The 57274-nt window shown below is 69.7% G+C and carries 50 protein-coding genes (1 of these 50 cut by a window edge); 20 read left to right on the top strand and 30 right to left on the bottom strand.

The features are described from left to right. Positions 1 to 726 carry the 3' portion of an AbfB domain-containing protein gene (locus ABZT93_RS26385; protein WP_356109019.1) on the top strand. 90 nt of this gene lie to the left of the window's left edge, so only the last 726 of its 816 coding nucleotides appear in the window; the start codon falls outside the window, past its left edge; its stop codon occupies positions 724 to 726. 67 nt (positions 727 to 793) lie between these two features. Here ABZT93_RS26385 and ABZT93_RS26380 read toward each other — a convergent pair whose 3' ends face one another. From ABZT93_RS26380 to ABZT93_RS26345, 8 genes are read right to left on the bottom strand one after another with little or no spacing between them, the layout of a single operon-like run. After that, positions 794 to 1126, bottom strand: a complete 333-nt coding sequence (locus ABZT93_RS26380; RefSeq protein WP_275771019.1) for a metal-sulfur cluster assembly factor — start codon at positions 1124 to 1126, stop codon at positions 794 to 796. After that, on the bottom strand, positions 1123 to 1593 hold the full coding sequence (sufU, locus tag ABZT93_RS26375) for a Fe-S cluster assembly sulfur transfer protein SufU (protein WP_352390547.1): 471 nt from the start codon (positions 1591 to 1593) through the stop codon (positions 1123 to 1125). Before sufU ends, ABZT93_RS26380 begins: the two co-directional genes overlap by 4 nt. 17 nt (positions 1594 to 1610) lie before the next feature. Then, positions 1611 to 2867 (bottom strand): cysteine desulfurase, encoded by a 1257-nt coding sequence (locus tag ABZT93_RS26370; protein ID WP_356109015.1) that lies wholly within the window; start codon positions 2865 to 2867, stop codon positions 1611 to 1613. Then, positions 2864 to 3655, bottom strand: coding sequence for a Fe-S cluster assembly ATPase SufC (gene sufC / locus ABZT93_RS26365; protein WP_356109013.1), 792 nt, complete (start codon positions 3653 to 3655; stop codon positions 2864 to 2866). Before sufC ends, ABZT93_RS26370 begins: the two co-directional genes overlap by 4 nt. A gap of 6 nt (positions 3656 to 3661) precedes the next feature. Then, entirely contained in the window at positions 3662 to 3982 is a 321-nt protein-coding gene (locus ABZT93_RS26360; protein ID WP_053847446.1) for a non-heme iron oxygenase ferredoxin subunit, read from the bottom strand. Further along, positions 3982 to 5163, bottom strand: a complete 1182-nt coding sequence (gene sufD / locus ABZT93_RS26355) for a Fe-S cluster assembly protein SufD (protein WP_356109010.1) — start codon at positions 5161 to 5163, stop codon at positions 3982 to 3984. The genes ABZT93_RS26360 and sufD overlap by 1 nt, the downstream gene beginning before the upstream one ends. Positions 5164 to 5222: 59 nt before the next feature. After that, positions 5223 to 6644 carry a Fe-S cluster assembly protein SufB gene (gene sufB / locus ABZT93_RS26350; RefSeq protein WP_356109008.1) on the bottom strand — a complete coding sequence of 474 codons (1422 nt, stop codon included), beginning with the start codon at positions 6642 to 6644 and terminating at the stop codon, positions 5223 to 5225. Further along, positions 6641 to 7384, bottom strand: a complete 744-nt coding sequence (locus ABZT93_RS26345; RefSeq protein WP_356109005.1) for a metalloregulator ArsR/SmtB family transcription factor — start codon at positions 7382 to 7384, stop codon at positions 6641 to 6643. The genes sufB and ABZT93_RS26345 overlap by 4 nt, the downstream gene beginning before the upstream one ends. A gap of 161 nt (positions 7385 to 7545) precedes the next feature. Between ABZT93_RS26345 and ABZT93_RS26340 the strand changes: the two genes are divergently transcribed. The 4 genes from ABZT93_RS26340 to ABZT93_RS26325 are packed head-to-tail and all read left to right on the top strand — an operon-like array spanning position 7546 to position 11164. After that, a complete protein-coding gene (locus tag ABZT93_RS26340; protein WP_356109002.1) occupies positions 7546 to 8403 on the top strand; it encodes an AAC(3) family N-acetyltransferase in 858 nt (285 codons plus the stop codon). A gap of 10 nt (positions 8404 to 8413) precedes the next feature. Then, complete coding sequence (locus ABZT93_RS26335) at positions 8414 to 9337, top strand: ABC transporter ATP-binding protein (protein ID WP_356108999.1); 924 nt, start codon at positions 8414 to 8416, stop codon at positions 9335 to 9337. Next, entirely contained in the window at positions 9334 to 10104 is a 771-nt protein-coding gene (locus ABZT93_RS26330; protein ID WP_356108996.1) for an ABC transporter permease, read from the top strand. Before ABZT93_RS26335 ends, ABZT93_RS26330 begins: the two co-directional genes overlap by 4 nt. Positions 10105 to 10141: 37 nt before the next feature. Further along, positions 10142 to 11164 carry a COX15/CtaA family protein gene (locus ABZT93_RS26325; protein ID WP_356108994.1) on the top strand — a complete coding sequence of 341 codons (1023 nt, stop codon included), beginning with the start codon at positions 10142 to 10144 and terminating at the stop codon, positions 11162 to 11164. Between the two features lie 113 nt (positions 11165 to 11277). Here the strand turns inward: ABZT93_RS26325 and ABZT93_RS26320 are convergent, their stop codons facing one another. The 3 genes from ABZT93_RS26320 to ABZT93_RS26310 all read right to left on the bottom strand — a co-directional run bounded on the left by ABZT93_RS26320 (position 11278) and on the right by ABZT93_RS26310 (position 13819). Then, positions 11278 to 12384, bottom strand: a complete 1107-nt coding sequence (locus ABZT93_RS26320) for an amidohydrolase family protein (protein ID WP_356108992.1) — start codon at positions 12382 to 12384, stop codon at positions 11278 to 11280. A 104-nt stretch (positions 12385 to 12488) separates the two neighbouring features. Further along, positions 12489 to 12821, bottom strand: a complete 333-nt coding sequence (locus ABZT93_RS26315; RefSeq protein WP_356108989.1) for a hypothetical protein — start codon at positions 12819 to 12821, stop codon at positions 12489 to 12491. A 44-nt stretch (positions 12822 to 12865) separates the two neighbouring features. Continuing rightward, positions 12866 to 13819, bottom strand: a complete 954-nt coding sequence (locus ABZT93_RS26310; RefSeq protein ID WP_356108986.1) for a heme o synthase — start codon at positions 13817 to 13819, stop codon at positions 12866 to 12868. Positions 13820 to 14174: 355 nt separating this feature from the next. Here ABZT93_RS26310 and tkt point away from each other — a divergent pair, with 355 nt between their 5' ends. Genes tkt through pgl form a run of 5 tightly spaced genes read left to right on the top strand, consistent with a single transcriptional unit; the run spans position 14175 to position 20905 of the window. Further along, complete coding sequence (tkt, locus tag ABZT93_RS26305) at positions 14175 to 16262, top strand: transketolase (protein ID WP_356108984.1); 2088 nt, start codon at positions 14175 to 14177, stop codon at positions 16260 to 16262. A 33-nt stretch (positions 16263 to 16295) separates the two neighbouring features. Next, positions 16296 to 17414 carry a transaldolase gene (gene tal / locus ABZT93_RS26300; RefSeq protein ID WP_356108982.1) on the top strand — a complete coding sequence of 373 codons (1119 nt, stop codon included), beginning with the start codon at positions 16296 to 16298 and terminating at the stop codon, positions 17412 to 17414. Positions 17415 to 17418: 4 nt separating this feature from the next. Continuing rightward, complete coding sequence (zwf, locus tag ABZT93_RS26295; RefSeq protein WP_356108979.1) at positions 17419 to 18942, top strand: glucose-6-phosphate dehydrogenase; 1524 nt, start codon at positions 17419 to 17421, stop codon at positions 18940 to 18942. Then, positions 18939 to 20126, top strand: a complete 1188-nt coding sequence (opcA, locus tag ABZT93_RS26290; RefSeq protein WP_356108976.1) for a glucose-6-phosphate dehydrogenase assembly protein OpcA — start codon at positions 18939 to 18941, stop codon at positions 20124 to 20126. Before zwf ends, opcA begins: the two co-directional genes overlap by 4 nt. Then, positions 20123 to 20905: a 6-phosphogluconolactonase gene (gene pgl / locus ABZT93_RS26285; protein WP_356108974.1), complete on the top strand. Its 783-nt coding sequence runs from the start codon at positions 20123 to 20125 to the stop codon at positions 20903 to 20905. Before opcA ends, pgl begins: the two co-directional genes overlap by 4 nt. A 75-nt stretch (positions 20906 to 20980) precedes the next feature. Here the strand turns inward: pgl and pgi are convergent, their stop codons facing one another. The 11 genes from pgi to uvrC form a co-directional block, all read right to left on the bottom strand. Then, positions 20981 to 22636 (bottom strand): glucose-6-phosphate isomerase, encoded by a 1656-nt coding sequence (pgi, locus tag ABZT93_RS26280; RefSeq protein WP_356108971.1) that lies wholly within the window; start codon positions 22634 to 22636, stop codon positions 20981 to 20983. Between the two features lie 227 nt (positions 22637 to 22863). Then, on the bottom strand, positions 22864 to 23199 hold the full coding sequence (locus ABZT93_RS26275) for an RNA polymerase-binding protein RbpA (protein ID WP_003957010.1): 336 nt from the start codon (positions 23197 to 23199) through the stop codon (positions 22864 to 22866). Positions 23200 to 23413: 214 nt separating this feature from the next. Next, on the bottom strand, positions 23414 to 23644 hold the full coding sequence (gene secG / locus ABZT93_RS26270) for a preprotein translocase subunit SecG (protein ID WP_037708349.1): 231 nt from the start codon (positions 23642 to 23644) through the stop codon (positions 23414 to 23416). 103 nt (positions 23645 to 23747) lie between these two features. Next, positions 23748 to 24524, bottom strand: coding sequence for a triose-phosphate isomerase (gene tpiA / locus ABZT93_RS26265; protein ID WP_356108969.1), 777 nt, complete (start codon positions 24522 to 24524; stop codon positions 23748 to 23750). 6 nt (positions 24525 to 24530) lie between these two features. Next, positions 24531 to 25742, bottom strand: a complete 1212-nt coding sequence (locus ABZT93_RS26260; RefSeq protein ID WP_356108966.1) for a phosphoglycerate kinase — start codon at positions 25740 to 25742, stop codon at positions 24531 to 24533. Positions 25743 to 25866: 124 nt separating this feature from the next. Then, the gene (gap, locus tag ABZT93_RS26255) at positions 25867 to 26874 is read right to left on the bottom strand and encodes a type I glyceraldehyde-3-phosphate dehydrogenase (protein ID WP_031057642.1); all 1008 of its coding nucleotides are present in this window, start codon (positions 26872 to 26874) and stop codon (positions 25867 to 25869) included. A gap of 213 nt (positions 26875 to 27087) precedes the next feature. Then, positions 27088 to 30039 (bottom strand): M14 family zinc carboxypeptidase, encoded by a 2952-nt coding sequence (locus tag ABZT93_RS26250; RefSeq protein WP_356108963.1) that lies wholly within the window; start codon positions 30037 to 30039, stop codon positions 27088 to 27090. Positions 30040 to 30185: 146 nt separating this feature from the next. Further along, entirely contained in the window at positions 30186 to 31175 is a 990-nt protein-coding gene (gene whiA / locus ABZT93_RS26245) for a DNA-binding protein WhiA (protein ID WP_007381241.1), read from the bottom strand. Further along, positions 31166 to 32233, bottom strand: a complete 1068-nt coding sequence (gene yvcK, locus ABZT93_RS26240) for a uridine diphosphate-N-acetylglucosamine-binding protein YvcK (protein WP_356108960.1) — start codon at positions 32231 to 32233, stop codon at positions 31166 to 31168. The genes whiA and yvcK overlap by 10 nt, the downstream gene beginning before the upstream one ends. Further along, positions 32230 to 33189, bottom strand: a complete 960-nt coding sequence (rapZ, locus tag ABZT93_RS26235) for an RNase adapter RapZ (protein ID WP_356108957.1) — start codon at positions 33187 to 33189, stop codon at positions 32230 to 32232. The genes yvcK and rapZ overlap by 4 nt, the downstream gene beginning before the upstream one ends. Then, positions 33186 to 35309, bottom strand: coding sequence for an excinuclease ABC subunit UvrC (gene uvrC / locus ABZT93_RS26230; RefSeq protein WP_356108954.1), 2124 nt, complete (start codon positions 35307 to 35309; stop codon positions 33186 to 33188). Before uvrC ends, rapZ begins: the two co-directional genes overlap by 4 nt. Positions 35310 to 36169: 860 nt before the next feature. Between uvrC and ABZT93_RS26225 the strand changes: the two genes are divergently transcribed. The 4 genes from ABZT93_RS26225 (at position 36170) to ABZT93_RS26210 (ending at position 39737) form a co-directional block, all read left to right on the top strand. Beyond that, the gene (locus ABZT93_RS26225; protein ID WP_356108951.1) at positions 36170 to 36337 is read left to right on the top strand and encodes a hypothetical protein; all 168 of its coding nucleotides are present in this window, start codon (positions 36170 to 36172) and stop codon (positions 36335 to 36337) included. A 210-nt stretch (positions 36338 to 36547) separates the two neighbouring features. Continuing rightward, positions 36548 to 37504: a hypothetical protein gene (locus ABZT93_RS26220; RefSeq protein WP_356108948.1), complete on the top strand. Its 957-nt coding sequence runs from the start codon at positions 36548 to 36550 to the stop codon at positions 37502 to 37504. A 176-nt stretch (positions 37505 to 37680) separates the two neighbouring features. Beyond that, a complete protein-coding gene (locus ABZT93_RS26215; protein WP_356108945.1) occupies positions 37681 to 38751 on the top strand; it encodes a LacI family DNA-binding transcriptional regulator in 1071 nt (356 codons plus the stop codon). A 74-nt stretch (positions 38752 to 38825) separates the two neighbouring features. Further along, positions 38826 to 39737: a carbohydrate kinase gene (locus tag ABZT93_RS26210; protein WP_356108942.1), complete on the top strand. Its 912-nt coding sequence runs from the start codon at positions 38826 to 38828 to the stop codon at positions 39735 to 39737. A gap of 66 nt (positions 39738 to 39803) precedes the next feature. Here ABZT93_RS26210 and uvrA read toward each other — a convergent pair whose 3' ends face one another. Continuing rightward, the gene (uvrA, locus tag ABZT93_RS26205; RefSeq protein WP_356108939.1) at positions 39804 to 42869 is read right to left on the bottom strand and encodes an excinuclease ABC subunit UvrA; all 3066 of its coding nucleotides are present in this window, start codon (positions 42867 to 42869) and stop codon (positions 39804 to 39806) included. 228 nt (positions 42870 to 43097) lie between these two features. Between uvrA and ABZT93_RS26200 the strand changes: the two genes are divergently transcribed. The 5 genes from ABZT93_RS26200 (at position 43098) to ABZT93_RS26180 (ending at position 47270) form a co-directional block, all read left to right on the top strand. Continuing rightward, entirely contained in the window at positions 43098 to 43784 is a 687-nt protein-coding gene (locus tag ABZT93_RS26200) for a maleylpyruvate isomerase family mycothiol-dependent enzyme (protein WP_356108936.1), read from the top strand. A 9-nt stretch (positions 43785 to 43793) separates the two neighbouring features. Beyond that, entirely contained in the window at positions 43794 to 44450 is a 657-nt protein-coding gene (locus ABZT93_RS26195; RefSeq protein WP_356108933.1) for an MBL fold metallo-hydrolase, read from the top strand. A gap of 299 nt (positions 44451 to 44749) precedes the next feature. Beyond that, the gene (locus tag ABZT93_RS26190; RefSeq protein ID WP_356108928.1) at positions 44750 to 45634 is read left to right on the top strand and encodes an ABC transporter substrate-binding protein; all 885 of its coding nucleotides are present in this window, start codon (positions 44750 to 44752) and stop codon (positions 45632 to 45634) included. Then, complete coding sequence (locus tag ABZT93_RS26185) at positions 45631 to 46521, top strand: amino acid ABC transporter permease (RefSeq protein WP_356108925.1); 891 nt, start codon at positions 45631 to 45633, stop codon at positions 46519 to 46521. The genes ABZT93_RS26190 and ABZT93_RS26185 overlap by 4 nt, the downstream gene beginning before the upstream one ends. Next, entirely contained in the window at positions 46518 to 47270 is a 753-nt protein-coding gene (locus tag ABZT93_RS26180; protein ID WP_356108922.1) for an amino acid ABC transporter ATP-binding protein, read from the top strand. Before ABZT93_RS26185 ends, ABZT93_RS26180 begins: the two co-directional genes overlap by 4 nt. A 44-nt stretch (positions 47271 to 47314) precedes the next feature. Here ABZT93_RS26180 and aroQ read toward each other — a convergent pair whose 3' ends face one another. After that, a complete protein-coding gene (aroQ, locus tag ABZT93_RS26175; RefSeq protein WP_356108919.1) occupies positions 47315 to 47788 on the bottom strand; it encodes a type II 3-dehydroquinate dehydratase in 474 nt (157 codons plus the stop codon). Positions 47789 to 47872: 84 nt separating this feature from the next. Between aroQ and ABZT93_RS26170 the strand changes: the two genes are divergently transcribed. Then, positions 47873 to 48919 carry a S66 peptidase family protein gene (locus tag ABZT93_RS26170; protein WP_356108917.1) on the top strand — a complete coding sequence of 349 codons (1047 nt, stop codon included), beginning with the start codon at positions 47873 to 47875 and terminating at the stop codon, positions 48917 to 48919. A gap of 95 nt (positions 48920 to 49014) precedes the next feature. Here the strand turns inward: ABZT93_RS26170 and ABZT93_RS26165 are convergent, their stop codons facing one another. The 6 genes from ABZT93_RS26165 to uvrB all read right to left on the bottom strand — a co-directional run bounded on the left by ABZT93_RS26165 (position 49015) and on the right by uvrB (position 56809). Continuing rightward, a complete protein-coding gene (locus ABZT93_RS26165) occupies positions 49015 to 50115 on the bottom strand; it encodes an ionic transporter y4hA (protein ID WP_356108915.1) in 1101 nt (366 codons plus the stop codon). Positions 50116 to 50153: 38 nt separating this feature from the next. Then, positions 50154 to 50456: a hypothetical protein gene (locus tag ABZT93_RS26160; protein ID WP_356108912.1), complete on the bottom strand. Its 303-nt coding sequence runs from the start codon at positions 50454 to 50456 to the stop codon at positions 50154 to 50156. A 132-nt stretch (positions 50457 to 50588) separates the two neighbouring features. Then, a complete protein-coding gene (locus ABZT93_RS26155) occupies positions 50589 to 51590 on the bottom strand; it encodes a TerC family protein (protein ID WP_356108909.1) in 1002 nt (333 codons plus the stop codon). A gap of 227 nt (positions 51591 to 51817) precedes the next feature. Next, the gene (locus ABZT93_RS26150; RefSeq protein WP_356108907.1) at positions 51818 to 53911 is read right to left on the bottom strand and encodes a TerD family protein; all 2094 of its coding nucleotides are present in this window, start codon (positions 53909 to 53911) and stop codon (positions 51818 to 51820) included. A 51-nt stretch (positions 53912 to 53962) separates the two neighbouring features. Further along, positions 53963 to 54541 carry a TerD family protein gene (locus ABZT93_RS26145; RefSeq protein ID WP_356108905.1) on the bottom strand — a complete coding sequence of 193 codons (579 nt, stop codon included), beginning with the start codon at positions 54539 to 54541 and terminating at the stop codon, positions 53963 to 53965. A gap of 132 nt (positions 54542 to 54673) precedes the next feature. Continuing rightward, on the bottom strand, positions 54674 to 56809 hold the full coding sequence (gene uvrB / locus ABZT93_RS26140) for an excinuclease ABC subunit UvrB (protein ID WP_356108903.1): 2136 nt from the start codon (positions 56807 to 56809) through the stop codon (positions 54674 to 54676). Positions 56810 to 57274 lie beyond the last annotated feature (465 nt).

Below are 57274 nucleotides of genomic sequence, written 5' to 3'. Positions count from 1 at the left end.
CTCTATCTCGCCGGGGCGCTTGCGGTGGTCACGATCGTCGCCTGTGTGGCGGCAATAGCCGCTACCGACAACGCGGTTGACGCACCGTCGAAGACCGCACGGGACGAGGGGTCGGGTCTGATCTCCTTCTCCTCGCAGCCCGCGACGACCCTCGCCCCGCAGGGCGACAGCGGGCTCTCGTCGGTGTCCCCCACCCCCAAGGGCCCCCGGCAGCAGGGCGCCGAACCGACCGTCACCGTCACGGCCACTCCGAAGCCGCCCAAGTCCACGGCGTCCAAGGGCAGTTCGTCGAAGCCGAAGCCCTCGGTGACCTACCGTTCGATCCGCTCGGTCAACTACCCCGACCGCTACTGGCACGTGGACGACGGCTATGTGGGACTGGACCCGGTCCGCGGCTCGGAATCCCGCGAGGACTCCACCTTCAAGCAGGTCAAGGGCCTGGCCAACGCCTCCTGCTACTCCTTCGTCACCCACGACGGCAAGTACCTGCGCCACCGCAACTTCGTCCTGCGGGCCGATGGTGACGACGGCTCGTCCCTGTTCGAGCAGGACGCCACGTTCTGTCCCCGGGACGCCGCCTACACCGGCGCGACGATGCTGGAGTCGGTGAACTATCCCGGCTACTTCCTCCGCCACGAGAACTTCGTGGTCCGTCTGGAACGCTTCGAGTACAGCTCGCAGTACCTGTCGGACTCGTCGTTCCAGCTCGTGGGCGGCCTGGCCTGATCCGGGTCCGGGCACACGGAAGCGGCGGCACCCGGAAGGTGCCGCCGCTTTCACGTGGACGCGTCTGTCAGACGTTGAACCCGAGCGCCCGAAGCTGCTCGCGTCCGTCGTCCGTGATCTTGTCCGGGCCCCACGGCGGCATCCACACCCAGTTGATGCGGAGTTCGTTGACGAGGCCGTCCGTGGCGGACTTGGCCTGGTCCTCGATGACGTCCGTCAGCGGGCAGGCCGCCGAGGTCAGGGTCATGTCGAGGGTCGCGATGTTCGCGTCGTCGATGTGGATGCCGTAGATCAGGCCGAGGTTGACGACATCGATACCCAGTTCGGGGTCGACGACGTCGTACAACGCCTCGCGGATCTCTTCCTCCGAGGCCGGCTTCATCTCAACGGTCTCGCTCATGCCGTCTTCCTTTCGGCGTCGGCTCCGGCGTCCAGCGCCTGGGCCGTCGCGTCCTTCCATGCCATCCAGCTGAGGAGGGCGCACTTGACCCGGGCCGGGTACTTGGAGACACCGGCGAACGCGACCGCGTCCTCCAGCACCTCCTCCATCGCGTCGTCGGGCTCGATCCTGCCCTTGGACTGCATCAGCTCCAGGAAGGTCTCCTGGATCCGCTGCGCGTCCGCCAGGTCCTTGCCGACCAGCAGATCGTTCAGGACGGACGCGCTGGCCTGGCTGATCGAGCAGCCCTGACCCTCGTAGGAGACGTCCTCGATCGTCGTGCCGTCGTACTTCACACGGAGGGTGATCTCGTCGCCGCACGTCGGGTTCACGTGGTGCACCTCGGCGTCGCCATCCCTGAGACCACGCCCGTGCGGGTGCTTGTAGTGGTCCAGGATGACTTCCTGGTACATCGAGTCCAGCTTCATGCGATAGCCCGTTCCCGTCAGCCGAAGAAGTTCCGTACGTGCTCCAGGCCGTCGACCAGTGCGTCGATCTCGGCCGGAGTGGAGTACAGATAGAACGACGCTCGCGTGGTCGCGGGAATTCCGTACCGCAGGCAGACCGGCCGAGCGCAGTGGTGGCCGACCCTGACCGCGATGCCCTGCTCGTCGAGGACCTGGCCCACATCGTGCGGGTGGATGTCGCCGAGCGTGAAGGAGATCGCCGCGCCACGGTCCTCGGCCGTGGCCGGGCCGATGATCCGGAGGTCCGGGACCTCCGCGAGGCGCTTCACCGCGTACTCGGTGATCGCGTGCTCATGGGCGAGGATCTTGTCCATGCCGATCGAGTTCAGATAGTCGATCGCGGCCCCCAGACCGACCGCCTGGGCGATCGGAGGAGTGCCCGCCTCGAACTTGTGCGGCGCCGGGGCGTACGTCGACGAGTGCATCGACACGGTCTCGATCATCTCGCCGCCGCCGAGGAACGGCGGCAGGTCCTCCAGCAGCTCCTGGCGGCCCCAGAGCACGCCGATGCCGGTCGGGCCGCACATCTTGTGGCCGGTGAAGGCCACGAAGTCGGCCTGGAGTGCCTGTACGTCCAGCGGCATGTGCGGCGCGGCCTGCGAGGCGTCGATGCAGACCAGAGCGCCGACCTCCTGCGCGCGGCGGACTATCGCCTCGACCGGGTTGACCGTGCCCAGGATGTTGGAGACCAGCACGAAGGAAACGATCTTCGTCTTCTCGGTGATGATCTCGTCGATGTTGGAGAGGTCGAGCCGGCCGTCGTCGGTCAGGCCGAACCACTTCAGCTTCGCGCCCGTGCGCTGCGCCAGCAGCTGCCACGGCACGATGTTGGAGTGGTGCTCCATCTCCGTGATGACGATCTCGGTCTCGTGGTCCACGCGGTAGGGCTCGTCGGCCCAGCCCAGCATGTTCGCCACGAGGTTGAGCGACTCGGAGGCGTTCTTGGTGAAGATCACCTCGTCGCGCGAGGGCGCGTTGATGAACGCGGCGACCTTGTCGCGCGCGCCCTCGTACAGCGCCGTGGCCTCCTCGGCGAGCACATGCACACCGCGGTGAACGTTGGCGTTGTAGCGCTCGTAGTACTCGTTCAGGGCGTCCAGTACCTGGCGCGGCTTCTGCGAGGTCGCCGCGTTGTCCAGGTACACGAGCTTCCGGCCGTCGTGGACCTGACGGTCCAGGATGGGGAAGTCCTTGCGGATCGCCTCTGTGTCCAGGAGGCCCGGCAGCTGTGTCACGCGACTTCCTCCTTTGAGTGGCCTCCGGCCGCGGAGCCACCCTTCGTGTATGCCTCGTAGCCCTCGTTCTCCAGCTTGTCGGCGAGCTCGGCGCCGCCGGACTCGACGATCCGGCCGCCGGAGAAGACGTGGACGAAGTCGGGCTTGATGTAGCGCAGGATGCGCGTGTAGTGGGTGATCAGCAGGGTGCCGACCTCGCCGGTCTCGCGGACGCGGTTGACGCCCTCGGAGACGACCCGAAGGGCGTCGACGTCGAGGCCGGAGTCGGTCTCGTCGAGGATCGCGACCTTCGGCTTGAGCAGTTCGAGCTGGAGGATCTCGTGGCGCTTCTTCTCACCGCCGGAGAAGCCCTCGTTGACGTTGCGCTCGGCGAAGGAGGGGTCCATGTTGAGGCGCTCCATGGCCTCCCTGACCTCCTTGACCCAGGTGCGCAGCTTGGGGGCCTCGCCGCGGACGGCGGTGGCGGAGGTGCGGAGGAAGTTCGACACGGAGACACCCGGGACCTCGACCGGGTACTGCATCGCGAGGAACAGGCCGGCGCGGGCGCGCTCGTCGACCGCCATCTCCAGGACGTCCTCGCCGTCGAGGGTGACGGTGCCGCCGGTGATCGTGTACTTCGGGTGACCCGCGAGGGAGTAGGCGAGCGTCGACTTGCCGGAGCCGTTGGGGCCCATGATGGCGTGCGTCTCGCCCTGCTTCACGGTCAGGTCGACACCCTTGAGGATCTCCTTCGTGGCGTTGTCGGCCTCGACGGTGACGTGCAGGTCTCGGATTTCAAGCGTTGCCATGGGGGCTCAGGACTCCTGGGTGAGGGAGACGAGCACGTCGTCCCCTTCGATCTTTACGGGGTATACGGGGACGGGGCGCGTCGCGGGAAGGCCGGACGGTTTGCCGGTGCGCAGGTCGAAGCTGGAGCCGTGCAGCCAGCACTCGATCTGGCAGTCCTCCACCTCGCCCTCGGAGAGCGAGACGTTGGCGTGGGAGCAGATGTCGTGGATGGCGAACACCTCCCCCTCGGTACGGACGACCGAGACCGGCGTGCCGTCGAGTTCCACCCGCTTGGGGGTGTCCTCCTCCAGCTCGCTCAATCCGCAGGCGCGTACGAAGGCTGCCATCAGACGGTGGCCTCCAGCTCCTCGTCGATCTTCACGAGAAGGCGTTCCTCGATGTCGTCGACACCGATCTGCTGGACCAGCTCGGCGAAGAACCCGCGCACGACCAGGCGCCGGGCCTCGTCGGCCGGGATGCCGCGGGCCATCAGGTAGAAGAGCTGCTCGTCGTCGAAGCGGCCGGTCGCCGAGGCGTGACCCGCTCCGACGATCTCGCCGGTCTCGATCTCCAGGTTCGGCACCGAGTCGACCCGCGCGCCGTCCGTGAGGACGAGGTTGCGGTTCATCTCGTAGGTGTCGGTGCCCTCGGCCTTGGCCTCGATGAGCACGTCACCGATCCACACCGCGTGGGCGCCCTCGCCCTGGAGCGCGCCCTTGTAGGCGACGTTCGACTTGCAGTGCGGGGTGTTGTGGTCGACGAGGAGGCGGTGCTCCTGGTGCTGGCCGGCGTCGGTGAAGTACAGGCCGAACAGCTCGGCCTCGCCGCCGGTGCCGGCGTAGGCGACGCGCGGGTGCAGCCGGACGAGGTCGCCGCCGAAGGTGACCACGAACGACTTGAAGGTGGCGTCCCGGCCGATCAGCGCGTTGTGCTGGGCCACGTGCACGGCCTTGTCGTCCCAGTCCTGGACGGAGACGACGGTCAGCTTGGCGCCGTCGCCCAGGATGTAGTCGACGTTGGACGCGAGCACCGCGTCACCGGTGTGGTCGATGACGACGACGGCCTCGGCGAAGGCGCCCAGCTCGATCACCTGCTGGCCGAAGCGGGTGCCGCCCTCGCCGTGCACGGCGATCCGGATCGGCTCGGTGAGGACCGTCTCCTTGGGGACGGTGATCACGCCGGCCTTCTCGAACGCCGAGTACGCCTGGGCGGCGATGCGGTCCACCGGGATGCCCGCCCTGCCGAGCCGGGCGTCGTCGCGGCCGACGGTCTCGACGGTGACGCCCTCGGGGGCCTGCACGTCCACCTTCACGCCGTCGCCGGTGGCGACCGCGGTGCCGTCGTGCAGCCCGCGCAGGCGCTCCAACGGGGTGAACCGCCACTCCTCCTCACGGCCGTGCGGGACCGGGAAGTCCGCGACGTCGAAGGACGGCGGCGCGCTCATGCGCGTGGCGACGGTCGACTCGGCGGCCACCGCGATCTGGCCGGCGGTGGTGCTGCCCACCGGGATGTTCTGAGCCTCAGCCATGGCTGTCGGTCTGCTCTCTTCCTACGTCAGGTTCGCTAGCTGCTTCTCGGAAGGCGGTCTTAACCGACCGCGCCTTCCATCTGCAGCTCGATCAGCCGGTTGAGCTCGAGGGCGTACTCCATGGGCAGCTCCTTCGCGATCGGCTCGACGAAGCCGCGCACGATCATCGCCATCGCCTCGAACTCGGAGAGGCCACGGCTCATCAGGTAGAAGAGCTGGTCCTCGGAGACCTTGGAGACGGTCGCCTCGTGGCCCATGGACACGTCGTCCTCGCGGACGTCCACGTAGGGGTACGTGTCGGAGCGGGAGATGGTGTCGACGAGCAGCGCGTCGCACAGCACGTTCGACTTGGAGCCGTGGGCGCCCTCGCCGATCTCGACGAGACCGCGGTAGGACGTACGACCGCCACCGCGCGCCACCGACTTGGAGACGATGTTGGAGGAGGTGTTCGGCGCCATGTGGACCATCTTGGAGCCGGCGTCCTGGTGCTGGCCCTCGCCCGCGAAGGCGATGGACAGGGTCTCGCCCTTGGCGTGCTCGCCCATCAGGTAGACGGCCGGGTACTTCATCGTCACCTTGGAGCCGATGTTGCCGTCGATCCACTCCATGGTCGCGCCCTCGTACGCCACGGCGCGCTTGGTGACCAGGTTGTAGACGTTGTTCGACCAGTTCTGGATGGTCGTGTAACGGCAGCGGGCGCCCTTCTTCACGATGATCTCGACGACCGCGGAGTGCAGGGAGTCCGACTTGTAGATCGGCGCCGTACAGCCCTCGACGTAGTGGACGTACGCGTCCTCGTCGACGATGATCAGCGTCCGCTCGAACTGGCCCATGTTCTCGGTGTTGATCCGGAAGTAGGCCTGGAGCGGGATCTCGACGTGCACGCCCTTCGGCACGTAGATGAAGGAACCGCCGGACCACACCGCGGTGTTCAGCGACGCGAACTTGTTGTCGCCGACCGGGATGACGGTGCCGAAGTACTCCTTGAAGAGCTCCGGGTGCTCCTTGAGAGCGGTGTCGGTGTCCAGGAAGATGACGCCCTGCTCCTCCAGGTCCTCACGGATCTGGTGGTAGACGACCTCGGACTCGTACTGGGCCGCGACACCGGCGACGAGGCGCTGCTTCTCCGCCTCGGGGATGCCGAGCTTGTCGTACGTGTTCTTGATGTCCTCGGGCAGGTCCTCCCAGGACTCCGCCTGCTTCTCCGTGGACCGCACGAAGTACTTGATGTTGTCGAAGTCGATGCCGGAGAGGTCCGAGCCCCAGTTCGGCATGGGCTTCTTGTCGAAGAGGCGCAACCCCTTGAGGCGGAGCTTGGTCATCCACTCCGGCTCGCTCTTCTTCGCGGAGATGTCGCGGACGACGTCCTCGTTGATGCCGCGCTTCGCAGAGGCGCCGGCCGTGTCGGAGTCGGCCCAGCCGTATTCGTACTTACCCAGGCCCTCGAGTTCGGGGTGGGCAGTCTCCGTGGGGAGAGTCATGCGGGGTTCCTCCCGGCCGTGCTTGCAGATGCGATATCAGTGGTGTGGGAAATCTTGGGGATGAACGTCGTGCAGACGCCGTCGCCGTGCGCGATCGTCGCCAGTCGCTGGACGTGCGTTCCGAGCAGCTGGGAGAAGATCTCGGTCTCCGCCTCGCACAGCTGGGGGAACTTCTCCGCTACATGGGCGACCGGGCAGTGGTGCTGGCAGAGCTGCTCGCCGACCGGTGCGCTGCGCGCCGTAGCAGCGTACCCGTCCGCGCTCAGGGCCTTGGCCAGGGCTTCGGTGCGCTCCTCGGGGGCGGCGGCCTCCACGGCCTGGCGGTATCCCTCGGCCTGTGCGGCGATCCTCGCGCGTGCGAAGGCGACGACCGCCTCGTCCCCGCCGAAGCGCTCCTGTATCCAGCGCAGGGCGTCCGCGGCGAGCTTGTCGTAGGACTGGTCGAAGGCGTCCCGGCCGCAGTCGGTGAGCGCGAAGACCTTGGCGGGACGGCCGCGCGTCCGCGCGCCGTACACCCGCTGCTCCCGCGCCTCCACGACGTCGTCGGCCACCAGCGCGTCCAGATGGCGTCGTACGGCCGCGGGGGTGAGCCCCAGCCGTCCGGCCAGCTCGGTGACGGTCGACGGTCCGTGGTCCAGGATGGATCGCGCGACGCGGTTGCGGGTGGACCGCTCACCGGTCGCGAGCTCCTCCTGAGGGGCCCCCGTGGGGGTCTCCCGAACCTCGCCGACGTTTTTCACAACGCCATTGTTGCGTAATTCCTCAGGACCGGGCAAGCCGTGCCCGCTCCGGGGGACGGTGCCCTGCATCACTTAGGTCGTCCTAACCTGACCTGGGCAAACGATCTTTGATCGATCAAACCGGTGGCATTGGGCAGCCCTGTCGGGGACACTCGCGAACCATGCCGACACCACCTCCCACCGGCCCACTTGTCACTCGCGACACCCTCGCCGGGCAATTGCGCGAACTGGGCGTCAGAAGGGGCGAGATCCTGCTCGTGCACTCCTCGCTCAGCTCCCTCGGCTGGGTGTGCGGAGGCCCGGTCGCGGTGGTCCAGGGACTCCTGGACGCCCTCGGCCCGGACGGCACCCTGGTGGTCCCCACCCAGACCGGCGACCTCTCGGACCCGGCGGTGTGGAGCAACCCCCCGGTGCCCGAGCAGTGGTGGGACACGATCCGGGCGACCATGCCCGCCTACGACCCGCTCGTCACGCCCTCACGCGGGGTCGGCGTGATCCCGGAGACCGTACGCACCTGGCCCGGCGCCCTGCGCAGCGTGCACCCGCAGACGTCCTTCGCGGCGATAGGCCCACGCGCAGGTGATGTCCTGAACGGACACGCGCTCGACTGCCGGCTGGGTGAGCGGAGCCCCCTGGCCCGCCTGGAGGCCCTCCACGCGCGCGTGCTGCTTCTCGGCGCGGGGTACGACACCTGCACGAGCTTCCATCTCGCCGAGTACCGCATTCCGACCCCGCTGGTGAGGGTCGGCCGCCCGGGACCGGACGGCTGGGAGGTGGTCACGGAGGTCTCGATCACCTCGGACCGCTTCGACGAACTGGGGTACGACTTCGAGCGGGACAGCGGTCTCGTCGTACGGGGAAAGGTGGGCGCGGCCGACGCACGGCTGTTCCCGGTGGCGGACGCCGTGCGGTACGCGCAGCGGTGGCTGGCGCTGCACCGGTCGCGGGACGACACCCCGCGGAGCGCGCTGGGTGGAGATCCTGCACCCGCCCGTCTGCGGCGCGGGCGGCGAACCTAGACTCGGGCCCATGCGAAGTGAGCCCGTGGTCCAGGTCCACGCCCTGGTGAAGCGGTACGGCACGAAGACCGCCGTGGACGGCCTCGACCTGGTGACCGGGGCGGGCGTGACCGCCGTACTCGGGCCCAACGGCGCCGGCAAGACGACGACGGTGGAGACCTGCGAGGGCTACCGCAGGCCGGACTCCGGCACGGTACGGGTCCTGGGCCTCGACCCGGTGCGACAGGCCCGTGAGCTGCACCCGAGGATCGGCGTGATGCTCCAGTCCGGGGGTGTGTACTCGGGCGCCCGGGCCGACGAGATGCTGCGGCACATGGCGAAACTGCACGCGCACCCGCTCGACGTGGACGCCCTGATCGAGCGCCTGGGCCTGGAGAGCTGCGGCCGGACGACGTACCGCAGGCTGTCGGGCGGTCAGCAGCAGCGCCTGGCGCTCGCCATGGCGGTCGTGGGCCGCCCGGAGCTGGTGTTCCTGGACGAGCCGACCGCCGGTCTCGACCCGCAGGCCCGCCGGGCGACCTGGGACCTGGTCCGCGACCTGCGCGCGGACGGTGTCTCGGTCGTCCTCACCACGCACTACATGGACGAGGCCGAGCAGCTCGCCGACGACGTGGCGATCATCGACGGCGGCCGGGTCATCGCCCAGGGCACCCCCGAGGAGCTGTGCCGGGGCGGCGCGGAGAACACCCTGCGTTTCACGGGGCGCCCCGGGCTCGACGTGGGGTCCCTCCTGAAGGCCCTCCCCGCCGACTGCACGGCCGCCGAGCTGACTCCCGGCTCCTACCGGGTGGTCGGCAAGGTCAACCCGCAACTGCTGGCGACGGTGACGTCCTGGTGCGCGCAGCACGGCGTGATGCCGGAGAAGATCTCGGTGGAACGGCACACCCTGGAAGACGTCTTTCTCGAGCTCACGGGCAAGGAGCTGCGCGCGTGACCGCCACCGGTACGTACACCCCGAAGCCGGGCGCGGCGCCCCTGGGACGCATGATCGCGACCCAGGCGGTGCTGGAGACCAAGATGCTGCTGCGCAACGGTGAGCAGCTGCTGCTTACGGTGGTGATCCCCACCCTCGTGCTGGTGCTGTTCAGCTCGGTGGACATCATCGACACCGGCGAGGGCAAGGCGGTGGACTTCCTCACCCCGGGCGTCCTGGCCCTCGCGGTCATGTCGACGGCCTTCACGGGCCAGGCGATCGCGACCGGCTTCGAACGCCGCTACGGCGTCCTGAAGCGCCTCGCCTCCTCCCCGCTCCCCCGCTGGGGCCTGATGACGGCGAAGACGGCGTCGGTCCTGGTGACGGAGATCCTCCAGGTGATCCTCCTGACGGTGATCGCCTTCGCGCTGGGCTGGTCCCCGCACGGCAACCCCTTCGCCGTACTCCTGCTCCTGCTCCTCGGGACGGCGGCCTTCTCGGGCCTCGGCCTCCTCATGGCCGGCACCCTGAAGGCGGAGGCCACCCTGGCCGCGGCCAACCTGGTCTTCCTGCTCCTGCTGGTCAGCGGCGGAATCATCGTCCCCCTGGACAAGTTCTCCCAGAGCACGCAGGACATCCTGAGCCTGCTCCCGGTCACGGCCCTGTCGGACGGGCTGCGGGATGTGCTGCAGCACGGGGCCGGGATGCCGTGGGGCGATCTGGGGATCCTGACGGTGTGGGGGGTCGTGGGGCTGGCGTTGGCCGGGAAGTTCTTCCGCTGGGAGTAGGGGCCCTCGTGAACGCGTGCACAAGCGGCCCCCTACGATGGAACGCGTGCCGAACCTGACCCGCGCCGACGCCCTAGCGGCCGTCCGCAACCCGCTCGCCTTCATCGCCGCACGCTGGACCCCGACACCCCGGACGGTTCAGCGGGCGGCTCTGTCCGCTCTCGTCATGGCGGTGGTCATCGTGGTCACCGGCGGGGCGGTGCGGCTGACCGGGTCGGGACTCGGGTGCCCGACCTGGCCCAAGTGCACGGACGACTCGCTGACGGCGACCAGCGCGATGGGCTTCCACGGTGCCATCGAGTTCGGCAACCGGATGCTCACGTACGTGCTGTGCGCCGCCGTCGGCTGGGCCATCATCGCCGCGCGCTCCGAGAAGCCGTACCGGCGCAGCCTGACCCGGCTGGGCTGGGCGCAGTTCTGGATCGTGATGAGCAACGCGATCCTCGGTGGCATCGTCGTCCTCGTGGGGCTGAACCCGTACACCGTGGCGGCCCACTTCGTGGCGACGACGGCCCTGATCACCGTCGCCGCGGTGATGTGGCAGCGCACCCGCGAGGGCGACGCGGCACCCCGCCCGCTGGTCGGCAAGCCGGTGCAGCAGCTGGTGTGGTTCATGGTCGCGGCCGCCGCACTGCTGATCCTCGTCGGCACGGTGGTGACCGGCGCAGGGCCGCACGCCGGAGACTCCAGCGAGGTCGAGCGGATGCCGCTGGACTGGGAGACCGTGAGCAAGGTGCACGCGGTCCTGGCCTGGATCGTGGTGTCGCTGACCTTCGCCCTGTGGTTCATCCTCAAGGCGGTCGACGCCCCCAAGGGCCCCCTGCACCGCACCCGCGACCTCTTCCTGGTCCTCCTCTCCCAGGGCGTCATCGGCTACGTCCAGTACTTCACCGACCTGCCCGAGTTCCTGGTCGGCCTGCACATGCTCGGCTCGGCCCTGGTGTGGATCGGGGTCCTGCGCGTCCTGCTGGCCCTGCGGGAGCGGTCCGAGGGCGAGGTGCCCGAGGTGCCCGCTCAGCCGTACGCCGCCACCGGCTCGTCGGTCGCCGGACCCAGGTAACTCCGGCTTCGCGCCGCCCTGTTCCCGACAGCGGGTCCGGGATCGCCGTGGCGGCGCCCCCTGCTGTCCTCCACGACCTCCATGGGCGCCCCGGGCCGGACATCCGGTACACCTCACTCCAGCCCGTACACCCGGCGCGCGTTCCCCGCCGCGATCAGTCCCGCGACCCGCTGCGCGTCCGCCAGCGACCAGGCCCCCTCGGTGACCCAGCCGCCCAGCACCCGGGTCAGCGCCTCGCGGAACAGCCGGGCGCCCACCACATGCAGTTCGGGAAGGCTGTGGGCACCGCTGGAGAAGACGATCTTGCCGAAGGGGGCCAGTTCCAGGATCTCCGCGAGGACGGTCGCCGCGCGGGCGCCGGTGCGGACGAGGGCGGCGCCGGAATCGGCGTAGACGTGCGGGAAGACGCCCGCGAGATGGGCGGCGTGCCGGTGGTAGGGGTAGCTGTGCAGCAGGACGAGGTCGGTGCCGAGTCCCGCGGTGGCCCGGACGAAGTCGGTGAGCAGGACGGGGTCGGTGCGGTCGATGCGCAGGCCCGGCTCGCCGAGCCCGGCGTGCAGCTGGAGGGGCAGGCCCGAGGCGGCCGCGATCCACAGCAGGTGTCGTAGGAGAACCGGGTCCGACAGCTCGCCGCCCACCCGGCGGCCCGCCAGCCACCGGCCCGCCGCGCCCCGCACCTCTCCCGGCCCCGGCGGTTCGGGCGCGAGCGCGAGTCCGTGCCGTACGCCCGCCACCGACGTGAAGGCGACCGCGTTCGCGGCGGCTCCGTGCACCGACTCCGCGAGGTTGGCGAGGAATGACTCGACCGTGCCGGAGGTGTCGGCGACCTGTTCGGCGAGGAGTTCCAGGCGCACGATCTCGCGGGCCTCGGCGGCCGCGGCGGAGGCCAGCTCGGTGGGCCCGGTGAGGTCGCCGGGCAGTCCCGTGTCGACCAGATAGGTCGTGATCCCGCTGCCGCGCAACAGCCTGCGCCCCGCCTCCAGTACGCCCAGCTCACGGCGCCTGGCCAGATAGCGGGCGGGCGGACAGTGCGGTTCCAGGCCGAGCAGGGGCGGGCACCAGCGTCGTACGGCGAAACCCGTCTGGGTGTCGAACAGCGTGGTCCCCGGGGCGGGCGGGCCCTCGGTGCGGGCCAGCTGGGCCTCGAAGGTGCCGAGACCCAGCTCCGTCCTCAGAACGCCGTGGCAGTACTGGTCCACGAGGGACGGCGTTTCGATCATCCGGGCTCCCCGTAGTCGGACCGTGTCGCTGCTCACAGGTCCTAACGGGTGAACCGGGCTTCAGGTGTTGCTGTCACACACCCCGTGCGAAACGCCGAGCGATCTCAGCCGTTCGAGGGACCGCCCACCTGGATGCCCGCCATCCGGCTCCACTCGTACGGCCCCGTCCGCACCTTCGCGGCGAACTCGCCGTCGAACTCCTCGTGAACGGTGATGCCGGACTTCTCGACGGCCTTCTCGGCGATCTCGGGCGAGGGGGCCACCAGGTCGCCCCAACCGCCGTCCTCGCCGACGAGGACGATCCGGGTGCCGCGCTGACCGATGTTGGCCAGCTGGCCCTCGGCGCCGCCGTGCTTCTTGGAGAAGGCGCTGATCTGCCTGGCGAGCCGGGCGACCTTGCGCTCGGCCTTCGCGTCAACCTGCTGCGTGTCTGCCATGACCAGGATGCTACCGACGGGTAGAGGGGACGGCGACGTGACCCTTACCTCAGGAAGGGGTCGACCGCCACCGCGAGGAAGAGGATCGACACATAGGTGATCGACCAGTGGAACAGCCGCATCTCCTTGAGCTTCACGCCCGTCACCTCGGCCTTGGCCCGGTTGTGCAGACCGTGCGCCTCCCACAGCCAGAAGCCGCCCGCGAGGAGTGCGACCGCCGTGTAGAACCAGCCGGTGTAGCCGAGCGGGGTGAGCAGCAGCGACACGCCGACCATCACCCAGCTGTAGATGACGATCTGCTTGGCGACCACCTTGTTGGAGGCGACCACGGGCAGCATCGGCACACCCACGCGCGCGTAGTCCTCGCGGACCTTCATGGACAGCGGCCAGTAGTGCGGCGGCGTCCAGAAGAACATGACGAGGAAGAGGACGACCGGCGCCCACGACATGGAGTTCGTGACCGACGACCAGCCGATCAGGACGGGCAGGCAGCCGGCGATGCCGCCCCACACGATGTTCTGCGAGGTACGGCGCTTGAGGATCATCGTGTAGACGACGACGTAGAAAAGGAGCGCGCCGAGGGAGAGCCAGGCGCTCAGCCAGTTGACGGTGAGACCGAACAGCAGCGTCGAGACGACCGCCAGCGTGATGCCGAAGGCCAGGCACTCGCGCGGCGACACCATGCCGGTGACCAGTGGACGCTGCGAGGTGCGGTCCATGAGCGCGTCGATGTCGCGGTCGATGTACATGTTGAGCGCGTTGGCGCCGCCCGCGGACAGGTAACCGCCGACGCAGGTGAGCAGGACCAGCTTCAGGTCCGGTACGCCCTGCTGCGCCAGGAACATCACCGGAACGGTGGTGATCAGCAGCAGCTCGATGATCCGGGGCTTGGTCAGCGCCACGAATGCCTTGACACGGGCCCCGAACGGCCGGTGACTCGAGCTCTTGCTCTCCCCCAGCACTCCGGCTGGACGGGATTCGACGGCCGTCACGCACACCCCTACAGAGACATCCCAGCAAGCCTCACCCGTGTGAAGTCCCGGTAAAGGCTCGCGCGTACCACGCCACTGTAGACGTTGCCCATACCCCGGCATTCGCGGGGGTCCGGTCGTGTCCGAGGAGGCCCCCGGAAGAGCTCGGCCCCACTCGGTTGAGCACTCGGACGAGCGGCTGCGTATTCAGTTGCCAAGTGCCGCTCCGGGCCGGTCGGGAGGCGGATCCCCATAAGGCCCGGCAGTCTGGAATGACTCGAAAAAACGCACGTACTTGCGGGGGTAGGCTCGACAACGGCCGGGCGTCCCGTGCACCGGCATTTCGACATGCGTGACATGTGGAGAGGAGCCCTGACCCAGGGTGAGCACCAAGCCGACCACCACAGACCTCGAGTGGACCGAGTTGGACCAGCGGGCCGTCGACACCGCCCGCGTCCTGGCCGCCGACGCCGTACAGAAGGTCGGTAACGGCCATCCCGGTACGGCGATGAGCCTGGCTCCCGCCGCGTACACCCTCTTCCAGAAGGTGATGCGGCACGACCCGGCCGACCCCGACTGGGTCGGGCGCGACCGCTTCGTGCTGTCCGCCGGCCACTCGTCCCTGACCCTTTACACCCAGCTGTACCTGGCCGGTTTCGGCCTGGAGCTGGACGACCTCAAGTCCTTCCGCACCTGGGGCTCGAAGACCCCGGGTCACCCGGAGTACGGCCACACCAAGGGCGTCGAGACCACCACCGGTCCGCTCGGCCAGGGTGTCGCCAACGCGGTCGGCATGGCGATGGCCGCCCGCTACGAGCGCGGTCTGTTCGACCCGGAGGCCCCGGAGGGCACCTCGCCCTTCGACCACTTCATCTTCGCCATCGCCGGTGACGGCTGCCTCCAGGAAGGCATCTCCGCCGAGGCGTCCTCGATGGCCGGCCACCAGAAGCTCGGCAACCTGATCCTGTTGTGGGACGACAACCACATCTCGATCGAGGGCGACACCGAGACGGCCGTCTCCGAGGACACCGCCAAGCGGTACGAGGCGTACGGCTGGCACGTCCAGCGTGTCGCGCCGCAGGCCAACGGCGACCTCGACCCGGTCGCGATCTTCGAGGCGATCCAGCAGGCCAAGGCGGTCACCGACAAGCCGTCCTTCATCGCGATGCGCTCGATCATCGCCTGGCCCGCCCCGAACGCCCAGAACACCGAGGCCGCGCACGGCTCGGCGCTCGGCGACGACGAGGTCGCGGCCACCAAGCGGGTGCTGGGCTTCGACCCGGAGAAGTCCTTCGAGGTCTCCGACGAGGTCATCGGCCACACCCGGCAGGCGCTGGAGCGCGGCCGGCAGGCCCGGGCCGAGTGGGAGAAGTCCTTCCAGGAGTGGCGCAACAACAACCCCGAGCGCACGGCCGAGTTCGAGCGTGTCGCCGCGGGTGAGCTGCCCAAGGACTGGGAGTCGGCGATCCCCGTCTTCGAGCCGGGCAAGGGCGTGGCGACCCGTGCCGCGTCCGGCAAGGTCCTCCAGTCCCTCGGCGCCGTGATCCCCGAGCTGTGGGGCGGCTCCGCCGACCTCGCGGGCTCGAACAACACGACGATCGACAAGAACAGCTCCTTCCTCCCGGCGGACAACCCGCTGCCGGAGGCGGACCCGTACGGCCGCACGATCCACTTCGGTATCCGCGAGCACTCGATGGCCGCGGAGATGAACGGCATCGCGCTGCACGGCAACACCCGTATCTACGGCGGTACGTTCCTCGTCTTCTCCGACTACATGCGCAACGCCGTCCGGCTCTCGGCGTTGATGCACCTGCCGGTGACGTACGTGTGGACGCACGACTCCATCGGCCTCGGCGAGGACGGTCCGACGCACCAGCCGGTCGAGCACCTGGCCTCGCTGCGCGCGATCCCCGGTCTGAACGTGGTCCGCCCGGCGGACGCCAACGAGACCGCGACTGCCTGGCGCGAGATCCTGCGGCGCTGGACGAAGGAGTTCGGCAAGGGCGCCCCGCACGGTCTGGCGCTGACCCGCCAGGGCGTGCCGACGTACGAGGGCAACGAGGACGCGGTCAAGGGCGGTTACGTCCTGTTCGAGGCCGAGGGCGGTGAGCCGGAGGTCATCCTGATCGCCACCGGTTCCGAGGTGCATGTGGCTGTGGAGGCGCGTGAGCAGCTCCAGGCCGACGGGGTGCCGACCCGCGTCGTCTCCATGCCGTGCGTGGAGTGGTTCGAGGAGCAGGACCAGGGGTACCGGGACAGCGTCCTGCCCCCGTCCGTGAGGGCCCGTGTCGCGGTCGAGGCGGGGATCGGTCTCACCTGGCACAAGTACGTGGGGGACGCCGGTCGCATCGTTTCCCTGGAGCACTTCGGTGCTTCCGCGGACGGCAAGCTCCTCTTCCAGGAGTTCGGCTTCACTGGCGAGAACGTGGCCGCCAAGGCGCGGGAATCTCTCGCCGCCGCCCAGCGCTGACGCTCACATACGACACGTAGGAGATGTAATTCCATGACAGACGCACTCAAGCGCCTCTCCGAGGAAGGCGTGGCGATCTGGCTGGACGACCTGTCGCGCAAGCGGATCACGTCCGGCAACCTCGCCGAGCTGATCGACCAGCAGCACGTCGTGGGCGTCACCACCAACCCGTCGATCTTCCAGAAGGCGATCTCCGAGGGCGACGGCTACGACCAGCAGCTGTCGGACCTGGCGTTCCGCAAGGTGTCCGTCGAAGAGGCCCTCCGCATGATCACGACGGCGGACGTCCGGGACGCCGCCGACATCCTGCGCCCGGTCTTCGACGCGACGGGCGGCCAGGACGGCCGGGTGTCGATCGAGGTCGACCCGCGCCTGGCGCACAACCTCAAGGCGACCGTCGCCGAGGCCAAGCAGCTCGCCTGGCTCGTCGACCGCCCCAACACCCTCATCAAGATTCCCGCCACCCAGGCGGGCATCCCGGCGATCACCGAGGTCATCGGCCTCGGCATCAGCGTCAACGTCACGCTGATCTTCTCCCTCGACCGCTACCGCCTGGTCATGGACGCCTACCTGGCCGGCCTGGAGAAGGCCAAGGAGCGCGGTCTCGACCTGTCGAAGATCCACTCCGTGGCGTCCTTCTTCGTGTCCCGCGTGGACACCGAGATCGACAAGCGCATCGACGCGCTCGGCACCGACGAGGCCAAGGCCGCCCGCGGCAAGGCCGGTGTGGCCAACGCACGCCTCGCCTACCAGGCGTACGAGGAGGTCTTCTCGGGCGAGCGCTGGTCGAAGCTGGAGAACGCGGGCGCGAACAAGCAGCGTCCGCTGTGGGCCTCGACCGGCGTCAAGGACAAGGCGTACAAGGACACGCTGTACGTCGACGAGCTGGTGGCGCCGAACACGGTGAACACCATGCCGGAGGCGACCCTGTTCGCCACCGAGGACCACGGCCAGATCCGCGGCAACGCGGTCGCCGGTACGTACGAGCAGGCCCGTGCCGACCTCGACGCCGTCGAGAAGCTCGGCATCTCGTACGACGAGGTCGTGCAGCTGCTGGAGGACGAGGGCGTCGAGAAGTTCGAGGCGTCCTGGAACGACCTGCTCAAGTCGACCGAGGCGGAGCTTCAGCGCCTCGCCCCCTCGGAGGGCTGAAACCTTGTCGAGCAGCAACCCGCTGCGTGACCCCGCCGACCGACGGCTCCCGCGTATCGCGGGGCCGTCGGGCCTGGTCATCTTCGGCGTCACGGGCGATTTGTCACGAAAGAAGCTCATGCCCGCCGTGTACGACCTCGCGAACCGGGGTCTGCTGCCACCGGGCTTCTCACTGGTCGGCTTCGCCCGGCGGGACTGGGAGAACGAGGACTTCGCGGAGGTCGTCCACGACGCCGTCAAGGAACACGCGCGGACGCCGTTCCGCGAGGAGGTCTGGCAGCAGCTCATCCAGGGGATGCGCTTCGTCCAGGGCACCTTCGACGACGACGACTCGTTCGAGCGGCTGCGCGACACCATCGACGAACTGGACAAGGCCCAGGGCACCGGCGGCAACTTCGCCTTCTACCTGTCCGTGCCGCCGTCCGCCTTCCCCGTGGTCATCCAGCAGCTGAAGAAGCACCGGCTGGCCGACCAGTCGAGCGGCTCCTGGCGCCGCGCGGTCATCGAGAAGCCCTTCGGCCACAACCTCAAGTCGGCCGAGGAGCTCAACGCGACCGTCGAGGAGGTCTTCGCCCCGGACCAGGTCTTCCGCATCGACCACTACCTGGGCAAGGAGACCGTCCAGAACATCCTGGCGCTGCGCTTCGCCAACACGATGTTCGAGCCGATCTGGAACCGGTCCTTCGTGGACCACGTGCAGATCACCATGGCCGAGGACATCGGCATCGGCGGCCGGGCCGGCTACTACGACGGCATCGGCGCCGCCCGTGACGTCATCCAGAACCACCTGCTCCAGCTCATGGCGCTCACCGCCATGGAGGAGCCGGCCTCCTTCGACGCGGACGCGCTGGCCGCCGAGAAGACCAAGGTGCTCGGCGCGGTGAAGCTGCCGAAGGACCTGGGCCGGGACACCGTGCGCGGACAGTACGCGGAGGGCTGGCAGGGCGGCGAGAAGGCCGTCGGCTACCTCCAGGAAGACGGCATCGACCCGCAGTCCAAGACCGACACCTACGCGGCCATCAAGGTGGAGATCGACAACCGCCGTTGGGCGGGCGTTCCCTTCTACCTGCGCACCGGCAAGCGCCTGGGCCGCCGGGTCACCGAGATCGCGGTGGTCTTCCAGCGGGCCCCGCACTCCCCCTTCGACACGACGGCCACCGAGGAGCTCGGCTCCAACGCGATCGTCATCCGCGTCCAGCCCGACGAGGGCGTCACCGTCCGCTTCGGCTCCAAGGTGCCCGGCACCTCGATGGAGATCCGGGACGTGTCCATGGACTTCGCCTACGGCGAGTCGTTCACGGAGTCCTCGCCCGAGGCGTACGAGCGACTGATCCTCGACGTCCTGCTCGGCGACTCGAACCTCTTCCCGCGCACGGAGGAGGTCGAGCTGTCCTGGAAGATCCTCGACCCGATCGAGGAGTACTGGGACACGCACGGCAAGCCCGCCCAGTACCCCTCCGGTACCTGGGGCCCGGTCGAGGCCGACGAGATGCTCGCACGAGAGGGACGGAGCTGGCGCCGGCCATGAAGACAGACCTCACGGACACCACGGCCAGCAAGATCAACAAGGCCCTGGTCAAGGCCCGCCGGGCCATCGGCACACCGGCCGTCGGCATGGTGCTCACCCTGGTCATCGTCACGGACGAGGAGAACGCCTACGACGCCCTCAAGGCCGCCAACGACGCGTCGCGCGAGCACCCCTCGCGCACGCTGGTGGTCATCAAGCGGGTGTCGCGCAGCCCTCGTGACCGCACCCAGTCCCGCCTCGACGCCGAGGTGCGGGTGGGCGCGGACGCGGGCACCGGCGAGACGGTGGTGCTGCGGCTGTACGGCGACGTCGCCGACCACGCCCAGTCGGTCGTCCTTCCGCTGCTGCTGCCGGACGCGCCGGTCGTCGTCTGGTGGCCGGTGGACGCGCCGCTCGACCCGGCCGGGGACCCGCTCGGGGCGCTCGCCCAGCGGCGGGTCACCGACACGTACTCCTCCGAGCAGCCGGTGCGCGAGCTGTCAGCGCGCGCCGACGCCTACACGCCGGGCGACACCGACCTCTCCTGGACCCGGATCACCCCGTGGCGCTCGATGCTGGCCGCCGCGCTCGACCAGGTCACCTGCAAGGTGGATGCTGTCGAGGTGGAGGGCGAGGAGTTCAACCCGAGCTGCGAGCTGCTGGCGATGTGGCTGGCCGACCGGCTGGACGTGCCGGTGAAGCGGTCCCTGTCGAACGGCCCCGGCCTGACGGCGGTCCGCATGCACACGGACAGCGGTCCGATCGTCCTGGACCGCGCGGACGGCTCGCTCGCCACGCTCTCCATCCAGGGGCAGCCGGACCGTGCGGTGGCGCTCAAGCGCCGGGACACGGCCGAGCTGATCGCGGAGGAGCTGCGCAGGCTGGACCCGGACGACACATACGCGGCGGCGCTGCGCTTCGGGGTGGAGCGGCTGAACCCGTCGACGCCTTTTCCGGAGCCGGGAAGCGTCAAGAAGTCCGGCGCCGAAGAGTCCGACGCCAACGGATCCGACGCCAAAGGATCTGGTGCCAAAGGATCTGGTGCCAAAGGAGGACCCCTCTCCGGAGAACCGGACGCAGCCTCCACCGAGCTCGCCGTCAAAGCCCCTGTCGAGGGCGCTGCGGAAGCTCCCGGGGAGGAAACGGCGCCGTCGGCATCGCTGAAGCCGGTCCCCTCCGGTCTGTCCGGGAAGGCGGCGAAGTGAGCACCCCTCAGCTGGTCGTGCACCACGACAAGGAGCTGATGGCCCAGGCCGCCGCGGCCCGTCTGATCACCAAGATCGTGGACGCGCAGGCCTCCCGGGGCTCGGCGTCGGTGGTCCTCACCGGCGGCCGCAACGGCAACGGACTGCTCGCCGCCCTGGCCGCGGCGCCCGCCCGGGACGCCGTCGACTGGGGCCGCCTGGACCTGTGGTGGGGAGACGAGCGCTTCCTGCCCGAGGGCGACCCGGAGCGCAATGACACGCAGGCCCGCGAGGCCCTGCTGGACGCCGTACCGCTGGACCCGAAGCGCGTGCACGCCATGCCCGCGTCGGACGGTCCCCACGGGGACGACGTGGAGGCCGCCGCGGCGGCCTACGCCGAGGAGCTGGCCCGTGCGGCCGGTCCCGAGAACCACGGCGCGGTGCCGACCTTCGACGTCCTGATGCTGGGCGTCGGCCCGGACACCCATGTGGCGTCCCTGTTCCCGGAACTCCCCGCGGTACGGGAGACCGAACGCACGGTCGTCGGCGTCCACGGCGCCCCGAAGCCCCCGCCCACCCGGGTGACGCTGACCCTGCCCGCGATCCGCGCGGCCCGCGAGGTCTGGCTCCTGGCGGCCGGCGAGGACAAGGCACAGGCCGCGGCCATCGCCCTCTCCGGAGCGGGCGAGATCCAGGCCCCGGCGGCGGGAGCCCGCGGCCGGGCCCGCACCCTGTGGCTGCTGGACTCGGCGGCTGCCTCCCAGCTGCCGAGGTCGCTGTATCCGCCGGCTTCGCCCTGACGAACGTCCGCGGACCAGCTCGGTTCCGGAGCCCGTACGGTCAAGTACCGTACGGGCTCCGGCCGTTGAAGCCCTTCACTGCCTGTCGCGCAGCTCCCGGTACGTCGCCACCAGGGCCTTCGTGGACGCGTCCAGGCCCGGCACCTCGGCGCCCTCGGTGAGCGCCGGTTCGACCCGCTTGGCGAGGACCTTGCCGAGTTCGACGCCCCACTGGTCGAAGGAGTCGATGTTCCAGACCGCGCCCTGGACGAACACCTTGTGCTCGTAGAGGGCGATGAGCTGGCCGAGGACCGACGGGGTGAGCTCCTTCGCGAGGATCGTGGTCGTCGGGTGGTTGCCCCGGAACGTCTTGTGCGGGACCAGTTCCTCGGCCACGCCCTCCGCCCGCACCTCGTCCGGCGTCTTGCCGAAGGCCAGGGCCTGGGTCTGGGCGAAGAAGTTCGCCATGAGCAGGTCGTGCTGGGCCTTGAGCCCGTCGGAGAGCTCGGCGACCGGGCGGGCGAAGCCGATGAAGTCCGCAGGGATCAGCTTCGTGCCCTGGTGGATGAGCTGGTAGTAGGCGTGCTGCCCGTTGGTGCCGGGGGTGCCCCACACCACCGGTCCGGTCTGCCACTCCACCGGGTTGCCGTCCCGGTCCACCGACTTGCCGTTGGACTCCATGTCCAGCTGCTGCAAGTAAGCGGTGAATTTGGACAGGTAGTGGCTGTACGGCAGCACGGCGTGCGACTGCGCGTCGTGGAAGTTGCCGTACCAGATGCCCAACAGCCCGAGCAGCAGAGGCACGTTGGACTCGGCGGGCGCGGTGCGGAAGTGCTCGTCGACGATCCTGAAACCGTCGAGCATCTCGCGGAAGCGGTCGGGCCCGATGGCGATCATCAGGGACAGGCCGATCGCCGAGTCGTAGGAGTAGCGGCCGCCCACCCAGTCCCAGAACTCGAACATGTTGGCCGTGTCGATGCCGAAGTCCGACACCTTCTCGGCGTTGGTCGAGAGGGCGACGAAGTGCCGGGCGACGGCTTCCTGGCCGGCCTTCAGCTCACCGAGCAGCCACTCACGGGCCGAGGTGGCGTTGGTGATCGTCTCGATGGTGGTGAAGGTCTTGGAGGCGATGACGAACAGCGTCTCGGCGGCGTCCAGGTCGCGGATGGCCTCGTGCAGGTCGGCGCCGTCGACGTTCGACACGAAGCGGACGGTGAGGTCGCGGTCGGTGAAGCCGCGCAGCACCTCGTACGCCATCGCGGGGCCCAGGTCGGAGCCGCCGATGCCGATGTTGACGACGTTCTTGATGCGCTTGCCGGTGTGGCCGGTCCACTCGCCGGAGCGGACCCGGTTCGCGAAGTCGCTCATCTTGTCGAGGACGGCGTGCACACCCGGGACGACGTTCTCCCCGTCGACCTCGACCACCGCGTCGCGCGGGGCGCGCAGGGCGGTGTGCAGCACGGCCCGGTCCTCGGTCGTGTTGATCCTCTCGCCGCGGAACATGGCGTCCCTGAGCCCGAACACGTCGGTCGCGGCGGCGAGTTCGCGCAGCAGCCGCAGCGTCTCGTCGGTGACCAGGTGCTTGGAGTAGTCGACGTACAGGTCCCCGACCCGCAGTGTGTACCCGGTGCCGCGCCCGGGGTCGGCGGCGAACAGCTCCCTCAACCGCACCTCGCCGAGCGCCTCGCGGTGCTCGGCCAGCGCGGTCCACTCCGGCGTCCGGTTGAGCCTGGTACGGCCGTCTGCGTTCATGTCCGACTTCAGCCTTCTTTCGTGCCTGTGCCAGCTGTTCCAACCTAGTTGATCAACGCGGGACACGAGCCGTGGTGCGGGCGGCGTCCGGCGCAACAACAGGTACGGGCGCGGTAAGCGCAGGTGTCAGCGGGGCGACGAAAGAAGGCTGCGGGCAGGGTGGAGCGCCGCACAGCCGTGAAACGGCTCCGGCCAGGCACCTCTCGTGCCCGGCCGGCTTTCGACTCCTAGATCTCGCCCCGCAGTTTGGCGAGCGCCTCGGCGAGGATCGCCTCGCCGTCCGCGTCGCTGCGCCGCTCCCGTACGTACGCGAGATGCGTCTTGTACGGTTCGGTGCGCGGCGGGTCCGGCGGGTTGTCCCGGTCCTGTCCGGCGGGAAAGCCGCAGCGGGGGCAGTCCCAGGTATCGGGGACCTGCGCGTCGCTGGCGAAGCTGGGCTGCGTCTCGTGCCCGTTGGAGCACCAGAAGGAGATGCGCAGACGGGGCGCGGACTCGCCCCGCTCGGCTTCGCCCATCGGCCCCGCCCCGACCCGGCTACCTCGGATCGCGTTGCCACTTGCCACGGTCGTAACTCCCTGCGTGATGGTGCCGCGAAGCGAGTCGACGTGTCGCTTCGTTGCGAGCGCCTCAGTCTACGTAAGGCCCAACGCGCGTCCAGTGATTGGAGTTACCGCCCCCACATCCAGACGCAAGCCCCATGATAGGCCGCGCTCAGGTGCGCGTACCGAACATGGGGCCTTACGTGCGGAATGTATGTGCTGTGTGGGGCGTGGCCGCTCAGCTGTTCGTCTTCATGAGAAGACCGAGTACGACAATGCACGCGAACCACAGCAGACCGATCACCACGGTGATGCGGTCGAGGTTGCGCTCGGCGACCGAGGAGCCACCGACGGACGACTGCATGCCGCCACCGAACATGTCGGAGAGGCCGCCGCCCTTCCCCTTGTGCATCAGCACCAGCAGCATCAGCAGCCCGCTGAAGACGATCAGGGCGATCGAGAACCCCAAAACCACGGCTGGACCAACTCTCTCGGATTCGGATGAACGACGGGGGCACGGCCTTCAGGGCCATGCCCCCGCAAGAGTACGACGTATCGCCGCCAGGTCCTACTTACTGGTCCCGGAAGCGCACGATCTTGACGAACTCGTCGGCATCCAGAGAGGCACCGCCGACCAGCGCGCCGTCGATGTCGGCCTGCGCCATGATCTCGGCGACGTTGCCGGCCTTGACGGAGCCGCCGTACTGGATGCGGACCTGGTCGGCCAGCTCCTGCGTGTACAGCTCGGCGATCTTGCCGCGGATGGCGGCGCAGACCTCCTGGGCGTCCTCGGCGCCGCAGACCTTGCCGGTGCCGATGGCCCACACGGGCTCGTAGGCGATGACGACGGACTCGGCCTGCTCGGCCGGCACGTCCTTGAGACCGCCCTCGACCTGGGCGAGGGTGTGGGTGACGTGGTTGCCCGCCTCGCGGACGTCCAGTTCCTCGCCGACGCACAGGATCGGGGTGAGGCCGTGCTTGTAGGCGGCCTTGACCTTCGCGTTGACGATGTCGTCGGTCTCGGCGTGGTACTGGCGGCGCTCGGAGTGACCGACGGCCACGTACGTGCACTTCAGCTTGGCCAGCATCGAGCCGGAGATCTCACCGGTGTAGGCGCCCGAGTCGTGCGCCGAGAGGTCCTGGGCGCCGTACTTGATCTTGAGCTTGTCGCCGTCGACCAGGGTCTGCACGGAGCGCAGGTCGGTGAAGGGCGGCAGGACCGCGACCTCGACGGCCTCGTAGTCCTTGTCCGCGAGGGCGAAGGCGAGCTTCTGGACGTGTGCGATGGCCTCGAGGTGGTTGAGGTTCATCTTCCAGTTACCCGCCATGATCGGCGTGCGAGTGGTCATGCGGGGTCAGTCCTCCAGTGCGGCGAGGCCGGGGAGCGTCTTGCCCTCGAGGTATTCGAGGGAGGCGCCGCCACCGGTCGAGATGTGTCCGAACGCGTTCTCGTCGAAGCCCAGGATGCGGACGGCCGCGGCGGAGTCGCCACCGCCGACGACCGTGAAGGCCTGGGAGTCGAGGAGTGCCTGGGCGACCGCCTTGGTGCCCTCGGCGAATTCGGGGTGCTCGAAGACGCCCATCGGGCCGTTCCAGAAGACGGTGGCGGCGTCGGTGATCTTCGAGGCGTACAGCTTGCCGGACGCCGGGCCGATGTCCAGGCCCATCCGGTCGGCCGGGATGGCATCCGAGGCGACGGTGGTGGCGTCGGCCGGGGCCTTGGTCTTCAGGTCCGGGAACGCGGGGGCGACCACGGCGTCGACCGGCAGGACCAGCTCGACGCCGGTCTTCTCGGCGCGCTCGATGTACTCCAGGACCGCGGGGATCTGGTCCTCCTGGAGGAGGGAGGCTCCGACCTCGTGGCCCTTGGCCTTGAGGAAGGTGAAGGCCATGCCGCCGCCGATGAGAATACGGTCGGCCTTGTCGAGCAGCTGGTCGATGACGGCGAGCTTGTCGGAGACCTTGGCACCGCCGAGCACGACCACGTAGGGCCGCTGGACCTCGTCGGTGAGCTTCTTCAGGACGCCGACCTCGGTGGCGATGAGGTAGCCGGCGTAGTGCGGCAGCCGGGCCGGGAGGTCGAACACCGAGGCGTGCCCCCGGTGCACCGCGCCGAAGCCGTCACCGACGTAGACGTCCGCGAGGGCGGCGAGCTGGTCGGCGAACTCGCCGCGCTCGGTGTCGTCCTTGGAGGTCTCGCCGGCGTTGAAGCGCAGGTTCTCGATCACCGCGACCTGGCCGGGCTGCAGGCCGTTCACCGCGTCGTGCGCGGCGGGGCCGACCGTGTCCTGGGCGAAGGCCACGGAGGCACCCAGGAGTTCGCCGAGCCGCTCGGCGGCCGGAAGCAGGGAGAAGGCCGGGTCCGGGGCGCCCTTGGGGCGGCCCAGGTGCGAGGCCACGACCACCTTGGCGCCCGCGTCCGCGAGGGCCTTGACGGTGGGCAGCACGGCGCGGATGCGGCCGTCGTCGGTGATGCGGCCGTCGGCGAGCGGCACGTTGAGGTCGGCGCGGACGAAGACCCGCTTGCCGTCCACGCCTTCGGCGAGAAGTTCGTCGATCGTCTTCATGAAAGAACTCCTGGTGAGGGTGCTCTGATCGTACGAGAGCTGATCTGCACGTGAGTCAGGGCCCGGACGGCGCGTCCCTGCGCCGCCCGAGCCCTGCTCTCATGTCAAGTGCCTGCTCTGTGGATCAGAGCTGGTTGCCGACGAAGACCGTGAGGTCGACGAGGCGGTTGGAGTAGCCCCACTCGTTGTCGTACCAGCCGAGGATCTTCACCGACTTGCCCTCCTGGACCATGGTCAGGGAGGAGTCGAAGGTGCAGGACGACGGGTCGCCGACGATGTCGGAGGAGACGATCGGGTCCTCCGTGTAGGACAGGTAGCCCTGGAGCTCGCCCTCGGAGGCCTTCTTGAACGCGGCGTTGACCTCGTCCTTGGTGACCTCGCGCTCCAGCTCCACGACCAGGTCGGTGGCGGAACCGGTGGGGACCGGGACGCGCATCGCGATGCCGTCGAGCTTGCCCTTGAGCTTCGGCAGGACCAGCGCGGTGGCCTTGGCGGCACCCGTGGTGGTCGGGATGATGTTCTCCGCGGCGGCGCGGGCGCGGCGCAGGTCGGAGTGCGGGAAGTCCAGGATGCGCTGGTCGTTCGTGTAGGCGTGGACCGTGGTCATCAGGCCCTTGACGATGCCGAAGTTCTCGTCCAGAACCTTGGCCATCGGCGCCACACAGTTGGTGGTGCAGGAGGCGTTCGAGATGACGTGGTGGTTGGCCGCGTCGTACTTGTTCTCGTTGACGCCCATCACGATGGTGATGTCCTCGTCCTTGGCCGGAGCCGAGATGAGGACCTTCTTGGCGCCGCCGGCGATGTGCTTCTCGGCGTCGGCCTTCTTCGTGAAGATGCCGGTCGACTCGATGACGATGTCGACGCCCAGCTCACCCCACGGGATGTCGGCCGGGTTGCGCTCGGACAGCACCTTGATGGTGTGACCGTCGACGGTGATCGTGTCGGCGGTGTGCGACACCTCGGCCTTGAGGCGGCCCAGGATGGTGTCGTACTTCAGCAGGTGCGCGGTGGTCGCGGTGTCACCCAGGTCGTTGACAGCCACGATCTCGATGTCAGCACCCTGCTCCAGCAGCGCGCGGAAGTAGTTACGACCGATGCGGCCAAAGCCGTTGATGCCTACGCGGATCGTCACGAACCGATCTCCTCGTTGGTACGCCGGTTGTGAGACCGGCGAGCTGTATGGGATGTCCCCGACCACCCCCGACCCTACCTCCCTGAGGCTTGCGGAGTGACATCGAGATGCCCCATACACGGCAGGGCGGTCCGTACCCGCCAGTAGGGGTACGGACCGCCCCGGACCGAAAGCTCCGGTCAGCCGGTGCGACTACGTCGAGTCATCCCTGGTTCACCCGTTGACGGCCGCGAGTGCCTTGCGGATCAGGGTCGTGCGGTCGGCCGCCGCGGTGACGTGCTCCAGGCCGAAGCCCAGCAGCACGGTGTCGTCCGTGGTGACCGCGCCGTACGTCTTGAACAGCTCTCCGGCGCGCCCCCAGTCCGTCACGACCGCGGGGCTGCCCGCGGGCGGACCGGGCACGCTCCACGCGCCCAGCGAGGTCTCGAAGCCCTCGGTCTCCACGGCCTGGCCGCCGACGACGACGGAGGTGTTGTCGAGGAGCACACCACGACCGCCGGACCCGGGGTCGGTGATGTAGCTGAAGGACACCTCGACCTTCTTGCCGGCGTACGCGGACAGGTCGAAGGAGACGTCCTGCCAGCCCGCCGACGATCCGGTGAAACTGTTCCACTGGCCGCTGGTGCCGGAGGCCGTGCAGCCGGCGGCGCCCTGTGTCAGATACCGCTTGAGCGCGGGGTGGGCCGCGATGAAGAACCCGGCCTCGCACTCGGCGGGCACGGCGTTGCTGGTGGCGCCGTTCTTCTCCGGGAGCGTGGTCCAGTCGTCGGCCCCGGCGGTGTGCGCCTCCAGGACGGCGTGGTCGTAGCCCTCCTCGGTGTCCCACAGCATCCGGGTGCGCAGGGTGGGTGCCTGCGCGGCGGTGACCTGGGTGAGGTCGATGGTGCGGGTGAGGCGGTTCCAGGCGTAGTCGCTGTGCGTGACGGCCGCCATGGAGGCGCCCTCGTACGGTCCGTACGGGTTGGGCGTGCCGGGGTATGTGCCCGCTCCCGCGCTCACGAACTGCGGGAAGGCCGCCACGGGCAGGTTGTCCGAGGTGACGCTGAAGGAACCGGCCGCGTCCAGCGGGTTGCCGGGGGCGGCGGCGAGGGGTCCGGAGGCCCCGGAGAGCTTGCCGGTGCCCTGGAAGGCCGTGGCGCCCGGCAGGGTCGTACGCGTGTAGGCGCCCAGGTAGTACTGGCTGAAGTCGTTCGACAGGGTGCCGCCGCCCAGGTCGACGTTGCCGCCGGCCCGCTCGCCCGCCTCGATCAGCTTGCCGCCCTCGTTGAGGAAGGCGCGCAGCTGGAGCTGGGTGGGGTTGCCCGGGACGGTCGCGCCCGTGTAGTGGACGACCGACCTGAAGTGGTCCAGGACCCCGAGCGCGTCGGGCGCGCCCTGGGTGGCGACGTTCCAGACGATCGCCTTCCGGCCGGCCGCCTTGAGCGCGTCCACGTACGTCTGCGCCTGTGTGGCGGTCGCGCCCTCCTCGGCGACCACGAGCACGTCCGCGCGCGGCCGCTCGGCCACGGTGTAGGTGAAGTGCGTGCTGGAGGTGGGCTTGCCGCTCTTCGCCCGGCCGGTGAACCAGACCTCGACCTTGTCTCCCGGGTCGGCGCCCTCGACCTTGGCCCGGTACTCGTCGAAGTAGAGGTTGTCGTCACCGCCGTATGTCTCACCGCCCTTCCAGGCCCTGAGGTCCCGGTCGTGCGTACGGCCGCCGTTGACGCGGTACTTGAGCTCCTTGTCGCGCACCGCCTTGCGCACGACGACGGAGACCTCCTGGTCGGCGCCGCGCGCGTAGGACGTGGTGAACGGCTTCGGGGTGAAGTCGGCGGCGTTCAGACCGAGCGACGACTTCGGCTGGTCGGGCTTGGCCGCGGACTCGGCGACGGAGAGCGCGAACGGGATGTTCTTCTCGAACTCCTGCTGTATCAGCTTCTCGTCGTCCGGGAAGTTGAAGACCGACTGGCAGTCGGCCGCGTTCCACTGGTCGTTCGGGTCGAGGCCCGAGGCGGTCTGGCAGGTCGACATCTCAGGGGTGAACATCGCCAGGCCGTTGACGTTCGACGCGTGGCCGTCCGCCTCGCCGTTGGTGGTGTACAGCTCCGAGGAGACCTGCGGTCGGTAGCCGGGGATCGCGGAGTTGTCCGGGGTGCCGGCGAGCGCCTTGTACATGACGTCGTCGGGCGTGTCGGTGGCCACCTGCCAGCCGACGCCGTAGAGGAGGAGTTCGGCGGCGGAGTGGTAGTTGATGCCGTACGTGAAGCCGATGCGCTTCTCGAAGGCGTCCAGGGCCTTGGTCTCGGGCTCGGAGGACGGGGCCGGACCGCGGTAGGTCTCGCTGGTGGGGTTGGGGGACGAACCCTCGTTGTCGTAGCCCCACTTGTAGGAGAAATTGCGGTTGAGGTCGACGCCGTCGCCGACGCCGATGGTGCCGTCGCCGTTGTTGTCACGCAGGTTCTTGCGCCACAGGCGGTTGTCGGCGTTCTGGAAGGTGTAGTCGTAGCCGTCGGGGTTGGCCGAGAGGACGAACCAGAGCTCGGTGGTGTCGACGATCTTCTTGAGGCGCTTGTCGGTCTTGTAGCCGTCCACGTAGTGGTGGAGCAGCCGCCTGGTCATCTCCGGCGTGATCCACTCGCGCGCGTGCTGGTTGGACATGTAGAGGACGGAGGGTTTGGCGCCGTCCTTGGACTTCTTCGCGTTCTTGGTCAGTTTGAGCGCGAGGATGTCCTTGCCGTTCACGGTCTTGCCGATGGAGACGACCTTGGTGAGGCCGGGGTTGGCCCGGGCGGTCGCGAGGATCTCCTCCTGGAGGCCGCCGCTTCCGCTGTACGGCCGGAACACGCCCTCGGCCGCCTTGTCCACGCGGGCCTCGGCCTTGGCGGTCAGGGCGTGCTCGGTGAGCTCGACGCCCTGTTTCTCGAGCTTCTGGGCCTCCTGGTCGGTCAGGTAGACCTCGACGGTCGCGGTGCCCTTCGCGGGCACCTGCTCGCTCAGTTCGTGGCCGTCCTGCCCGGCCGCCAGCAGCAGGGGTACCTGCCCGCTGGTGACCTCGGCGCGGAAGACCTTGACTTCGTTCGGATCAGGAGAACCTGCGCTCTGCGCGGCATGGGCGACGGGTGCGATGCCCGCGCCGCCGAGCAGAAGTGCGCCAACAGCGAGGATCGGTCTCGCTCTTCGTCTCATGAGCCCCCCTTGCGGTGGTCCGCCACAGCAGCGAACAGATGCCAGGCTCATGACAGTTCATGATCCAGTCAAGGGCGCCTCACGGATACGCAAACGCCGGTGCCGACGACCCAAGTGGGCGTCGGCACCGGCGAGGTGAAGGAGGCTCAGCCGACCAGGTTGTCGGCCATCTCCTCGGTGATGCTGGACTCGGTGCCCGGGATGCCGAGGTCGGAGGCACGCTTGTCGGCCATGGCCAGCAGGCGCCGGATACGGCCGGCGACGGCGTCCTTGGTCAGCGGCGGGTCGGCGAGCGCGCCCAGTTCCTCCAGGGATGCCTGCTTGTGCTCCATGCGCAGCCGTCCGGCGGCCGCGAGGTGCTCGGGCACGTCGTCGGCGAGGATCTCCAGGGCCCGCTGCACCCGGGCTCCGGCGGCGACGGCCGCGCGCGCGGAGCGGCGGAGGTTGGCGTCGTCGAAGTTGGCGAGCCGGTTGGCCGTGGCCCGCACCTCGCGGCGCATCCGGCGCTCCTCCCAGGCGAGCACCGACTCGTGGGCCCCCAGCCGGGTGAGCAGGGCGCCGATCGCGTCACCGTCGCGGACGACCACGCGGTCCACGCCACGGACCTCACGGGCCTTGGCGGCGATCGACAGGCGGCGGGCGGCACCGACCAGCGCGAGCGCGGCCTCCGGGCCCGGGCAGGTCACCTCCAGGGATGAGGAGCGGCCGGGCTCGGTGAGCGAGCCGTGCGCCAGGAACGCTCCGCGCCAGGCCGCCTCGGCGTCGCAGGTGGCACCGGAGACGACCTGCGGGGGCAGTCCCCGGATCGGGCGGCCCCGGCCGTCCACCAGGCCGGTCTGCCGGGCCAGCTGGTCACCTCCGGCGACGACCCGGACGACGTAACGCGAACCGCGGCGCAGTCCGCCCGGTGCCATCACGATCAGTTCGGAGCTGTGGCCGAAGATCTCCAGGATGTCCCGCTTGAGTCTGCGGGCCGCCATCGCGGTGTCCAGCTCCGCCTCGATCACAATGCGCCCGCTCACCAGGTGGAGGCCGCCGGCGAACCGCAGGACGGCGGAGACCTCCGCCTTTCTGCAGCAGGTCCGGGTGACGGGGAGCCGGGAGATCTCGTCCTTCACCGCTGCCGTCATCGCCATGGGCCGATCCTTCCATGCATCCGAAAAATACGGTCGTACGCGGCGGCCAACAGCTCCGGGTCGTGCCTCGGGGTCCCGTCGGGCCGGGCCACCGGCGCCAGCTCGACCGCGGCGCCGAACCGCTTGGCGGCATCGGTCAGGGAATCGCGGTCGGGCACGGCGGCCTGGTCTGCCAGCACCACGTCCAGGGCGAGTTTAGGGGCGTGTCGTCCCAAAACCTCCAAATGACGCTGCGGGGAGAAGCCATCGGTTTCTCCCGGCTGCGGTGCGAGGTTCAGGGAGAGTACCCGGCGCGCCTTCGTCTGGGTGAGCGCGTCCAGAAGTTCGGGCACCAGCAGGTGCGGGATGACCGAGGAGAACCACGAGCCCGGGCCGAGGACCACCCAGTCCGCGTCCCGGACGGCCTCGACCGCCTCGGGGACCGCGGGCGGGTCGTGCGGCACCACGTGCACCGACTGCACCTCGCCCGGGGTCAGGGCCACGGTCGCCTGGCCCCGTACGGTGTCCACGGCCTCGGGCCGCTCCGGGTCGTGCCCCTTGACCAGAGCCTGGAGCTCCAGGGGCACGGCGGACATCGGCAGCACGCGCCCGTGTGCGCCGAGGAGTCTGCCGACCAGGTCGAGGGCTTGGACGTGGTCGCCGAGCTGCTCCCACAGGGCGACGATCAGCAGATTGCCGACCGCGTGTTCGTGCAGGTCGCCCTTGGACTGGAAGCGGTGCTGGATGACCCGGGCCCAGGTCTGGCCCCAGTCGTCGTCGCCGCACAGCGCGGCCAGCGCCTTGCGCAGGTCGCCGGGCGGCAGGACGCCCAGCTCGTCGCGCAGGCGCCCGCTGGAGCCGCCGTCGTCGGCCACGGTGACGACGGCGGTGAGGTCGCCGGTGATCCGGCGCAGTGCGGCGAGCGAGGCGGACAGGCCCATGCCGCCGCCGAGCGCGACTACCTTGGGCTGGGCGCCCCGCCGACGGGGTCTTGCCCCGCGGGTCTCCACGGGCCGGGCCGCCCGCCCTTCGGGGACGACCCTGCGCAGCCTGCTCAGCCGCGGACTACGTGCGGTCATTCCCGTCCCATGTCCCGGTGTACGACCACCGTCTCCACACCCTCGGCCGCGAGACGCGCGGCGAGCTTCTCCGACGTGGCGACCGAGCGGTGCTTGCCGCCGGTGCAGCCGATGGCAATGGTCACGTACCGCTTGCCCTCGCGGCGGTAGCCGGCCGCGATGAGGCGCAGCAGCTCGGCGTAGCGGTCGAGGAACTCCTTGGCGCCGGGCTGGTTGAAGACGTACGCCGACACCTCCTCGTTGAGGCCGGTGAAGGGGCGCAGCTCCGGGACCCAGTGCGGGTTGGGCAGGAACCGCATGTCCGCGACCAGGTCGGCGTCGACCGGGAGGCCGTACTTGAAGCCGAAGGACATGACGGTCGCCCTGAGCTCGGGTTCCTCCTCACCGGCGAACTGGGCATCCATCTTGGCGCGCAGCTCGTGCACGTTGAGGCTGGAGGTGTCGATGACCAGGTCGGCGTCGCCGCGCAGCTCGCGCAGGAGCTCGCGCTCGGCGTCGATGCCGTCGACGATGCGCCCGTCGCCCTGGAGGGGGTGCGGGCGGCGCACGGACTCGAAGCGGCGCACCAGGGCGTCGTCGGAGGACTCCAGGAAGACGATCCGCCGGGTGACGTGCTTGGCCTCCAGGTCGGCGAGGGACTCGCGGAGGTTGTCGAAGAAGCGCCGGCCGCGGACGTCGACGACCACCGCGATCCGGGCGACATTGCCCTGGGAGCGGGCGCCGAGCTCCACCATGGTGGGGATCAGCGCGGGCGGGAGGTTGTCCACGACGAACCAGCCGAGGTCCTCCAGGCACTTCGCGGCGGTGGAGCGGCCTGCGCCCGACATGCCGGAGATGATCACCAGTTCGGGGATGGCCGCCTCCGGGACTCCGCCCGCGTCGAGGGTCGAGCCCGTACTCACCTCCGCGTCGGCTCCGCCCTGGTCCTGTTGTTCTTGGTGCTCGTTCACATTCATGTCTCCTGCCCCCGTCGTTCGTCCGGGGCACCCGCCGTCACGGGGTCCCCACCGGAACCCGTGGTGCCGGGTTCCTCCTCTTCCATGATCTCTCCAGTCGCCGTGTTCACGGCGGGCGCGGCCGGGGCCGCCTGGGCGAGGGCCACGGCGATCGTCTCGGCCGTCTTGCGGCCTATGCCGGGGACCTCGCAGATCTGGTCGATGGTGGCGGATCGTAGTTTCTTCAAGGACCCGAAATGTTTCAGCAGGGCCTGCTTGCGCGTGTCCCCGAGGCCGGGGACGTCGTCGAGCGGGCTCGACCGGAAGCGCTGGCTCCGCTTGGTGCGCTGGTAGGTGATCGCGAAGCGGTGGGCCTCGTCACGGACCCGCTGGAGAAGGTACAGGCCTTCGCTGGTGCGGGGCAGCACGACCGGGTCGTCCTCCTCCGGCAGCCAGACCTCCTCCAGCCGCTTGGCGAGGCCGCAGACGGCGATGTCGTCGATACCGAGTTCGTCCAGCGCCCTCTTGGCGGCGGCGACCTGGGGCTGTCCGCCGTCGACGACGACGAGCTGGGGCGGGTAGGCGAACTTCTTGGGGCGGCCGTCGTCGTCCTTGAGGCCGTACTCGGGAGTGGCCTGGGGGCCGGTTGCGGAGACGGCCGGGACGTCGTTGCCGGAGGCGTCCTTGAGGTCGGCCGGGGAGGCGTCGTCCGAGGTGTCGTCCACCCACTCGCCGGTCTTCTCCTTCTCGGCGAGGTACCGCTTGAACCGGCGGGAGATCACCTCGTGCATGGACCGGACGTCGTCCTGTCCGGCGAAGCCCTTGATCTGGAAGCGGCGGTACTCGCTCTTGCGCTGAAGCCCGTCCTCGAAGACGACCATGGACGCGACCACGTCGTCGCCCTGGAGGTGGGAGATGTCGTAGCACTCGATCCGCAGGGGGGCGCTGTCCAGGTCGAGGGCCTCGGCGATCTCCTCCAAGGCACGCGAGCGCGTGGTGAGGTCGGAGGCGCGCTTGGTCTTGTGCAGGACGAGGGCCTGCTGCGCGTTGCGCTGCACGGTCTCCATCAGGGCCTTCTTGTCGCCGCGCTGCGGGATGCGCAGCGAGACACCCGAACCGCGGCGCTCGGCGAGCCACTCCTGGACCGGCTCGACCAGCTCGGGCAGGGCCGTGGCGAGGACCTCCTTGGGGACGGAGTCGCCCCTCTCCTCGCCGTAGAGCTGCTGGAGGGCGTGCTCGACGAGGGCACCGGTGGTGATCTCCTCGACCTTGTCGGTGACCCAGCCGCGCTGGCCGCGCACGCGTCCGCCGCGCACGTGGAAGATCTGGACGGCGGCCTCCAGCTCGTCCTCGGCGACCGCGATCAGGTCGGCGTCGGTCGCGTCGGCGAGCACGACGGCACTCTTCTCCATGGCCTTCTTCAGGGCCCCTATGTCGTCGCGCAGGCGAGCCGCCCGCTCGTACTCCATCTCCTCGGCCGCGTCCGTCATCTGCTTCTCCAGACGGCGGATGTAGGTGCCGGTGCGGCCGGCCATGAAGTCGCAGAACTCCTCGGCCAGATCACGGTGTTCGTCGGCCGAGACGCGGTCCACGCAGGGCGCCGAGCACTTGCCGATGTAACCGAGGAGACAGGGGCGGCCGGTGCGGGCGGCGTTCTTGAAGACGCCGGCGGAGCAGGTGCGGACGGGGAAAACGCGCAGGAGGAGGTCGACGGTGTCGCGGATCGCCCACGCGTGTCCGTACGGCCCGAAGTACCTCACGCCCTTGCGTTTGTGGCCGCGCATCACCTGCACGCGCGGGAACTCTTCGTTCATCGTCACCGCGAGGTACGGGTAGCTCTTGTCGTCGCGGTACTTGACGTTGAACCGGGGGTCGAACTCCTTGATCCAGGAGTACTCCAGCTGCAGGGCCTCGACCTCCGTGGACACCACCGTCCACTCCACGGACGCCGCCGTGGTCACCATCGTGCGGGTGCGGGGGTGCAGGCTCGCCAGGTCCTGGAAGTAGTTCGCCAGGCGCTGGCGCAGGCTCTTCGCCTTTCCGACGTAGATCACCCGGCGGTGCTCGTCGCGGAACCTGTACACCCCGGGAGTGTCCGGGATCTCCCCTGGTTTGGGGCGGTAGCTGGAGGGGTCGGCCATGTCTCACACCCTACTGGCGAGTGCTGACAGTCCGGTGAGCCTGTGGACAACGGCCGGGGACCGTCCGGCGGATCATGTGCGGGACCTGACACAGGGGCCGTGATGATCGCCGGCGGCGCGTGGGAGCGGCCGGGCGCGCCGGACCGGTTTCGGGTCGTTGGCCTGGCGGCCGGGCATCCGGCCCGAGCGGTCCGCAACGTGGATCGCCGGCTCGCCGAGCCGCCCCTTGAGGCCGGGCCGCGGGGGGCAGCTCGCCGAGCCACCCCTGCGGTCCGGCCTCCTGTTGACGCGGCCGCGCATGCCCTAGCGGGTGCCGGCCCGGCGCCGCACCGGGACGACGCGGTGCCGCCACGGGTTCGTGGGGTGGGCGAGCAGGAGGCGGCCCAAGGACCTGACGTCCTGGCCGAGGCGTTCGACGCCGCTCGCGTGCGGCCGGCTGCGCGGCGGCCTGACATACCGCTACCGGCCCGCCGGGGCGTCCGCCCACGTACTGGAGCTCGACCAGTGCCTGCTCACCCCCTCGTGTGCGTGGAATTCGTGGTCCACCTCGACGACCCGGCCGTCGGTCTGGCGGCACCGACGCCTTCGGTGCCCGCCGGCCGCCGACGCGGTGACCTACTGCCTCACCCGCATCACCGTGGCACGTCACGGCTCACTTCCGGTGCCGCGCGCCCTTGGCCCGCCGTGAACGGGCCACCGGTCCGGTCGCCGCGTTCTGACCACTGCCTCCGGAGAGCGGGCCCCAACGCGACTCCAGGAACGTCAGCACCACCAGGACCCGGCCCCGAACTGGCCATCGTCGACATAAGGATGCCCCCGGACCACGCGACCGAGGGCCTCAAGGCTGCTTCGCACGATCCGTGAGCGCCACCCCGGCACCGGAATTCTTGATCTCCACGCACGCGTGGGAGGACTTCGAGGAACTGATCGCGAGCAGCCCGGCGCGCGGGTTCCTGCCCAAGTCGGCGCTGTCCGCGCAGGCGATCAGGGCGCTGCTGGACGGCGGCGAAGGGGCCCCCGCCACCTGAGCGGGCGGGCCACCGACCGGCCGGGAGTGCACCACCGTTCGGCGACAGGTGTTGTCGGGACTTGGTCAACACGCTTCAATGCGGGGGAACTCGGGGCCGGGAACGACGGCGTACGGATGTGAAGCCTCCCCCGGCACTGCCACGGACGGCCCCGACGCACCCTCACGAACGGCCTGACCAGCCGCCCGGACCTGTACAGAAAGGCCCTCCATGCCGCACGCCACACAGCACGCGGACGACGTGAGCGTCGCCGACGGGGAACTGGACTCGGCCCTGCGAGGCGGCCCCTTCCATGTCGCGCTGCGCGCGGCGATCGCCGCGCGGGGGCTGCCGCTCCAGCGTGTCCAGCACCATCTGTCGCGCTACGGGGTCAAGGTCGGCGTCACCAGCCTGAGTTACTGGCAGCAGGGCGCCCGGCGCCCGCAGCGTCCCGAGTCGCTGCGGGCCGTACGGGCCCTGGAGGAGATCCTCCAGCTGCCGGAGGAGTCGCTGATCCGGCTGCTGGCCGAGGACGACGACCGGTCGCCCGCCGAACGGCCCGCGGCCCGCTCCTACCGCTCCCTCCTCGCGGCCTCGGACGTCCTCGGGCAACTGCTGGGCGAGCTGGACTCACCGCCCGACGACGGGCTGCACACCCTCGGCCACCACGAACGCATACACATCGGGGCGCGCCGCGAGCTGCGCAACCGCGAGTCGCACCACATCGTGCGCGCCCACCGCGAGGGCGTCGACCGCTTCATCGTCGTCCACCACGGCGACCCGGGGTGCGTGCCGGAGCTCATGACCGTGCACGCCCTGGAGAACTGCCGTACGGGGCGCGTCCGTTCGCATCATGACACCGGGGTGCTCGTGGCCGAGCTGCTCCTCGACGCCCGGCTGCGGGCCGGGGACACCTTCCTGTTCCGCTACTGCGTCGAGGACGGCACGGCCGGGGTGTCCCGCGAGTACGTCCGGGGCTTCGGCGCGCCCGGCGGGCAGTACGCGCTCCAGGTCCGGTTCGACGAGAACGCCCTGCCGCTGCGGTGCCACCGCTTCGCCCAGCACTCCCCGGCGGCGCCCCGCAGCGGCCGGCAGGAACTGTCCCTCACCGGCCGCCACCATTCGGTCCACCTGGTCGAGCCGCGGGTGCGGTCGGGGGTGGTGGGGATCGGGTGGGACTGGGAGTGAGCGGGGTGGTGTGAGGTCGCCTGCGGCAACGTGCGAGTCGCGTACGGCAACGTGCGAGGTCGCCTACGGCACGTAAACGCTTGCGCAAGCGTTTACGTGCGTCGCTGGATGGGATACCTTCCGGGCCGTGGGCCGCCGTTCCGTCGGCCTGTGGACACCGTCCGGAAGGGGACTCGATGCCGACCATGGCCGACGTGGCCCGCAGCGCGGGGGTGTCCGTGGCGACCGTCTCGCATGTCCTCAACGGCACCCGGCCGGTCCTGCCCCACACCCGCCAGGCCGTGCTGGACGCCGTCGACGAACTCGGCTACACCCCCAACACCCTGGCCCGCTCCCTGGTGACCTCCCGCACCCGCTCCATCGGGCTCGCGGTGTCGGCGATCAGCAATCCGTACTTCACGGAGATCCTCCAGGGCGTCGAGGCGGGGGCGCTGGAACACGGCTACAGCCTGCTCATCGCCGATCCGCACGACAACCCCGACCACGAGCGCAAGGTCGCCCAGCTGCTGCACGAGAGGCGCGTGGACGGCATGATCGTCGCGCCCTCGGCGGACCCGCGCGAGCTCGTCTCCTACCTCGGACGCCACCAGGTCCCGACGGTGTTCCTCGACCGGCTGGTCACCGTCCCCGGGGGCGGCCCGCAGCCCTTCGACCAGGTCTGCGCCGAGAACACCGGTCCGATGGCCCGACTGGTCACCCATCTCGCGGGACTCGGTCACCGGCGCATCGGCCTGGTGGCCGGCCTGCCCGGGCTGAGCACCACCGCCGAGCGGATCTCCGGATACCGACAGGGCCTGACGGACGCCGGTCTCCCCTACGACGACCACCTCGTCGTCCACGGCGACTCCGAGTCCGCCGGAGCCGAACGCGCCACGACCGCCCTGCTCTCCCGCCCCGCGCCGCCCACCGCCCTCGTGACCGCCAACAACGCGATGACCATCGGCACCCTGCGCGCCCTCCGCGAGCATGGCCTTTCGGTACCCGACGACCTCGCCCTGTGCTGCTTCGACGACTTCGCCTGGGCCGACCTGTTCTCCCCCCGGCTCACCGCGATCGCCCAGCCCAGCAGGGAGCTCGGCGCGCAGGCGGTCCGTGTGCTCCTGGAACGCCTCGACGCACCCGACCGGCCCGCCCGGACCGTGCGCCTCGACTGCACGTTCGTGCATCGCACGTCGTGCGGGTGCCCCGACGCCGGGGAGCAGTCGTCGCGTGCTGCACAGCCCTCACGGCCCTCTCACCCCTCATAACCCTCGCAGTCCTCGCAGTCCTCGCAGTCCTCGCAGTCCTCGCAGTCCTCGCAGTCCGAGAAAGGAACCGATTCGTGATCGTCGTCGCCGGTGAGGCCCTGATCGATCTGGTACCGCAGGGCAGGGGTGCCCTCGCGGGTCTCAAGCCCGCGCTCGGCGGCGGCCCCTACAACACCGCCGTGGCCCTCGGCCGACTCGGCTCCCCCACCGCCTTCTGCTCCCGTACCTCCCTCGACGCCTTCGGCGAGGCTTTGCTGGACGGGCTGCGGGAGGCCGGGGTGGACGTGTCCGCCGTGCAGCGCGGCGCGGAACCCACCACGCTCGCCGTAGCCACCATCGATTCCAACGGCTCGGCCGCCTACTCCTTCTACGTCGACGGCACCGCCGACCGCCTGTTCGCCGCCCCCGCCGAACTCCCCGCCGGCACGCGCGCGGTGTCCTTCGGCACCTGCTCGCTCGTCCTGGAACCGGGGGCGAGCGCCTACGAGGAGCTGCTGCGGACCTCGGCCGCGCAGGGGGTGTTCACCGCGCTCGACCCGAACATCCGGGCGGGGCTGATCCCGGACGCGGACGCCTACCGGGCCCGCTTCAAGAGCTGGCTGCCGTCGGTGTCGCTGCTCAAGCTCTCCGAGGAGGACGCACTGTGGCTGGGCGGCACCCCGCGCGAGTGGCTGGCCGCGGGGCCCTCGGCCGTCGTGGTCACCCAGGGCGGTGACGGGCTGACCGTGTTCACCCGGGACGGGGCAGTGCTGCCGGTGCCCGGCGAGAAGGTCGACGTCGTGGACACGATCGGCGCGGGCGACACGGTGAACGCGGCCCTGCTGCACGGTCTGGCCACCCTCGACGCGCTGTCCCCGGAGGCGCTCGCCGGCCTGGGCGTCGAGGACTGGACCCGACTGCTGCGGTTCGCGGCACGCGCGGCGGCGATCACCTGCTCACGAGCCGGGGCGCAGCCGCCGTACGCGTCCGAACTGGGCGAGCTGTAGGGGACATTGACAGAGCGGTGCCCCGCGGGCGTTCCCGCGGGCCACCGCTCTGTCAGTCGTTCCGGATCAGGCCTTGCGGGCCCGGGTCGTCTTCTTGGCCGGCGTGGCCTTCGTGGTGGCTTCGGCGGTCTTCTTCGCCGCGGTGCCGGTGGTGGCCTTCTTGGTGGCCGCCGTCCTGGCCGTCGCCGTCCTCTTCGCCGGGGACTTGGCGGCGACCGTCTTCTTCGCCGCGGCCGTCTTCCTGGCCGGTGCCTTGCGCGGGGCCTTCACCGAGGTCCCGTCGCTGATCCGGTCGGCGCCGAGGATCTCCCTGAGGAACTTGCCGGTGTGGCTGGCCGGGACTCCGGCGACCTCCTCCGGGGTGCCCTCGGCGACCACGAGGCCACCGCCCGCGCCGCCCTCGGGACCCATGTCGACCACCCAGTCGGCCGTCTTGATCACATCGAGGTTGTGCTCGATGACGATGACGGTGTTGCCCTTGTCGACCAGGCCTGACAGGACCTTCAGCAGCTTGCTGATGTCCTCGAAGTGCAGACCGGTGGTCGGCTCGTCCAGGACGTAGACCGTACGTCCGGTGGACCGCTTCTGAAGCTCGCTGGCGAGCTTCACGCGCTGAGCCTCGCCGCCGGACAGGGTGGTCGCGGCCTGGCCCAGCCGGACGTAGCCGAGACCGACGTCCTTGAGGGTGTTGAGGTGGCGGGCGATCGCGGGGACGGCGTCGAAGAACTCCGTCGCCTCCTCGATCGGCATGTTCAGGACGTCGGCGATGGACTTGCCCTTGTAGTGGACCTCCAGGGTCTCCCGGTTGTAGCGGGCGCCGTGGCAGACCTCGCACGGGACGTACACGTCCGGGAGGAAGTTCATCTCGATCTTGATGGTGCCGTCGCCCGCGCAGTTCTCGCAGCGGCCACCCTTGACGTTGAAGGAGAAGCGGCCGGGCATGTAGCCGCGGACCTTCGCCTCGGTGGTCTCGGCGAACAGCTTGCGGACGTGGTCGAAGACGCCCGTGTACGTCGCCGGGTTCGATCGCGGGGTGCGACCGATGGGCGACTGGTCGACGTGGACGACCTTGTCGACCAGGTCGTCGCCGTCCACGCGCGTGTGCCGACCAGGGACACTCCTCGCGCCGTTGAGCTCGCGCGCCAGGTGCGTGTACAGGATGTCGTTGACCAGGGTCGACTTTCCGGAGCCCGAGACACCGGTGACCGCGGTGAACACGCCCAGCGGGAAGGACACGTCGATGTCCTGGAGGTTGTTCTCACGGGCCCCGTGCACCGTGAGCTGCCGGGACGGATCGAGGGGGCGGCGGATGTGGGGCAGCGGGATGGCCTTCTTGCCCGACAGGTACTGGCCCGTCTCCGACTCGGCGTTGACGAGCAGCTCCTTCAGGGAACCGCTGTGCACGACCTTGCCGCCGTGCTCGCCCGCGCCGGGGCCGATGTCGACGATCCAGTCGGCGACCTTGATGGTGTCCTCGTCGTGCTCGACGACGATGAGCGTGTTGCCCATGTCGCGCAGCCGGACCAGGGTCTCGATCAGCCGGTGGTTGTCGCGCTGGTGCAGACCGATGGACGGCTCGTCGAGGACGTACAGGACGCCGACGAGTCCGGAGCCGATCTGGGTGGCCAGGCGGATGCGCTGGGCCTCGCCGCCGGAGAGGGTGCCCGCCGCGCGGTTCAGCGAGAGGTAGTCCAGGCCGACGTCGACCAGGAACTTCAGCCGTTCGTTGACCTCCTTGAGCACGCGCTCGGCGATCTTCTTGTCACGGGCGCTGAGCTTCAGCTCGCCCAGGAAGTCCGCGCAGTCGCTGATGGACATGCCGGAGACCTCGGCGATCGACTTGCCCATGACGGTGACCGCGAGGACGAGCGGCTTGAGGCGGGTGCCCTCACAGGTGGGGCAGGGCACCTCGCGCATGTAGCCCTCGAAGCGCTCACGGCTGGCGTCGCTCTCGGACTCGCTGTGCCGGCGCTTGACGAAGGGAACGGCGCCTTCGAAGGGGGTCGTGTAGACCCGCTCGCGGCCGTATCGGTTGCGGTAGCGGACCTCGATCTGCGTCTTGTGGCCGTACAGCAGGGCCTTCTTGGCGCGCTGGGGCAGCCCGGCGAAGGGAATGTCCGTCCGGAATCCGAGCGCGTCAGCGAGGGCGCCGATCAGACGGCCGAAGTAGTCCTTGGTGTGCCCGTGCGACCAGGGGTGGATGGCGCCCTCGTCGAGGGACTTGTCCTCGTCCGGGACGATCAGCTCCGGGTCGACCTCCATGCGCGTGCCGATGCCGGTGCACTCGGGGCAGGCGCCGAAGGGCGAGTTGAAGGAGAAGGAGCGGGGCTCCAGCTCCTCGAAGGACAGGTCGTCGTACGTGCAGTACAGATGCTCCGAGAACATGCGCTCGCGCTCGGGGTCGTCCTCGGGGAGGTCGACGAAGTCGAGCACGACCATGCCGCCGGAGAGCCCCAGGGCCGTCTCCACGGAGTCGGTGAGACGGCGCTTGGCGGAGTCCTTCACCGTGAGGCGGTCGATGACCACCTCGATGGTGTGCTTCTCCTGCTTCTTCAGCGTGGGCGGGTTGGAGAGCTGGATGGTCTCGCCGTCCACGCGCGCGCGGCTGTAACCCTTGGTCTGGAGGTCCGCGAAGAGGTCGACGAACTCTCCCTTGCGCTCGCGCACCAGCGGCGAGAGCACCTGGAAGCGGCTCCCCTCCGGCAGCTCCAGGACCCGGTCGACGATGGCCTGCGGCGACTGGCGCGAGATGGGGCGGCCGCACTCGGGGCAGTGCGGCTTGCCGATGCGCGCGAAGAGCAGACGCAGGTAGTCGTAGACCTCGGTGATGGTGCCGACCGTCGAGCGCGGGTTGCGCGAGGTCGACTTCTGGTCGATGGAGACCGCGGGCGAGAGGCCCTCGATGAAGTCGACGTCGGGCTTGTCCATCTGGCCGAGGAACTGGCGGGCGTACGAGGAGAGCGACTCCACGTAGCGCCGCTGGCCCTCGGCGAAGATGGTGTCGAAGGCCAGGGAGGACTTGCCCGACCCGGACAGGCCCGTGAAGACGATGAGCGAGTCGCGAGGCAGGTCGAGCGAGACGTTCTTCAGGTTGTGCTCGCGCGCGCCACGGACGATGAGACGGTCGGCCACGCCGGTCCGCACCTTTCTTGGCTTGAGAGGAGTGACAGGGGCGGGGCCCCCGTGCTTTCTCAGACTAGGGGGAGCCACTGACAACGCCGGTCGGATTCCCGGATGCATAACAATCCCCGGCCTTCCAGCATGCCCGACGCCGCACCCGACCATATAGCACGCGCATTCGATTTACGGCACTGCTTCACCACCTTCACCCAAAGGTGTGGCGAGGCTAGGGTCAGCAGCATGATTGATCACGCTCATGACCTGGAGTCTGTACGTGGTGCGACCGAGCGGCTGCTGACCGCAGCCGCCCGGATGGACAACGCGGCCGTGACCAAGTCGTCACGGCTGCCGGGCTGGAGCCGCGGTCATGTCCTCGCGCACCTCTCCCGCAACGCCGACGCCCTGGTGAACGTTCTGCGCGGCCGGCCCATGTATCCGTCCGGGGACGCGCGCGACGCCGACATCGAGCGTGACGCCCCGCGCCCCCTCCACGTCCAGCTCGCCGACCTCCGCGAGAGCGCCGCCCGCTTCCAGGAGCAGGGGGCCGTACCGGCGGACTGGTCGCGCACGGTCGAGCTGCGCAACGGGGTCACCGACACGGCGTCCCGGGTGCCGTTCCGGCGATGGGCCGAGGTGGAGCTGCACCATGTGGACCTCGGGATCGGGTACGAGCTGGAGGACCTCCCGGAAGAGTTCACCCAGCGCGAGATCAACTTCCTGACGGAACGGTTCCGGGGTCATCCCGACGTACCCGCCCTCGTGATCGAGGAGGACGACGGCCGCCGGATCCCGACGGGCGGCCACGGGGAACCCGCACTCGTCGTCACCGGCCGCCAGGCCGACCTGCTCGGCTGGCTCGCCGGCCGCCGCGACGGCTCGGCACTGACGGTCCACAGAGGCGCTCTCCCCTCGCTGCCCCCGCTATAGGCTGCCGCCATGACGTACAGCGGACAGGTGACGGTCGGCGGGCCCGCCGACGTGCACGAGCTCAAGGACCTGATGATCACCAAGATCGCGGTCGGCCCGATGGACAACAACGCCTATCTGCTGCGCTGCCGGGCCACCGACGAGCAACTGCTGATCGACGCCGCCAACGAGGCGGACACCCTGCTGGGCATGATCGGTGACGACGGCATCGCGTCCGTCGTCACCACGCACCAGCACGGCGACCACTGGCAGGCGCTCGCCGCGGTCGTCACGGCCACGCACGCGCGTACCTACGCCGGCCGGGACGACGCCGACGGCATCCCCGTGCCCACCGACGTGCCGGTCGACGACGGCGACGTCATCCGGGTGGGACAGGTCGAGCTGACCGCGCGCCACCTGGTCGGCCACACTCCCGGCTCGATCGCCCTCGTCTACGACGACCCGCACGGGCATCCCCATGTGTTCACCGGGGACTGCCTGTTCCCGGGAGGCGTGGGCAACACCCGCAAGGATCCCGCGGCGTTCGCGAGTCTGATCCACGATGTCGAGACGAAGATCTTCGATGCGCTGCCGGACGAGACCTGGGTGTACCCGGGGCACGGCAACGACACGACGCTGGGCGCGGAGCGCCCGCACCTACCGGAGTGGCGCGCACGGGGGTGGTGAACCCTGGGGCGCGCGCCCCGCGCGTTACCCGTCGCGCGCCCCGTGTGAAGTCTTCACACACGCCGGTGTCACGCGCGCGCTCCCGGCGCACATGGTTGCGCAGTCAACTGGGAGCAGCCCCGCACAGGATGACGGCTCCTGCGCGGTAAGGGCCGCCGGTCTTTCATCCCCGCCCTCGACCGGCGGCCCCGGCATTCTGTCCGAAAAGCGTTCACAGGAATGCAACACCCGTTCCCAATATGCGGACTTTTGCCGTCGTGACCTCGACAAACGAGACAGTGGACTGCCACTCTCCCGCCATGCACCCTGCCCCACGCGCCCTGCGCCGCGCCGCCGCCGCGGCATCCATAGCCCTGCTCGCCACCGCCGTCGGCTGCGCTCCGCAGCCTGACGACGACGCGAACGCCAAGGCCTCGGGGTCGACCGGAACCACCTGTGCCCAGGGCAAGTTGGCCACCAAGACCTCCGGCAAGCTGACGATCGCGACCGACGAGCCGGCGTACGAGCCCTGGTTCAAGGACGACAAGCCCGCGAACGGCAAGGGGTTCGAGTCGGCGGTCGCGTACGCCGTGGCGAAGCAGCTCGGCTATGACAGGAACGCCGTCGTCTGGCAGAGCGTCCCCTTCAACAAGGCCTTCGCGCCCGGGGAGAAGACCTTCGACTTCGACATCAACCAGGTGTCGATCAGTGCCGAGCGCAAGAAGGCCGTGGACTTCTCGTCCGGCTACTACGACGTGCGCCAGGCCGTCATCGCGCTCAAGGGCACCAAGGCCGCCAAGGCGACGAGCATCGCGGACCTGAAGGGCCTCAAGCTGGGCGCCCAGGTCGGCACGACGAGCCTCGACTACATCGACGACGTGGTGAAGCCGACGCAGCAGGCCGCCGCGTACGCGAAGAACGACCAGGCCAAGTCCGCCCTGCAGAACAAGCAGGTGGACGCCATCGTCGTGGACCTGCCCACCGCCTTCTACATCACCGCGGCCGAGGTGACGGACGGCACGATCGTCGGGCAGTTCGAGAACCAGGGCGGTACGCCGGAGCAGTTCGGGCTCGTGCTCGACAAGGGCAGCGCCCTCACCTCCTGCGTGACCGGCGCCGTGGACGCCCTGCGCAAGGACGGCACGCTCGCAAAGTTGGAGCAGACGTGGCTGTCGGACGCCGTCGACGCCCCGGTGCTCAAGTGACGCTCACGAAGGACGAGGCCGACCAGGAAGGCGCCGACGGCTCCTACACGCCGTCGCAGCGGCGGATCGAGCGGGAGCGTCTCAAGCGCACCCGTGCCCGCCGCGCGACGGCCATCGCCGCCGTCTCGACCCTGGTCACCGCCGTCGTCCTCTACCTGGTCGTCGTCAACGCGCCCGGCTGGCCGCGCACCAAGGAGACGTTCTTCAGCGGGCAGTACGCGCGCGAGGCGTTCCCGAAGGTCCTGGAAGGGCTGTGGCTGAACGTCCGGCTGCTGCTGATCTGCGGTGTCGCCGTGCTGGTGCTCGGCATGCTGATCGCCATCGCCCGTACCCTGCGCGGCCCGGTGTTCTTCCCGCTGCGCGTCCTGGCCGCCGCCTACACGGACTTCTTCCGGGGCCTTCCGCTCATCATCAACCTCATGATCGTCGTCCTGGGCGTCCCGGCGCTGCGGCTCCAGGGCGTGACGGTCGACCCGGTGTGGCTGGGCGGCACGGCTCTCACGCTGACGTATTCGGCGTACGTGGCCGAGGTGTTCCGCGCGGGCATCGAGTCCGTCCACCCCTCGCAGCGCGCCGCGGCCCGCTCGCTCGGGCTGTCCAACCGGCAGGCGCTGCGGTACGTGGTGCTGCCGCAGGCGGTGCGCCGCCAGGTGCCGCCCCTGCTGAACGACCTGGTGTCCCTCCAGAAGGACACCGGTCTGGTGTCGATCGGCGGCGCGATCGACGCCGTACGCGCGGCCGACATCATCGTCGGGCGGAGCCTCAACTACACGCCGTACATCGTCGCGGGCCTGGTGTTCGTGGCGCTGACCATCCCGATGACCCGCTTCACGGACTGGGTGACGGCACGGATGGACCGTCAGCGGGCCCAGGGAGGTACCACATGAGTGACGCACCGGTGCTGCGGATGGAGTCCGTCCGCAAGACCTTCGGCGGCTCGGTCGTGCTGCGGGACGTCGACCTGGAGGTCGCCCCGCACACGGTGACCGCGCTGATCGGTGCCTCCGGTTCCGGCAAGTCGACGCTGCTGCGCTGCGCCAACCTGCTGGAGGAGATCGACGACGGCGCCATCTGGCTGGACGGCGAGGAGATCACCGATCCGCGCGTCGACCAGGACGCGGTACGGCGCCGTATCGGCGTGGTCTTCCAGGCGTACAACCTCTTTCCGCACATGACGGTGCTGGAGAACATCACGCTGGCCCCGCGTCGGGTGCACGGAGCGGCCCGCGCTGAGGCCGAGGCGCACGCGCGTGAGCTTCTGGAGCGGCTCGGGCTGGGTGGCAAGGCGGGCGAGTACCCCGACCGGCTGAGCGGCGGTCAGCAGCAGCGGGTGGCGATCGTGCGGGCCCTCGCCGTGCGCCCCCGTCTACTGCTGCTCGACGAGATCACCGCGGCCCTCGACCCAGAGTTGGTGGGCGAGGTCCTGAACGTCGTCCGCGATCTGAAGGGCGACGGCATGACCATGGTGCTCGCCACGCACGAGATGGGCTTCGCGCGGGAGGTCGCCGACCAGGTTTGTTTTCTGGACGGAGGCGTGGTCCTTGAGCGTGGGACGGCTGAGCAGATCTTCGGGGATCCGCGGCAGGAGCGCACACAGCGCTTCCTGCGGCGGATCGTGGAGGCAGGACGGCTGTAGGAGCGGTGAGAGCGGTAAGGACCGCCCGTCCGGGACAGCGGTCCTTACACGTCGGCCCGGGCCGGTCCCGCCAGCGCCGCGACGCGCTCCACGCCGAACACGTACCCCTGCACACCGCAGCCCGCGATGACCCCGTCCGCGCGCAGCGAGACGTAGGAGTGGTGCCGGAAGGACTCGCGCCGGTGGATGTTGGAGATGTGCACCTCCAGCACCGGCAGCCCGTCACAGGTGTTGAGTGCGTCCAGGATCGCGACCGAGGTGTGCGAGTAGGCGCCGGGGTTGATGACGATCCCGCAGTGGTTCAGCCGCGCCTCGTGGATCCAGTCGACCAGTTCGCCCTCGTGGTTGGACTGCCGGAAGTCCACCGTGCCGCCGTGTGCGGCCGCCGCCTCGGTGCACAGGGCCTCGACGTCGGCGAGGGTGTCCTTGCCGTAGATCTCCGGCTGCCGCTGACCCAGCAGGTTCAGGTTGGGGCCGTTGAGGATCATGATCGGGGCGTTGGCGAGGGTGCGGGGCACGGTTCCTCCGGTCGGTGAAGACGGGCTGCTCGGACCCGGTTTATCACGGTGCGCCGGGCGCGGTGCGGCCCGTACCCTCCGGGCATGACGACGATCTCGTACCCGCCCAAGCCCTTACCCGGCGACCGCATAGCCGTCATCTCCCCCGGCGCCGGTCTGCCGGGACTCTTCCCGCGCCCCTACGAGTTGGGGCTCGAGCGGCTGCGCAAGGAGTACGGGCTGGAGCCGGTGGAGTATCCGTCGACCCGCAGGATGGGCTCGACACTCCAGGAGCGCGCCGACGACATCCATGCCGCGCTCGCCGACCCGAGCGTCAAGGCGGTCATGGCGTCCATCGGCGGCGACGACCAGATCACCGTGCTGCCTTTCCTGGACCGGGAGTTGATCAGGGCGAACCCGAAGCCGTTCTTCGGGATGAGCGACAACACCAACCTGCTCGCGTTCCTGTACAACACCGGGATCGTCGGCTTCCACGGCGCGACCGTGATGGCCGCGCTCGGACGGCCGGTGGCCATGAGTGCGCTGACCGCCGATTCCCTGCGGGCAGCCCTGTTCACCTCGGGCGCGTACGAACTCACGCCCGCCGCCCGCTGGCGGGACGTCGACCGTGACTGGGCGGATCCCGCCACCTTCGACGCCGAGCCGGACACCCGTCCTGGCAACGGCTGGGCCTGGGTGAACGCCGACCGGGTGGTGGAGGGCCGCAGTTGGGGCGGCTGTCTGGAGATCCTGGGCTGGCTGATGATGGCCGACCGCGAGATCGCCGGCGACCTGAGCGCGTACGACGGCGGAGTGCTGCTCCTGGAGACCTCGGAGGAGATGCCGAGCGACGTCGAGGTCTTCCGCACCCTGCGCAACATGGGCGAGCGCGGACTGCTGCAACGTTTCTCCGCGCTGCTGATGGGCCGCCCCAAGTCCTGGTCGTTCGAGCACCCCCACAGCCCCGAGGAGGCGGATCGTTACGCCGCCGACCAGCGCGAGGCCGTACTGCGGGCCATGCGCCTATATGCCCCCAACACCGCCATCGTCTTCGATGTGGACTACGGCCACACCGATCCTCAGCTCGTCATCCCCTACGGCGGTTTCGTCCGCGTCGACGGTCCCGCACGGCGCATCACCGTCACCTACTGACCGTGGGCGTGTGTCCGACCGAGATCGCGCCGCTCAGCCTCGGGTGTTTCGCCTTCCGCCGAAGACGCGGCCGGTGGCGGCTCCGGACGGACCCGTCACGGGTTGATCGCCAGTTCCAGGTAGGCGGCGAACACCACCAGATGGACGCCGCCCTGGAGCGGTGTGGCCCGGCCGGGAACCACTGTCAGGGAGCTCACCACCACCGTCAGGGCCAGCAGCACCATGTGGGTGGAGCCGAGACCGAGGACGAGCGGTCCTGAGAGCCAGACGGAGGCCAGGGCGACCGCGGGGATGGTCAGGCCGATGCTGGCCATGGCCGAGCCGAGGGCGAGGTTGAGGCTGGTCTGGACACGGTCGCGGCGCGCGGAGCGCAGGGCGGCGATGGTCTCGGGGAGCAGCACCAGCAGGGCGATGATCACGCCGACCACGGCCTGCGGAAGTCCGGCCTTGGCCACGCCGGACTCAATGGTGGGCGAGACGCCCTTGGCCAGTCCGACCACGCCGATCAGGGCCAGACCCAGCAGGCCCAGGCTGATCAGCGCGGCGCGGGCGGTGGGGGCGTGGGCGTGGTCGTCGACGGTGATCACCTCGCCCTGGTGGGTGATCGGGAGGAAGTAGTCGCGGTGCCGTACGGTCTGGGTCGCCACGAACAGGCCGTAGAGGATCAGCGAGGACAGTGCGGCGAAGGTCAGCTGGGTGGTGGAGAACTCCGGGCCCGGCTTGCTCGTCGTGAACGTCGGCAGCACCAGGCTCAGCGTGGCCAGGGTGGCGACCGTGGCGAGGGCGGCGCCGGTGCCCTCGGGGTTGAAGACCGCTGTGCCGTGGCGCAGCGAGGCCACGAGGAGGCTGATGCCGACAATGCCGTTGCAGGTGATCATCACGGCCGCGAAGACCGTGTCCCTGGCCAGGGTCGAACTCTTGTCGCCGCCGTCCGCCATCAGGGTGACGATCAGCGCCACCTCGATGATCGTGACGGCTACGGCGAGGACGAGTGAGCCGAACGGTTCACCGACCCGGTGGGCGACCACCTCGGCGTGGTGCACGGCGGCTAGCACGGCCCCGGCGAGGACCAGGGTGACGAGCACGACGACCGCCCCGGGCAGATCGCGGCCCCAGGTGAACACCAGCAGGACGACCGCGAGCACCGGCACGACGGACGTCCAGCTCGTGGTGAGCGACCTGAGCCGAGCGATCATGCTGCGATCGTCGCAGAGGCGTGCGTACTCCGCCAGGGCTACTTGAGCTCGCGCGACTCCAAGACGTCGCAGTTGGTGTAGACGCGCTCGCCGAGGCTCAAGGCGCCCAACTGCTCAGCGAGTTTGCTCGTCTCGGGGTCGTCGCTGTTGCGCATGGCCTCGTCGTACGACTCGAACTCGATCAGCGCCAGATAGTGGTTCGGCTTGTCCCGGTCCTTCAGGAGCATGCTGTGGGTCGGACCACCCGTCCGGCCCTCGTTGCGCCGGCCCGCCTCCTCCAGCATCTGCCGCATCTCTTCCAGGCGCTCGGTCTCGAAGCCGATGATCTGCACGAACTTCATGGACGTCTCCTGCCGGCCACGGCGCCCCCAGGGCCGGGGGACGCGTCCTGGAACCAAACAAGCACCGGGAGCGGTACCCGGCAATTCGCCGCGCACCGCTCCCGGTGGTGGTTCTTCCTACGTCGGCCGCGGTCAGGCCTCGATGCTGTCCTTCGGAGCGCCTTCGCTCTCCGACTGCGCCGCTTCGGCCGCCGCCTGCTTCCTGGAGGCCAGCAGGCTGGTGATCGTCGTGACGATCAGGACCGAGCAGATGACGCCGAGCGAGACCGGAATGCTGATCTCGGGGACGTGCACCCCGGACTCGTGCAGGGCGTGCAGCACCAGCTTGACGCCGATGAAGCCGAGGATGATCGACAGGCCGTAGCTGAGGTGGACCAGCTTCTTCAGCAGACCGCCGATGAGGAAGTACAGCTGCCTCAGACCCATCAGGGCGAACGCGTTGGCCGTGAAGACGATGTACGGGTCCTGGGTCAGGCCGAAGATCGCGGGGATCGAGTCGAGCGCGAAGAGCACGTCGGTCGAGCCGATCGCGAGCATCACGACCAGCATCGGCGTCATGACCCGCTTGCCGTTCTCCACGATCCACAGCTTGGTGCCGTGGTAGCGGTCGGCCACGCCGAACCTGCGCTCGGCGGCCTTGAGCAGCTTGTTCTCCTCGAACTCCTCTTCCTCCTCGTCCGCCCGGGCCTCCTGGATGAGCTTCCAGGCGGTCCAGATGAGGAAGGCGCCGAAGATGTAGAACACCCAGGCGAAGCTGGCGATGATCGCGGCACCGGCTGCGATGAAGATCGCGCGCAGTACCAGGGCTATGAGGACACCGACGAGCAGCACCCGCTGTTGGTACTGCGAGGGCACCGCGAACTTGGCCATGATGAGGACGAAGACGAAGAGGTTGTCCACGCTCAGGGACTTCTCGGTGATGAAGCCCGCGAAGAACTCACCGGCGGGCTCTCCGCCGGAGAAGATCATCAGGCCGAGGCCGAAGAGGCCGGCCAGGGCGATCCAGACGACCGTCCAGATACCGGCTTCCTTGATCGACACGTCGTGCGGCTTGCGGCCGATGAAGAAGTCGACCGCGATGAGGGCGGCGAGGCCCACGATCGTCAGGACCCACAGGGTCACGGAAACATCCACAGTTCCTCCGGCAATACGTAACGGCAAGTAACCAGCGTCGTCGCGCTGCCGGAGGTCTCTTCCACCCACGGTGGGCCGACGCCCCGGGATCAGGCCTGATCCGTATTGACGGGTACGCCGCGGTCGACAGGGAGTACTCCCCTCCGTGCCACCAACCGTACCCCAATCACCAAGGAAAGGTAAAGCAATTGGCAAAAGAAAGGTCAAACTCCCTGATGGGAGTGGCTTTACGTGTACTTGGTGCGAGCTTCCGCGACCTGGGTCAGGACCTGCTGGAGCACCTGGCTGCCGGGCGGGACGAGCGCGGGTTCGTAAGTCCAGGCATGCCCGACCCACGGGTCGGCGAGGTGGTCGTCGGGCACCGGGGTCAGTCGCATGAGCGAGCGCCACAGGGGGTCGAGGAGGGGGCCGTAGCCGGAGGCGTCCTCACGGTCCGCGACCATCATCAGGTGGACGCCGACGGACGGTCCCTCGTCCGCGAGGTAGCGCAGCTGGGTCACGGCGCGGTCGTCGAAGCCGTGCGGGAAGTCGTTGACGACGAGGAGTTGCTCGGAGGTGTCGAAGCCGGGCGGGAGGGAGTCGGCCGCGCCACCGCGGACCGCCATCTGCACGAGGTCGACGCGCTGGGTGAGGCGGGCCAGGACGTCTGCCACGCCCGCGGCGCCGATGGCGGGCGGGGCCGCGAGCACGCCCGTCCACACCAGTGGGGCGAGCGCCTGCGCCCCCGAGCCGGCCGGGTCGATGACGTGCAGGGTGTAGTCCCCGGCCGGGTGTACGGCGAGGAGCCGGGCCGCGAGCGCCACGGCTGTGTCCATGGCGAGGCGATGCAGTTCGTGCGGGTCGAGGAACGAACCGTCGAGGGATCCGGCGGCCCCGCTGTCGATCCACAGGCCGCGCTCCAGCGGGAGCCGGACCAGCATCGGGATGCGCAGCTCGGCGCACTCGGGCAGGTGCAGGTCGCCCAGGCGCACGGCCATGGGCGCCTCGAACGGCACCCGGTAGCCGTGCCAGACGGGGTTGTCCCAGCGGGCGTACGCGAGCGGCAGGGCGGGTTCGACGACCTCGGACTCGGCCGTGAGCTGGCCGAGATCCCGGTCGTAGGCCGCGCGCGCCTGTTCGACCAGTTGGGCCTGCTTGGCGCGGGCGGCCTCACGCGCGGCGTCTCCCTGTCCGCCGATCCGGTTGCCCGGGTCGGCGAGGGCCGCGTCCAGCTCCTTCTCCATTCGGGAGTCGGCGAAGTCGACGGCACTGCGGTACGCGGCCGTGGAGCGGGCCAGGTCCTCGAACATGCCCCAGACCTGGTTGTAGAGCCGCTCCTCCATGGACCAGCCGGTGGCGTCGCCGGCGACCGGCCGCGCGGGCTGCCCTGGCTGGGCGGGAGGCGCAGTGGGCGGGGGCGGCGGCGGGGCGGTGTCCTGCCGCCGGGGGTGGCTGTAGTCGATCGGGCCTCCGACGGTGGGCGGCTGGGCGGTGGTGTCCGCGGGACCCGGGGTGTGTCCGGGCTGCGGCGCGCCCTGTGTGCCGTACGGGGAGGTGGGCTGTGGTGTGCCGGAGGCGGGACCGCCGCTGGGGGGCAGGGGCGGCGAGGTGCTCGGGGGCTGTGTGCCGTACGGCGACAGTGGCGGCGGGGTGGTCGGGGGCTGCGGCGGTACGGCACTGGGGGCGCCGTGGGCCGTGGACGGTCCCTGGTCCGAGGCCGGCGACGGCGTGGCGGTCTGCCGGTGTCGGTCACCCTCCGTCGTGAGAGGTGGTGGCATCGGCACCGCGCGGGCCAGGCCCCGGGCCACCGCCTCGTGGATGTCGTGGGCGAGCTGCCGGGCCTGGGGAAGGCCCTGGTCGGCGAGGAGTTCGGCGAGGCCGCCCGCGTAGCCCTGTCCCACGGCGCGTACCTTCCAGGCGCCCTGGCGGCGGTAGAGCTCCAGCGCGACGACCGCCGACTCGGCGTCCAGGCCGGTGATGGTGTAGCTGGCGAGCTCGGTGCCGTCCAGGCCCGTGACCGCGACGAAAGGGGCTGCGACGGCGCCGAAGCGCACGGGGCCGCCCACCGCGGGCAGCGCGAGCAGCACATGGACCCGGTGGACCGCCTCCGGCGCCGCGCCGAGATCGACCGCGAGGCGGTGGTCGGCGGCCGCCTGCCGGGAGACCTCCAGGCCCGGCAGGGTGGGTGCGCCCGGGTGGACGACCCACTCGACGCCGTGCACCCGGCCGTGCTCGTCGCCGAGCGTGGCTCCGGCCAGGACCGGCGTGCCGGCCGCGATCCGGATCTCGAGTCGGGCCTGGGAGAGCGGGTGGTTCTGCCCCCGCACCAGCTCGGCCGTCATCGCCTTCCCCCCCGTGTCGTGGTGTCGGTCGGGTGCCGCTCGGCGGGCCGCTTACAGGTGCGGCAGGATCGCCGGCATCAGGTCCTGGAAGGTGCGGCCGTTGGTGGGGGTGCCGAGGGCCGTCATGGTCCAGCCCGGACCCGTCCGGTGCACCTTCGCCATGATCTGGGCGGTGTAGGCGCCCCCGCCGGCGAGCGTGTAGCGGGCGAGCTCCTGGCCGTTGGTCTCGTCGACCAGGCGGCAGAAGGCGTTCTGCACCTCCTGGAAGGTCTGGCCCGTGAAGGAGTTCACGGTGAAGACGATCTGGTCGATGTGGACGGGGACACGGGAGAGGTCGACGAGGATCGCCTCGTCGTCCCCACCCTGGCCCACGCCGCCGACGAGGTTGTCCCCGGTGTGCTTGACCGAACCGTCGTCGCTCACCAGGTGGCGGAAGAAGACGACGTCGACGGGCTGCTTGTCCGCGAACAGGACGGCGGAGGCGTCGAGGTCGACCTCCCGCGTGCGCGAACCGAACAGGCCGCGCCGGGGAGCCGCCTGCCAGCCGAGGCCCATGCGCACCGCGGTCAGGCTGCCTCCGTCGTTCTTCTGCAGACTGATGGCCTGACCCTTGGTCATGTTGACGGTCACGCGCCGAACCCCTCTCGCTGCTGTCCCCTGTTGCCGCGGCCCCCGCGGTTGTCCAGAACCCTACGCACGGCCACTGACGGTGACGCGCCCGAAGCGCACTTTGTGTCGGTCTTGCAACACAGCGCGATGCGGTCAGGCCAGGCCCGCCTCCTTCATCTGCCGGAGCTCCTTCTTCATCTCGGAGACCTCGTCGCGCAGCCGGGCCGCGATCTCGAACTGGAGGTCTGCGGCGGCGGCACGCATGCGTGCCGTCATCTCCTCGATCTGCTCGGCGAGTTCGGCCGCGGGACGGTCGGTGGGGACGGTCTCCTTGGCCTTGCCCCTGGCGGCCTTGGTGCCGGCCGCCTTGCCGCCGAGGGCGGGCACGGGAGCCTTGGCCGCCTTGCCGTCCTTGCCCTTGCGGTAGCCGGAGCCGAGGAGTTGCTCGGTGTCGACGTCCTCGCGGGCGATCTGCGCGACGATGTCGTTGATCTTCTTGCGCAGCGGCTGGGGGTCGATTCCCCGCTCCTTGTTGTACGCGACCTGCTTCTCCCGGCGTCGGTTCGTCTCCTCGATGGCCTTCTCCATCGCCGGGGTGATCTTGTCCGCGTACATGTGGACCTCGCCGGAGACATTGCGCGCGGCGCGGCCGATGGTCTGGATCAGGGAGGTGCCGGAGCGCAGGAAGCCCTCCTTGTCGGCGTCGAGGATCGCGACCAGGGACACCTCGGGCAGGTCGAGGCCCTCTCGCAGCAGGTTGATGCCGACCAGGACGTCGAACTCGCCCGAGCGCAGCTCGCGCAGCAGCTCCACACGGCGCAGGGTGTCGACGTCGCTGTGCAGATAGCGGACCTGGATGCCGAGCTCCAGGAAGTAATCGGTCAGGTCCTCGGCCATCTTCTTGGTGAGCGTGGTGACCAGGACGCGCTCGTCCTTTTCGGTGCGGGTGCGGATCTCGTGCACCAGGTCGTCGATCTGGCCCTCGGTGGGCTTGACGACGACCTCGGGGTCGACCAGGCCGGTGGGACGGATGATCTGCTCGACGACGCCGTCCCCGCGCGAGAGCTCGTACTTGCCGGGCGTCGCCGACAGGTAGACGGTCTGGCCGATGCGCTCCGTGAACTCCTCCCACTTCAGGGGGCGGTTGTCCAGCGCCGACGGGAGGCGGAAGCCGTGGTCGACGAGGGTGCGCTTGCGGGAGGCGTCGCCCTCGTACATCGCGCCGATCTGGGGCACGGTCACGTGCGACTCGTCGATGACGAGCAGGAAGTCGTCCGGGAAGTAGTCCAGCAGGGTGTTCGGCGGGGAGCCGGGGAGGCGGCCGTCGAAGTGCATCGAGTAGTTCTCCACGCCGGAGCAGGAGCCGATCTGGCGGAGCATCTCCAGGTCGTAGGTGGTGCGCATCCTCAGGCGCTGGGCCTCCAGGAGCTTGCCCTGCTTCTCCAGCTCGGCCAGGCGCTCCCCGAGCTCCTTCTCGATGTCGTTGACGGCCCGCTCCATGCGCTCGGGCCCTGCGACGTAGTGGGAGGCCGGGAAGACGTACAGGTGCTCGTCGTCGCTGATGATCTCGCCGGTGAGCGGGTGGAGCGTGGAGAGGGCCTCGATCTCGTCGCCGAACATCTCGATGCGGACGGCGAGTTCCTCGTAGACCGGGAAGATCTCGATGGTGTCGCCGCGGACCCGGAAGGTGCCTCGGGTGAAGGCCAGGTCGTTGCGCGTGTACTGGATGTCCACGAAGCGGCGCAGGAGCTGGTCGCGGTCGATCTCGTCGCCGACCCTGAGGGGGACCATGCGGTCCACGTACTCCTGGGGCGTGCCGAGGCCGTAGATGCAGGAGACGGAGGCGACCACGACGACGTCGCGGCGGGTGAGCAGCGAGTTGGTCGCGGAGTGGCGCAGGCGCTCGACCTCCTCGTTGATCGAGGAGTCCTTCTCGATGTAGGTGTCCGACTGCGGGACATAGGCCTCGGGCTGGTAGTAGTCGTAGTACGAGACGAAGTACTCGACGGCGTTGTTCGGCAGCAGCTCGCGGAACTCGTTCGCCAGCTGGGCCGCCAGCGTCTTGTTCGGGGCCATCACGAGGGTGGGGCGCTGGAGCTTCTCGATCATCCACGCGGTGGTCGCGGACTTTCCGGTGCCGGTCGCGCCGAGCAGGACGACGTCCTTCTCACCTGCCTCGATGCGCTTGGCCAGCTCGGCGATCGCCGCCGGCTGGTCGCCGCTGGGCTGGTAGGAGCTGACGACCTCGAAAGGCGCCACCGTACGTTCGATGTGAGAAACGGGCCGCATGGAGTCCACCGTACGACTCCCCACTGACAACGCGGTCCGATCAGGGTTTTCGTCGCGGGCGCCGAGGGAGGGCGTGGGGGTTGTCGACGGGCCTGCGCCGGACCGTGAGCGGCGGCGATGAGCCGGGCGGAGCCGGCTGACCGCGAGGCCGCTGCCACGGCAGGGGGCGGCGCGGCAGGACACTGGAGGCGACAGGCGGAGGGTGCCACGGACCGTGGGCGGCGGCGCGGGCAGAGCCGGGCCGGCGGGCGGCGGGAGCCGCCGCGCGGCGGCAGGGGCGCGGCAGAGCACCGGGAGCGGCAGACAGGCGGTGCCACGGACCGTGAGCGACGGCGCGGGCCCGGACGAGCCCACCGACCGCGGGAGCAGTCGCCGCGCGGCGGCAGGGGCGCGGCAGAGCACCGGGAGCGGCAGACAGGCGGTGCCACGGACCGTGAGCGACGGCGCGGGCCCGGACGAGCCCAC

This window comes from Streptomyces sp. NPDC005303 (assembly GCF_040607335.1).
Taxonomy (GTDB): domain Bacteria; phylum Actinomycetota; class Actinomycetes; order Streptomycetales; family Streptomycetaceae; genus Streptomyces.
Note: the sequence above shows the minus strand (reverse complement) of the source record. Positions and strands in the feature narration are given on the sequence as shown.

Bases quoted from the DNA above. Each gene is read 5' to 3' on its own strand.
- ABZT93_RS26380 (WP_275771019.1), bottom strand. From the start codon at position 1,126: ATGAGCGAGACCGTTGAGATGAAGCCGGCCTCGGAGGAAGAGATCCGC.
- sufU (WP_352390547.1), bottom strand. From the start codon at position 1,593: ATGAAGCTGGACTCGATGTACCAGGAAGTCATCCTGGACCACTACAAG.
- sufC (WP_356109013.1), bottom strand. From the start codon at position 3,655: ATGGCAACGCTTGAAATCCGAGACCTGCACGTCACCGTCGAGGCCGAC.
- ABZT93_RS26360 (WP_053847446.1), bottom strand. From the start codon at position 3,982: ATGGCAGCCTTCGTACGCGCCTGCGGATTGAGCGAGCTGGAGGAGGAC.
- sufD (WP_356109010.1), bottom strand. From the start codon at position 5,163: ATGGCTGAGGCTCAGAACATCCCGGTGGGCAGCACCACCGCCGGCCAG.
- sufB (WP_356109008.1), bottom strand. From the start codon at position 6,644: ATGACTCTCCCCACGGAGACTGCCCACCCCGAACTCGAGGGCCTGGGT.
- ABZT93_RS26340 (WP_356109002.1), top strand. From the start codon at position 7,546: ATGCCGACACCACCTCCCACCGGCCCACTTGTCACTCGCGACACCCTC.
- ABZT93_RS26335 (WP_356108999.1), top strand. From the start codon at position 8,414: ATGCGAAGTGAGCCCGTGGTCCAGGTCCACGCCCTGGTGAAGCGGTAC.
- ABZT93_RS26325 (WP_356108994.1), top strand. From the start codon at position 10,142: ATGGAACGCGTGCCGAACCTGACCCGCGCCGACGCCCTAGCGGCCGTC.
- ABZT93_RS26320 (WP_356108992.1), bottom strand. From the start codon at position 12,384: ATGATCGAAACGCCGTCCCTCGTGGACCAGTACTGCCACGGCGTTCTG.
- ABZT93_RS26315 (WP_356108989.1), bottom strand. From the start codon at position 12,821: ATGGCAGACACGCAGCAGGTTGACGCGAAGGCCGAGCGCAAGGTCGCC.
- tal (WP_356108982.1), top strand. From the start codon at position 16,296: ATGACAGACGCACTCAAGCGCCTCTCCGAGGAAGGCGTGGCGATCTGG.
- opcA (WP_356108976.1), top strand. From the start codon at position 18,939: ATGAAGACAGACCTCACGGACACCACGGCCAGCAAGATCAACAAGGCC.
- pgi (WP_356108971.1), bottom strand. From the start codon at position 22,636: ATGAACGCAGACGGCCGTACCAGGCTCAACCGGACGCCGGAGTGGACC.
- tpiA (WP_356108969.1), bottom strand. From the start codon at position 24,524: ATGACCACTCGCACGCCGATCATGGCGGGTAACTGGAAGATGAACCTC.
- ABZT93_RS26260 (WP_356108966.1), bottom strand. From the start codon at position 25,742: ATGAAGACGATCGACGAACTTCTCGCCGAAGGCGTGGACGGCAAGCGG.
- ABZT93_RS26250 (WP_356108963.1), bottom strand. From the start codon at position 30,039: ATGAGACGAAGAGCGAGACCGATCCTCGCTGTTGGCGCACTTCTGCTC.
- whiA (WP_007381241.1), bottom strand. From the start codon at position 31,175: ATGGCGATGACGGCAGCGGTGAAGGACGAGATCTCCCGGCTCCCCGTC.
- yvcK (WP_356108960.1), bottom strand. From the start codon at position 32,233: ATGACCGCACGTAGTCCGCGGCTGAGCAGGCTGCGCAGGGTCGTCCCC.
- rapZ (WP_356108957.1), bottom strand. From the start codon at position 33,189: ATGAATGTGAACGAGCACCAAGAACAACAGGACCAGGGCGGAGCCGAC.
- uvrC (WP_356108954.1), bottom strand. From the start codon at position 35,309: ATGGCCGACCCCTCCAGCTACCGCCCCAAACCAGGGGAGATCCCGGAC.
- ABZT93_RS26220 (WP_356108948.1), top strand. From the start codon at position 36,548: ATGCCGCACGCCACACAGCACGCGGACGACGTGAGCGTCGCCGACGGG.
- ABZT93_RS26215 (WP_356108945.1), top strand. From the start codon at position 37,681: ATGCCGACCATGGCCGACGTGGCCCGCAGCGCGGGGGTGTCCGTGGCG.
- ABZT93_RS26200 (WP_356108936.1), top strand. From the start codon at position 43,098: ATGATTGATCACGCTCATGACCTGGAGTCTGTACGTGGTGCGACCGAG.
- ABZT93_RS26195 (WP_356108933.1), top strand. From the start codon at position 43,794: ATGACGTACAGCGGACAGGTGACGGTCGGCGGGCCCGCCGACGTGCAC.
- ABZT93_RS26190 (WP_356108928.1), top strand. From the start codon at position 44,750: ATGCACCCTGCCCCACGCGCCCTGCGCCGCGCCGCCGCCGCGGCATCC.
- ABZT93_RS26180 (WP_356108922.1), top strand. From the start codon at position 46,518: ATGAGTGACGCACCGGTGCTGCGGATGGAGTCCGTCCGCAAGACCTTC.
- ABZT93_RS26170 (WP_356108917.1), top strand. From the start codon at position 47,873: ATGACGACGATCTCGTACCCGCCCAAGCCCTTACCCGGCGACCGCATA.
- ABZT93_RS26165 (WP_356108915.1), bottom strand. From the start codon at position 50,115: ATGATCGCTCGGCTCAGGTCGCTCACCACGAGCTGGACGTCCGTCGTG.
- ABZT93_RS26160 (WP_356108912.1), bottom strand. From the start codon at position 50,456: ATGAAGTTCGTGCAGATCATCGGCTTCGAGACCGAGCGCCTGGAAGAG.
- ABZT93_RS26150 (WP_356108907.1), bottom strand. From the start codon at position 53,911: ATGACGGCCGAGCTGGTGCGGGGGCAGAACCACCCGCTCTCCCAGGCC.
- uvrB (WP_356108903.1), bottom strand. From the start codon at position 56,809: ATGCGGCCCGTTTCTCACATCGAACGTACGGTGGCGCCTTTCGAGGTC.